This window comes from Streptomyces lunalinharesii (genome assembly GCF_039532155.1).
Taxonomy (GTDB): Bacteria; Actinomycetota; Actinomycetes; order Streptomycetales; family Streptomycetaceae; genus Streptomyces; species Streptomyces lunalinharesii.
Window position 1 is genome coordinate 1 of sequence record NZ_BAAARK010000048.1, and the last position, 46,141, is coordinate 46,141.

At 70.2% G+C, this 46,141-nt stretch carries 39 protein-coding genes, 1 tRNA gene and 4 pseudogenes; 30 read left to right on the forward strand and 14 right to left on the reverse strand.

The window, feature by feature from the left end; all coding sequences use genetic code 11:
• The 13 genes from ABD385_RS36455 to ABD385_RS36515 all read left to right on the forward strand — a co-directional run.
• Window positions 1–1,897 (forward strand): amino acid adenylation domain-containing protein (locus tag ABD385_RS36455; RefSeq protein WP_344583953.1); only part of this gene is annotated, 1,897 nt, incomplete at its 5' end.
• A complete protein-coding gene (locus ABD385_RS36460; protein WP_344583955.1) occupies window positions 1,894–4,947 on the forward strand; it encodes a type I polyketide synthase in 3,054 nt (1,017 codons plus the stop codon). The genes ABD385_RS36455 and ABD385_RS36460, both read left to right, overlap by 4 nt.
• Complete coding sequence (locus tag ABD385_RS36465) at window positions 4,944–6,104, forward strand: MupA/Atu3671 family FMN-dependent luciferase-like monooxygenase (protein WP_344583956.1); 1,161 nt, start codon at window positions 4,944–4,946, stop codon at window positions 6,102–6,104. The genes ABD385_RS36460 and ABD385_RS36465 overlap by 4 nt, the downstream gene beginning before the upstream one ends.
• Window positions 6,101–9,160, forward strand: a complete 3,060-nt coding sequence (locus tag ABD385_RS36470) for a condensation domain-containing protein (protein WP_344583957.1) — start codon at window positions 6,101–6,103, stop codon at window positions 9,158–9,160. The genes ABD385_RS36465 and ABD385_RS36470 overlap by 4 nt, the downstream gene beginning before the upstream one ends.
• Window positions 9,161–9,195: 35 nt before the next feature.
• On the forward strand, window positions 9,196–10,473 hold the full coding sequence (locus tag ABD385_RS36475) for an MFS transporter (RefSeq protein WP_344583959.1): 1,278 nt from the start codon (window positions 9,196–9,198) through the stop codon (window positions 10,471–10,473).
• Window positions 10,466–11,320, forward strand: coding sequence for an SDR family oxidoreductase (locus tag ABD385_RS36480; protein ID WP_344583961.1), 855 nt, complete (start codon window positions 10,466–10,468; stop codon window positions 11,318–11,320). Before ABD385_RS36475 ends, ABD385_RS36480 begins: the two co-directional genes overlap by 8 nt.
• Entirely contained in the window at window positions 11,320–12,573 is a 1,254-nt protein-coding gene (locus ABD385_RS36485) for a condensation domain-containing protein (protein WP_344583963.1), read from the forward strand. The genes ABD385_RS36480 and ABD385_RS36485 overlap by 1 nt, the downstream gene beginning before the upstream one ends.
• Window positions 12,574–12,604: 31 nt before the next feature.
• Window positions 12,605–13,291, forward strand: coding sequence for a thioesterase II family protein (locus ABD385_RS36490; RefSeq protein ID WP_344583964.1), 687 nt, complete (start codon window positions 12,605–12,607; stop codon window positions 13,289–13,291).
• 41 nt (window positions 13,292–13,332) lie between these two features.
• Window positions 13,333–14,676 carry a serine hydroxymethyltransferase gene (locus ABD385_RS36495; RefSeq protein WP_344583966.1) on the forward strand — a complete coding sequence of 448 codons (1,344 nt, stop codon included), beginning with the start codon at window positions 13,333–13,335 and terminating at the stop codon, window positions 14,674–14,676.
• Window positions 14,673–17,114 carry a non-ribosomal peptide synthetase gene (locus ABD385_RS36500; RefSeq protein ID WP_344583968.1) on the forward strand — a complete coding sequence of 814 codons (2,442 nt, stop codon included), beginning with the start codon at window positions 14,673–14,675 and terminating at the stop codon, window positions 17,112–17,114. The genes ABD385_RS36495 and ABD385_RS36500 overlap by 4 nt, the downstream gene beginning before the upstream one ends.
• Before the next feature lie 56 nt (window positions 17,115–17,170).
• Window positions 17,171–18,211, forward strand: a complete 1,041-nt coding sequence (locus ABD385_RS36505; RefSeq protein WP_344583969.1) for a ketoacyl-ACP synthase III family protein — start codon at window positions 17,171–17,173, stop codon at window positions 18,209–18,211.
• Between the two features lie 62 nt (window positions 18,212–18,273).
• Window positions 18,274–19,815, forward strand: coding sequence for an amino acid adenylation domain-containing protein (locus tag ABD385_RS36510; protein ID WP_344583971.1), 1,542 nt, complete (start codon window positions 18,274–18,276; stop codon window positions 19,813–19,815).
• Between the two features lie 514 nt (window positions 19,816–20,329).
• The gene (locus ABD385_RS36515) at window positions 20,330–21,229 is read left to right on the forward strand and encodes an NmrA family NAD(P)-binding protein (protein WP_344583973.1); all 900 of its coding nucleotides are present in this window, start codon (window positions 20,330–20,332) and stop codon (window positions 21,227–21,229) included.
• Window positions 21,230–21,535: 306 nt separating this feature from the next.
• Here ABD385_RS36515 and ABD385_RS36520 read toward each other — a convergent pair whose 3' ends face one another.
• Complete coding sequence (locus ABD385_RS36520; protein ID WP_344583975.1) at window positions 21,536–22,117, reverse strand: TetR/AcrR family transcriptional regulator; 582 nt, start codon at window positions 22,115–22,117, stop codon at window positions 21,536–21,538.
• Between the two features lie 125 nt (window positions 22,118–22,242).
• Between ABD385_RS36520 and ABD385_RS36525 the strand changes: the two genes are divergently transcribed.
• Both ABD385_RS36525 and ABD385_RS36530 read left to right on the forward strand, forming a co-directional pair.
• The gene (locus ABD385_RS36525; RefSeq protein ID WP_344584016.1) at window positions 22,243–23,193 is read left to right on the forward strand and encodes an NADP-dependent oxidoreductase; all 951 of its coding nucleotides are present in this window, start codon (window positions 22,243–22,245) and stop codon (window positions 23,191–23,193) included.
• A 201-nt stretch (window positions 23,194–23,394) separates the two neighbouring features.
• Window positions 23,395–23,826: pseudogene (locus tag ABD385_RS36530) on the forward strand (transposase); the annotation flags it as partial.
• Window positions 23,827–23,945: 119 nt separating this feature from the next.
• On the opposite strand, the gene ABD385_RS36535 reads toward ABD385_RS36530, so the two are convergent.
• A complete protein-coding gene (locus ABD385_RS36535; RefSeq protein WP_344583977.1) occupies window positions 23,946–24,893 on the reverse strand; it encodes an NAD(P)-dependent oxidoreductase in 948 nt (315 codons plus the stop codon).
• A gap of 451 nt (window positions 24,894–25,344) precedes the next feature.
• On the opposite strand from ABD385_RS36535, the gene ABD385_RS36540 reads away from it, so the two are divergent.
• Together ABD385_RS36540 and ltrA are read left to right on the forward strand one after the other, a co-directional pair.
• The gene (locus ABD385_RS36540; protein ID WP_344583979.1) at window positions 25,345–25,929 is read left to right on the forward strand and encodes a GNAT family N-acetyltransferase; all 585 of its coding nucleotides are present in this window, start codon (window positions 25,345–25,347) and stop codon (window positions 25,927–25,929) included.
• 665 nt (window positions 25,930–26,594) lie between these two features.
• Window positions 26,595–27,857 carry a group II intron reverse transcriptase/maturase gene (gene ltrA / locus ABD385_RS36545; RefSeq protein WP_344583980.1) on the forward strand — a complete coding sequence of 421 codons (1,263 nt, stop codon included), beginning with the start codon at window positions 26,595–26,597 and terminating at the stop codon, window positions 27,855–27,857.
• A gap of 33 nt (window positions 27,858–27,890) precedes the next feature.
• Here ltrA and ABD385_RS36550 read toward each other — a convergent pair whose 3' ends face one another.
• From ABD385_RS36550 to ABD385_RS36560, 3 genes are all read right to left on the reverse strand, one after another.
• Window positions 27,891–28,358, reverse strand: a complete 468-nt coding sequence (locus tag ABD385_RS36550) for a transposase (RefSeq protein ID WP_344583982.1) — start codon at window positions 28,356–28,358, stop codon at window positions 27,891–27,893.
• Window positions 28,359–29,305: 947 nt separating this feature from the next.
• Window positions 29,306–30,079, reverse strand: coding sequence for a nuclear transport factor 2 family protein (locus ABD385_RS36555; RefSeq protein ID WP_344583984.1), 774 nt, complete (start codon window positions 30,077–30,079; stop codon window positions 29,306–29,308).
• Window positions 30,080–30,137: 58 nt separating this feature from the next.
• Entirely contained in the window at window positions 30,138–30,512 is a 375-nt protein-coding gene (locus ABD385_RS36560; RefSeq protein WP_344583986.1) for a cupin domain-containing protein, read from the reverse strand.
• A 98-nt stretch (window positions 30,513–30,610) separates the two neighbouring features.
• On the opposite strand from ABD385_RS36560, the gene ABD385_RS36565 reads away from it, so the two are divergent.
• Together ABD385_RS36565 and ABD385_RS36570 are read left to right on the forward strand one after the other, a co-directional pair.
• A complete protein-coding gene (locus ABD385_RS36565; RefSeq protein WP_344583988.1) occupies window positions 30,611–31,096 on the forward strand; it encodes a MarR family winged helix-turn-helix transcriptional regulator in 486 nt (161 codons plus the stop codon).
• Between the two features lie 268 nt (window positions 31,097–31,364).
• Entirely contained in the window at window positions 31,365–31,682 is a 318-nt protein-coding gene (locus tag ABD385_RS36570) for a VOC family protein (RefSeq protein ID WP_486388776.1), read from the forward strand.
• A gap of 4 nt (window positions 31,683–31,686) precedes the next feature.
• On the opposite strand, the gene ABD385_RS36575 is transcribed toward ABD385_RS36570, so the two are convergent.
• Together ABD385_RS36575 and ABD385_RS36580 are read right to left on the reverse strand one after the other, a co-directional pair.
• A complete protein-coding gene (locus ABD385_RS36575; protein WP_425585560.1) occupies window positions 31,687–32,175 on the reverse strand; it encodes an SDR family oxidoreductase in 489 nt (162 codons plus the stop codon).
• 309 nt (window positions 32,176–32,484) lie between these two features.
• Entirely contained in the window at window positions 32,485–33,726 is a 1,242-nt protein-coding gene (locus tag ABD385_RS36580; protein WP_344583994.1) for an FAD-dependent oxidoreductase, read from the reverse strand.
• An 84-nt stretch (window positions 33,727–33,810) separates the two neighbouring features.
• Between ABD385_RS36580 and ABD385_RS36585 the strand changes: the two genes are divergently transcribed.
• Both ABD385_RS36585 and ABD385_RS36590 read left to right on the forward strand, forming a co-directional pair.
• A complete protein-coding gene (locus ABD385_RS36585) occupies window positions 33,811–34,605 on the forward strand; it encodes a TetR/AcrR family transcriptional regulator (RefSeq protein WP_344583996.1) in 795 nt (264 codons plus the stop codon).
• 18 nt (window positions 34,606–34,623) lie between these two features.
• The gene (locus tag ABD385_RS36590) at window positions 34,624–34,785 is read left to right on the forward strand and encodes a GMC oxidoreductase (protein WP_344583997.1); all 162 of its coding nucleotides are present in this window, start codon (window positions 34,624–34,626) and stop codon (window positions 34,783–34,785) included.
• Between the two features lie 232 nt (window positions 34,786–35,017).
• Here the strand turns inward: ABD385_RS36590 and ABD385_RS41490 are convergent.
• Window positions 35,018–35,359 (reverse strand): annotated as a pseudogene (locus tag ABD385_RS41490) (IS1634 family transposase); the annotation flags it as partial.
• Between the two features lie 214 nt (window positions 35,360–35,573).
• Between ABD385_RS41490 and ABD385_RS36595 the strand changes: the two are divergent.
• Both ABD385_RS36595 and ABD385_RS36600 read left to right on the forward strand, forming a co-directional pair.
• On the forward strand, window positions 35,574–36,614 hold the full coding sequence (locus tag ABD385_RS36595) for a methyltransferase (RefSeq protein ID WP_344583998.1): 1,041 nt from the start codon (window positions 35,574–35,576) through the stop codon (window positions 36,612–36,614).
• Window positions 36,615–37,243: 629 nt separating this feature from the next.
• The gene (locus ABD385_RS36600; protein ID WP_344583999.1) at window positions 37,244–38,395 is read left to right on the forward strand and encodes an FAD-binding oxidoreductase; all 1,152 of its coding nucleotides are present in this window, start codon (window positions 37,244–37,246) and stop codon (window positions 38,393–38,395) included.
• Window positions 38,396–38,410: 15 nt separating this feature from the next.
• Here ABD385_RS36600 and ABD385_RS36605 read toward each other — a convergent pair.
• Window positions 38,411–38,695: pseudogene (locus ABD385_RS36605) on the reverse strand (hypothetical protein); the annotation flags it as partial.
• Here ABD385_RS36605 and ABD385_RS36610 point away from each other — a divergent pair.
• Both ABD385_RS36610 and ABD385_RS41495 read left to right on the forward strand, forming a co-directional pair.
• A complete protein-coding gene (locus ABD385_RS36610; RefSeq protein WP_344584000.1) occupies window positions 38,613–40,103 on the forward strand; it encodes a carboxylesterase/lipase family protein in 1,491 nt (496 codons plus the stop codon). The pseudogene ABD385_RS36605 and the gene ABD385_RS36610 sit on opposite strands and share 83 nt — an antisense overlap.
• 296 nt (window positions 40,104–40,399) lie before the next feature.
• The gene (locus ABD385_RS41495; RefSeq protein ID WP_425585561.1) at window positions 40,400–40,855 is read left to right on the forward strand and encodes a hypothetical protein; all 456 of its coding nucleotides are present in this window, start codon (window positions 40,400–40,402) and stop codon (window positions 40,853–40,855) included.
• A 73-nt stretch (window positions 40,856–40,928) separates the two neighbouring features.
• Here ABD385_RS41495 and tpx read toward each other — a convergent pair whose 3' ends face one another.
• The gene (gene tpx / locus ABD385_RS36620; protein ID WP_344584002.1) at window positions 40,929–41,312 is read right to left on the reverse strand and encodes a thiol peroxidase; all 384 of its coding nucleotides are present in this window, start codon (window positions 41,310–41,312) and stop codon (window positions 40,929–40,931) included.
• Window positions 41,313–41,452: 140 nt separating this feature from the next.
• On the reverse strand, window positions 41,453–41,533 hold the full coding sequence (locus ABD385_RS41500) for a hypothetical protein (RefSeq protein ID WP_425585562.1): 81 nt from the start codon (window positions 41,531–41,533) through the stop codon (window positions 41,453–41,455).
• A gap of 53 nt (window positions 41,534–41,586) precedes the next feature.
• On the opposite strand from ABD385_RS41500, the pseudogene ABD385_RS36630 reads away from it, so the two are divergent.
• The 3 genes and pseudogenes from ABD385_RS36630 to ABD385_RS36640 all read left to right on the forward strand — a co-directional run.
• Window positions 41,587–42,363: pseudogene (locus tag ABD385_RS36630) on the forward strand (NADP-dependent oxidoreductase); the annotation flags it as partial.
• Between the two features lie 30 nt (window positions 42,364–42,393).
• On the forward strand, window positions 42,394–42,714 hold the full coding sequence (locus ABD385_RS36635) for an NIPSNAP family protein (protein WP_344584004.1): 321 nt from the start codon (window positions 42,394–42,396) through the stop codon (window positions 42,712–42,714).
• A gap of 56 nt (window positions 42,715–42,770) precedes the next feature.
• Window positions 42,771–43,217: a GlcG/HbpS family heme-binding protein gene (locus ABD385_RS36640; RefSeq protein ID WP_344584006.1), complete on the forward strand. Its 447-nt coding sequence runs from the start codon at window positions 42,771–42,773 to the stop codon at window positions 43,215–43,217.
• A 337-nt stretch (window positions 43,218–43,554) separates the two neighbouring features.
• Here ABD385_RS36640 and ABD385_RS36645 read toward each other — a convergent pair whose 3' ends face one another.
• Window positions 43,555–44,022 carry a hypothetical protein gene (locus ABD385_RS36645; RefSeq protein ID WP_344584008.1) on the reverse strand — a complete coding sequence of 156 codons (468 nt, stop codon included), beginning with the start codon at window positions 44,020–44,022 and terminating at the stop codon, window positions 43,555–43,557.
• Window positions 44,023–44,203: 181 nt separating this feature from the next.
• On the opposite strand from ABD385_RS36645, the gene ABD385_RS36650 reads away from it, so the two are divergent.
• Window positions 44,204–44,277: transfer RNA gene (locus ABD385_RS36650), tRNA-Met, on the forward strand.
• A 202-nt stretch (window positions 44,278–44,479) separates the two neighbouring features.
• Here ABD385_RS36650 and ABD385_RS36655 read toward each other — a convergent pair.
• Both ABD385_RS36655 and ABD385_RS36660 read right to left on the reverse strand, forming a co-directional pair.
• Window positions 44,480–44,653, reverse strand: a complete 174-nt coding sequence (locus tag ABD385_RS36655; protein WP_344584010.1) for a hypothetical protein — start codon at window positions 44,651–44,653, stop codon at window positions 44,480–44,482.
• Window positions 44,654–45,024: 371 nt separating this feature from the next.
• Window positions 45,025–45,786, reverse strand: a complete 762-nt coding sequence (locus tag ABD385_RS36660) for an SDR family NAD(P)-dependent oxidoreductase (protein ID WP_344584012.1) — start codon at window positions 45,784–45,786, stop codon at window positions 45,025–45,027.
• Window positions 45,787–45,888: 102 nt separating this feature from the next.
• On the opposite strand from ABD385_RS36660, the gene ABD385_RS36665 reads away from it, so the two are divergent.
• Window positions 45,889–46,141 (forward strand): helix-turn-helix domain-containing protein (locus ABD385_RS36665; protein ID WP_344584014.1); only part of this gene is annotated, 253 nt, incomplete at its 3' end.

Consider the following 46,141-nt stretch of genomic DNA (forward strand, 5'->3'; position numbering starts at 1 on the left):
CTTCGTCGAGCGGGCTGCGCTCGGTCCTGGTCGGGTGGCTGTCGCTGATGGTGAGGGTTCGCTCACGTATGGGGAGTTGGAGGAGTGGTCTGCTGGGTTGGCGCGGGTGTTGGTTGAGGCCGGGGTGGGGCCTGGTGACCGGGTCGGGGTGTGTCTGGGGCGGTCCGTGGCTTTGGTGGTGGGGTTGTTGGGGGTGTTGCGGGCCGGGGCGGTGTATGTGCCGTTGGATGCCGGCTATCCGGCGGAGCGGCTGGCGTTCGTGGTCGAGGACACCGGGGTGTCGGTGGTGGTCGGCGACGGACTCCCGGACCAGGTGGCCGGCCGTGTGACGTGTGTGGACGTGGCTGCCGAGCCCCTCGATGCGGGGCGGGAACTACCGCGGGTCGGTGGGGACGCGTTGGCGTATGTGATTCATACGTCGGGTTCCACCGGGCGTCCCAAGGGGGTGCTGGTGGCGCACCACAATGTGATGGCCCTGCTCGCCGCGACCCGGGATGAGTTCCGGCTCGGCCCGCACGACGTGTGGTCGTTCTTCCACTCGTTCGCGTTCGACTTCTCGGTGTGGGAGATCTGGGGCTGCCTGCTGACCGGTGGCCGGCTGGTGGTCGTGGACCACTGGGCCGCCCGCGATCCCGAGGAACTCCACGCCCTGCTGGCCCGGGAACAGGTCACCGTCTTGAACCAGACCCCGTCCGCGTTCTCCCAGCTGATCCGTGCCGACCGGTTCCCCGACGGGGGCCTGTCCGTGCGCCTGCTGATCTTCGGTGGGGAACCCCTGGACACCAAGATGCTGCTGCCCTGGCTCGACCGCTACCCCGAGACCGCCTGCCGTCCGGTGAACATGTACGGCATCACCGAAACCACCGTGCACTGCACCTGGCACACGGTCACCCGCGCCGACGCCCTGACCGGCTCACGCACGGTGGGCCGCCCCCTGCCCGGCTGGCAACTCCACATCCTCGACGACCAGGCCCGACCGGTCCCACCCGGCGTCCCCGGCGAAATCTACGTCGGCGGAGCCGGCGTCACCCACGGCTACCACAACCGACCCGAACTCACCACACAACGCTTCCTCCCCAACCACCTCACCACCACCAACACCACAGGCGCCACCAACACCACCGACACCAGCACCACCAACACCGACACCAGCACCGACACCGACACCGACACCACCATGCCCGGTGGGCGCCTGTACCGCACCGGCGACCTGGGCCGCTACACCCCCGACGGCCTCCTGGAACACCTCGGCCGCCTCGACGACCAAGTCAAAATCCGCGGCCACCGCATCGAACTCGGCGAAATCCGCACCACCCTCCTCGAAGACCCCCGCGTCACCGCAGCCGCCGCCCTCGTCCGCACCCCCAACGACCCCGCCACCGCCCGCATCGACGCCTACGCCGTCCTCACCCACCCCGACCACCTCCCCGACATCCGCCACACCCTCACCCAACGACTCCCCACCCACCTCATCCCCGCAACCCTCACCGCCCTCCCCCAACTCCCCCTCACCCCCAACGGCAAACTCGATCCCACCCACCTCCCAGAGCCCGTACCCACCTCCGAGGCCACACCCGTCGAAGCGCCCGGCGCGAGCGCCACGGGCGACGGCGCCGGTCTCGCACCGGGTGGCGAAGCCAGTGGTCCCGCAGCGCTCGCCGTCATCTGGCGCGAGGTCATGGGCGTCCCCGTCGGGCCAGACGACAACTTCTTCGACCTGGGCGGGAATTCCCTGCTGGCCGTGCGGCTCAACGCTGCGCTCCGCAAGAACGGCTATCCCGAAGTGCGGCTGCGGGACATCTTCCGCCACTCCACCCCGCGCCGACTCATGGCGGCCATCGAGTCCCGTGGTGGCTCGGGTTCGAACGCAAGCAAGCCTGGAGGAAAATCGGCATGACCGACATGGACAACGCGGTGGCGGTCGTGGGGCTTGCCCTGCGGGTGCCGGGCTCCGCGGACCCGGAGACCTTCTGGTCCGGCCTCGCCGACGGCCGGGTCAGCCTGCCCGCCGCGCGGAACGGGCCCGAGGCGGATGGCCCACTCCAGGCGGGCCAGATCGACCGTTTCGCCGAGTTCGACGCAGAGCTGTTCGGCATGTCCCCGGCCCAGGCCGCGATGACGGACCCACAGCACCGGGTGCTCACCGAGCTGGTGTGGCAGGCTCTTGAGGACGCGGGGATCGACCCGGGTGCCACCACCGACCGGGTCGGCGTGTTCGCCGGGTGCGGCCCGGACGCCTATCTCCACGCGAACGTGCTCACCGACGAGCAGCTGGTGCGGGTGCACGGTCAGGAGCAGCTCCAGCTCGGGAACTCCCGTGACTTCCTCGCTACCGCCATCTCCTACCGGCTCGGCCTGACCGGGCCGAGCATGACGGTACAAACCGCGTGTTCGACCTCGCTGGTCGCGGTGCATCAGGCCGTGCGCAGCCTGCTCACCTACGAGTGCGATATCGCGGTGGCGGGTGGCGTCACCATCCACCCGGTGGAGCGGCCCACGTACGAGTTCACCGAGGGCGGCATCGTCTCCCCGGACGGCCGTTGCCGCCCCTTCACCGAGGGCAGCCTCGGCACGGTGCCGTCGAGCGGCGCCGGGGTCGTGGTGCTGCGCCGCGCGGCCGACCTCGACGAGCGGGGCGCGAGCGGTGTCCGCGCGCATATCATCGGCAGCGCGGTCAACAACGACGGCGCCGACCGTATGAGCCTCGTCGCCCCAAGTCCCCGCGGCCAGGCGGACGTCATCCGTGAGGCGCTGGAGTCGGCCGGTCTCGCGGCCGCCGACATCGGCTACGTGGAGACCCACGGCACTGGCACCGTCCTCGGCGACCAGATCGAACTCGCCGCCCTGGCGGAGGTATACGGAGACCGCGGCGGTGAACTATCTTGCGCGCTGGGCGCGTTGAAGCCGAACATCGGGCACTGCGACACGGCAGCCGGCGTGCTCGGCCTCATCAAGACCGTGCTCGCCGTGCAGGAGCGCACCGTGCCGCCGATCCCGCACCAACCGGGCGACGGGCCCGATGTGGCGCTCGGCTCGCCCCGCTTCTTCATCCCGCGCAAGGCCGAGCCCTGGGGCGACGAACTTCCCCAGCACGCGGCAGTCAGCTCGTTCGGGCTCGGCGGCACCAACGTCCACGTCATCGTCGCGCCCGCGCGGCGCGCGCCGATCCCGGCCACCCCGGCCCCGTCGGAGACGAGCAGCGACCGTCCCGGCATCGCCGTCCTCTCCGCCGCGACCGACAACGCCCTGCGGGACAAGGCACGTTCACTTGCACACTGGCTCCAGCAGGGCGGAGGAGCGGACGTCCCGCTCGCCGACGTCCTCGCCACCCTGCGGCACGGCCGTCGCCCCCTCGACCGGCGTTGGGCCGTGGCCCTGCCCGCCGACGAGAGCGCCGCGCGCGGGCGCCTGCGCACCGAACTGCTCGCGCTCGCAGAGCAGGGGCAGGGGCAGGCGCGGGGCGCCGTCACACAGCCCACCGTCGCCGCGCTGCTGCCCGGCCAGGGCGTGTCCCTGGCCGGAGTCGGCACCGCGTACGCCGCGGTGGACGCCGAGTTCCGTACGGACCTGTCGGAACTGTCCGCAACGGTGTCGGCGGCCGGAGGGCCGGACCTCAGTGCCTTCGGCGAGTGGTCCGCCGACGACCCGCGCCTGATGGACACGGCGGTCGTTCAGCCCCTGCTGTTCGTGCTCGGCACGGCGGCGCTTCGGCTCCTGGAGCGGTACGCCGTACGGCCCGCTCTTCTTCTCGGGCACAGTGTCGGAGAGTTGACCGCCGCCGCGTACGCAGGGGTCTTCACCCTCGACGAGGCCGCGGCGGCCGTCGTCGCGCGCGGCAGGCTGATGGCGGGCGCCCCGCAAGGAGCCATGGTGGCCGTCCGCGCGGACGAGAGCACCGCCCTCGGGCTCGCCGAACGCCTCCCCGTGGACGTGTGCGGGCTCAACGCGCCGGACAACACCGTCCTCGGCGGAGCCCCGGACGCCGTGGCCGAGCTGGAGCAGCGGTGCCGCACCCGAGGTGTCGCGGTGACCCGCCTCGCCACCACCCGGGCGTTCCACTCGCGCGCCATGACGTCGGCGGCGGAGGAGTTCGCCGGCTTCCTGGGCGAGTTCACGCTGCGCGCCCCCAAGCCGGACCTGACCGTCGTCTCCAACCTCACCGGCCTCCCGCTGACCGACCAGCAGGCCACAGACCCCGGCTACTGGGGCCGACAACTGCGTTCCACGGTGCGCCTCGACGAGGCGCTGGCGACCCTCCTGAACGCGGGGCCCGACGTCGTCCTCGGCGTCCAGCGGGGCAGGACCATGACCAGTCTCGCCCGCCAGGCGGCACGGCGGCACGACAGGACCCCGCTCGTCACCGACCTCCTCGGCGACGGCAAGCAGGCCGAGCCGCTCGCGGTCCAGGACGCCTTGGCCCAGCTGTGGACAGCGGGCTGCTCGCCCCGGCTCGACATCCCGAGCCCGCGGGCTGCGGTCCGGCTGCCCGCCTACCCCTTCGCCGACACCAGGCACTGGGTGGAAGCCGTCCCCACCGAGCCGCGTGAGCGCCGGGCGCCAGAGGCCGATGTACAAGACGGACAGGAGGACCTCGACCCGCGGCCGCAAGCCGAGGACGAGCCCCGGGCCGCTTCCGCCGACTTGGACGGCGACAGCACCCCCGCCGTGATCGCCTCGCTCTGGCAGAGCGCCTTCGGCGGCGCCCCGCTGCGCCCCGGGGACAACTTCTTCACCCTGGGCGGCACTTCACTTCAGGCCGCCCAGCTCATCACCGTCATCAACAACGACCTGCTGTTGAACATGCGGCTCCAGGACCTGTACGAGAACTCCTCGCTCGGCGAGTTCGTGGCCTGCGCGCAGGCGCTGGTCGCCGAGCGCGACGACGACGAACTGCTCCGGCTCCTCGACGAGCTCGAGAACGGCAGTGGCCCGGAGGGAGACGCATGACCGAGCTGTCCCAGCGCCTACAGGCGCTCACACCCGAGCAGCGCAAGCGCCTGAATGAGAACATGCGCCGCCGCGACGCACGCGCGAAGGCCCCCGCAGTCGAGACCGTGGCCGAGCCGGCCCCGCTCCCGGACCGGCAGAGCCTCTATTTCTTCGCCAGCGCCACCGCGCACGAGGCCGTCGACTACTACCCGCTGGTCCTTCGGGCCGCCGCCCTCGCAGACCGCGCCGGGCTGCACGCCATCTGGCTCCCCGAACGGCACTTCGTGGACTTCGGCGGCTTCTCACCCAACCCGGCCGTCCTCGGCGCCGCGGTGGCCGCCACCACGCAACGCCTGGGCATCCGCGCGGGCAGCGTCGCGGCGCCCCTACAGCACCCGGCCCGCATCAGCGAGGACTGGGCGCTGGTCGACAACCTCTCCGGCGGGCGCGTCGGCATCTCCTTCGCCAGTGGCTGGCACCCGGACGACTTCGTCCTCGCCCGCGAGGGCTACGCCGACCGCCGCGAGGTGACGGCACGCACCATGGAGCAGGTGCGTGCGCACTGGCGCGGGGAGGCGGTGCGCTATCCCACCACCGCCGGCGGCGAGGCCGAAGTGCGGACCCAACCACGGCCCGTCCAGGCCGAGTTGCCCGTCTGGCTCACCGCCGCGGGCAACCCCACCACCTTCGAGTCCGCGGGCCGCGCGGGGTACGGCATCATGACCGCGCTCCTCGGCCAGACGCTCAAGAAGCTGCGCGAGAACATCGCCCGCTACCGCGCCGCCTGGCGCGAGGCAGGGCACGAGGGCGACGGCGACGTGGTCGTCATGGTTCACGCGCACGTCAGCGACCGTCCGGACCTCGAAGAGTTTCTGCGGCCCGCCATGCACGCCTACCTCCGGTCCTTCCGCAGTCAGACCACCGCGGCCGACCAGGACGAGGAGGTGCTCCTGGAGAGCGCCTACCTCGACTTCCTGCACGGTCCCTCGCTCCTCGGCACCCCGGCCAAGGCCCGAGCCGTCCTCGCCGAACTCCGCGACGCGGGCGCCGACGAGGTCGGCCACCTCATCGACTTCGGCCTGCCCGCCGCTGACGTCCTCGCGGCCCTGCCCCAACTGCTCGCACTCTCCGGTGGCGAGAGCGGCATCGAAGCCCTGGAAGGAGCCCGCACGTGACATCCGACCGCGCGGCCGCCGCCGCCCGCCTCGCCAAGCTCGACCCGGCCCAGCGCGCCGCCCTCGCCGCCCGTCTCGTCGCCGCCCGCTCCGGCCCCCCGCTGCGCACCCGGCCGGGCCCCCGCAAGCGCTTCCCGCTCGGCATGGACCAGGAACGCCTCTGGATCCTGGACGAGTTGGACCCCGGCACCACGACCTACACCCTCGGCTTCGGGTTGCGCTTCCACGGCGCCTTCGACCTGGACGTGTTCACCAAGGCCGCGCACGCCGTTGCCCGCCGCCACGAACTGCTGCGCTCCGGCGTCGAGACCGAGGACGGCAAGCCCTACCTGCTGGTCCACGCCGACCGGGGTGCCGACGTCACCTTCGCCGACGTCTCCGACGGCCCCGCGGACGAGGTGGAGGAACGCCGGGCCGCATTCGTCGCCGAACAGGTGCGCCGCCCCTTCGACCTGCGCCACGACCCCGTGCTCCGCCTCGCGGTGGGCCGCGTCGCCGACGGTGACCACCAGATCGTCCAGACGATGCCGCACTCGTTCACCGACCAGTGGTCCTACGTACGCCTCAACCACGAGCTGATCGAGCACTACCGCGCCTACCTCGAAGGCGTCGAGCCTCAAGTCCCCGTCCTGCCCGTGCAGTTCGGTGACTACGCGCAATGGCAGCGCGACTACTTCGCCGGCCCCAAGGGCGAGGAGCACCGCGCCTTCTGGCGTACGTACCTCGCCGGCGCCCCCACGCGCCTTCCGCTGCCCTATGACGCGACGCCCGACACCTCCGACCACGCCGGCGAGCAGTACAACTTCATCCTCGACGAGGACGTCGCCGCGGCCTTCACCGCCAGGGCCGGCGAGGCACGCACCACCATGGCCACCGCGATGACCGCCGCCTATGTCGCGCTCCTGCACGAGGAGACCGGGGCCCGTGACATCGTCGTCGGCGTGCCGAGCGTCACCCGGGGCCAGGACGCGGTGCAGGACCTCATCGGCTTCCTGCTCACCAACGTGCCGATCCGCGTGCGCCTGCCGGAACAGCCAACGCCCGCCCAGGTGCTCGCCGCCACGGTCGAGGGGGCCGTCGCCGTCGCCGACCACCGCGAGGTGCCCTTCGGGGAGATCGTCGAGGCAGTCGCGCCCAACCGGTCGGTGACCCGATACCCGCTCCTACAGACCATGTTGGTCCAGCTCAACCTCGGCGACTCCGTTCTGTTCAAGGTCCCGGGCGCCGACGTCTACGCCAACGCCGTGCCCGAGGGCATCTCCTCGATGGACATGACAGTGGCGTGGTGGCAGGTCAACGGCCTGATGTACGGGCGCATCGAGTACCGCACGGCGCTGTTCCTGCCGTCCACCATCGAGCGGATGGCACGCCGCCTGCTCCAGCTCGTCGAGCTCTTCGCCAAGTCCCCCGACACCCCGCTGCGCACCCGGACCGTGCCGCCCGCCTCGCCGGTGGTCTCCGTCCTGGCCCCGCCTGTCGCGCCCGCCGAACCCGACACGGGGCCGGTCGAGGGCATCGAGCGGGTCGAGCGGGCCTGGCGCGAGGCGCTGGGTGTGTCCGAAGCGGTCCCGGGGGACGTGTTCTTCGAGGTGGGCGGGACCTCCCTGCTCGCGGTGCGACTCACGCACCTGCTCAAGGCCGAGGGGTTCACGCTCACGCTGCGGGACGTCTTCAGCAATCCGACGCTGGGCGGGCTCGCGCGGGTCGTTCTCGCCCGCGACCGCCAAGTCGCCGCAGCGGACGGCGAGGTGCCGCTGGGCCCGCTCGGGTCCGAGCAGGAGCTGTTGTACGACTCCGGGCTGGAGAGGGTCGAGGACTTCGCGCACACCTTCGTGTTGCGGGCCAACGAGGCATTGGACGTAGGCCGGTTGGAGGCCGCCGCCCAGGCGGTGGTCGACGCCCACCCCGGACTCTCCACCGCATTCCACGTTCGCCCCGAAGGGCGCCGGGCCCGCGTCGGTGACCGCTGGTCGTGGCGCGTCGAGGACCCGGGGAGCGAGCCCCGGGACGTCGCGGCCGTCCAGCGTGCGGCCTTCGACGCGGAGAGCGGTGCACTCTTCGCCGTCAGCCTGATCCCCGGCGGCACCGACGAGACCGCCGCGGACCTGGTCGTCATCAGCGCCAACCACCTCGTCATCGACGGCATGTCCTGGGGCATCGTCGTCGCCGATCTGGCCCGCGCCTATCAGGGGCAGCCGCTGATCCCCGAACCGGCCGGGCAGTTGGAGTACGCGGCTGCGCTGCGGACTCTCGACCCGTCCCCGCAGGCGGACTTCTGGGCCGCGCGCCTCGCCGCGGTCCGTCCCGTGAACTGGGGAACGCCCGAACTCGCCGAAGGCGTCAGGCAGTTCGAGGCCGCAGTGCCGCTCGCGGGGCGGCCCGGCTCGCTGGAAGCCGAGGCGTTCACCGTCGTGGCCCGGGCGCTGCGCCCGCACACCGAGGAGGTCGTCGTCTCCACGATGGGGCTCGGCCGCGAGCCGCTGCCCACGCTGCGGAACTGGGACCCCACCCGCGCCGTCGGCTACTACGCGTGCCCCTACCCGCTGCACCTGCCGCTCACCGGCGGCACGCTCCACGAGGACCTCGCCGCGGTCGGCACCGCCCTGCGCCACACACCCGACGGTGGCAAGACGTACGGACTCCTGCGCAGCTGTGCCGACGCCGCGCTGCGGGCCCGATTCGCCGGCCTTTCCACGCCTCGGATCGTCGTGAACTACCTCGGCGCTCTCGCCGAACCGGCCGAAGCGAGCGAGGGGCTCTTCACCGGCGCGGGCGAATTCGCCGCCGAGGAGTACCGGCCGGCGGGACGCGACGTGGACGTCGACGTCGCCGTCGGCATCCAGGCGGGCCGAGCCGTCTTCCGCTGGCTCTACGACCCGGCCCGCGTCGCCGAGTCGACCGTCCGGGAGGCGGCCGCACGCGCCGCCGCCGACCTGACCGAACTCCTCGCGGCGCACGCCGAACCCGACGACGTACCCGGCATCGTCGGGGTGTCGGAGGAGCAGATGAACCAGCTCTTCGCCGAGCTCAGCGACGTACGTCTGGAGCAGCAGTGAACGACACCCCCGTGCCCCCCGACACAGCCGGGACAGTGCCCCGGCGCCGTGGCCCGCTGTCCGTGCTGCTGAGCGCGCAGTACCTGTCCGCGTTCGGCAACGCGGTGACCATCGTGACGGTGCCGCTCTACGTCCTGGGCGCCACGGGCAGCCCGATCGCCACCGGCCTCGCCGGGTTCGCCAACGCGCTGCCGCTGATCTTCGCGGGCGCGATCGGTGGGGTCATCATCGACCGGATCGGGGGGCGCCGCATGAGCGTCCTGTCCGACCTGTTCGCCGGCGTGCTCATCGGGCTCGTTCCGCTGCTCGACCAGACCGTGGGACTGCCCCTGCCGCTCCTGATGGCGCTGCTCTTCGGCCGGACCGTCGTGGCGACCCCGGCTCAGGCGGCGCGCCTGAGCCTGATCAAACCGCTCGCCGAGGGCGCGGGAGTACGCCTGGAGAGCGCCAACTCCTGGTTCCAGGCGGCCCCGCGCCTCGGCCTGGTGGTGGGCGCGCCGCTCGCCGGACTGCTCGTCGCGGTCTCGGGTTCGGTCGCCGGGATGTACGTCGATTCCGCGACGTTCCTCATCGCCTCGGCTCTCGTGGCGTTCGCCGTGCCCCGCGCCCGGCCCACCGCGAACCCGGGTGGAAAGCTCGGCTTCTTCCGCCAGCTGACCGAAGGCCTGGCCGTCGTCAAGACGATCCCCGTGATCGGCGCGATGACCTCCTTCGTCTTCGTCACCAACTTCCTCGACGACGCGTTCACGCCGCTGATGCTGCCGGTGTACGCGAAGGAGATCCTCGGCAACGGCGAGTATCTGGGCTGGCTGCTCGCCGCCTCCGGATGCGGCGCCATCGCCGGAACCTTCCTCTACCCGCCGCTCAGCCGTCGCTTCCTCCTCAGCCGCCGCTACACCCTGCTCGGCTGCTTCGCCGTCATCGCGGCGCTGCGCCTGCTGATGGTGGCCCACCCGGGTCTCGTGGTGATGGTCGCCCTCACCTTCGCCAGCGGGCTCGCCGCCGGGCCCCTCAATCCGGTCCTGAGCACGGTGATGCTGGAGCGGGTGCCCGAGCAACTGCGCGGCCGCGTCTTCGGGCTGTCCGGCGCCGTCGCGATGGCCGCCGCACCGCTCGGCATCCTCTGCGCCGGATGGGTCGTCGACGGTTCGGGCCTGACCACCGCGCTCGCCTGCTTCGGCACGGCGTACTTCGTACTGATCCTCGTGTCGCTGCGCAGCCGCGCCCTGCGCGACATGGACGCGGCCCCCGCCACCGTGACCGGAGAGACCGGAGAGACCGGAGAGACCGAGAAGGAGCCCGCCCATGGCTAGCACCTCCGGCACCCGGGGTGCGGGACGCCTCGAAGGGAAGGTCGCCGTCATCACCGGCGCCGGGCGGGGCGTGGGCCGCGCCTGCGCGACCGCGTTCGCCTCCGAGGGCGCCGACCTCGTCCTGGTGGACGTGCCCGGTGACATCGCCGGCGTTCCCTACCCCCTGGCGAGCGAGAGTCAGCTTCAGCACACCGCCGAGGAGTGCCGCAAGCACGGCGTCGAGGTCCTCACGGCCGCTGCCGACGTCCGTGACCTGGCCGCCCTGAGCGCAGTGCGGGAGCTGTCCGTCGACCGCTTCGGGCAGGTCGACGCGCTGGTCAACAACGCGGGCGTGGTGGCCCCTTCGGGCCGTCCCGTGCACGAGACGAGCGAGGAGGACTGGCAACTGCTCCTCGACATCGACCTCAGCGGGGCCTGGCGGATGACGAAGCTGTTCGCGCCGCTCCTCATCGAGCGCAGGGCGGGATCCATCGTGAACGTGGCCTCCACGGCTGGTCTGGTCGGCTACCGCAACTTCGCCGGCTACGTCGCCGCCAAGCACGGCCTCATCGGGCTGACGAAGGCGTCCGCGTTGGATTACGCGGCCTTCAAGGTCCGCGTGAACGCCGTGTGCCCCGGTAACATCCGCGACGAACCCGCCGCCGAGGGCCGCATGCTCTCCGAGGTCGCGCGCGCCCTCGACGTGCCGCTCGCCGGACACCAGGCGCTCTTCACCGAACAGCAGCCCATGAACACGCTGGTGGACCCGGTCGACGTCGCCGAAGCAGTGCTCTGGCTCTCCTGCGACGCCACGCGCCACGTCACCGGCTCCACGGTGACGGTCGACGCGGGATACACGGTGCGCTGATGACCGACTCCCAGCTTGCGCATGAGGCTTCGGCGGCGGAGCGGCAGTTCTGGCTCGCCGAACAGGTCGCCCGCAAGGCCGCCGCCAACATCGCCCTCGGCCAGATCCGCATCCAGGGCCCCGTCGACGTGCCGGCCCTCGCCCGCGCGCTCGACGCCGTCGTGCAGGCGCACGAGGCGCTGCACACCGCCTTCGTTCTCGACGGGCAGCGTCTCGTCCGCGAGGTCGTCGCCCCCATGCCCGGGCCGACGCCGGTGCTGCTCGCGGCAGGCACCGTCTTCGACGACGTCGCGGCACGCCTCGACGAGACCGGTTTCGACGTGCAGGCGGGCGTGTTGCACTGGAGTGCGGTGGCACCCGACGAGGACGGCGCGAGCCTCTACATCGCGGTTCACCACATCGCCTTCGACGGCCTCTCACACGAAATCCTCACCAGCGACCTCGCCGACGCCTACGCACAGGCACTGACCGGCACGGACCCTTACCTGCCGCCGCGCCCCCGCGCCGCCGCCACCTCGCTCGGCGCCGCCCAGCGCGACGAACTCGCCGCGCACTGGCGCACGACCCTCGCGGGAGTCGCCGATCTCCCCTGCACCGGAACGGAGTTGAGCCAGCGGGACCTGGCGCGGGCGCCGCTCGTCGAGCACCGCACCACGTGCTCGGCCGGGCTCGCGCAGAAGCTGCGGGACCGGGCCCGGGAGGGTGCCAAGACCCCGTACGCGCTGCTGCTCACCGCCTATGGGCGGGCGCTGGCCGAACTCACGGGTGCGGGCGAGGACTTCTGCATCGGCACGCCGATCGCCACCCGAGGGACGGACCAGGAGCGCGAGGTGGGCTGTCTGCTCAACACCGTGCCCATCCGGATGCGGAGCCTCGACGCGCCCGACGCGGCGGACCGGGTCTGGGACGCGGTCGTCGATGCGGTGCTCCACCTGGAGCTGCCCTGCGAGCACATCGTGGCACACTGCCGCACCGGACGGAGCCGGCGCATGCCGCTGTTCCAGGCGCTGTTCGCCTACCAGAGCTGGACGCGGACCGTGCACGAGGCCGGGCACGCCCGCCTGTGGACCGTGCCCGTGAAACCGGTCGGCGCCCAGGCGGAGGTGCAGATGCAGGTGTGCGAGGTCGAGGGAGACGCCTTTGACGTCGTCGTGCAGACCCCCGCGGGCGGCCCCTGGGACGGCCGGCTCGCCGACCTCGTGGCCGCGTTCGACAACCACCTCGAGCGGCTCGCCACCGCGTCCACGTCCTGAACGCGCCCCGAACGAAGAGGGAACCCCACGCATGACCAAGCTGATCTGTCTGCCGTACGCGGGCGCCGGCGCGGGTGTCTACCGCCCGTGGCGCCGCCTGTCCTCACCCCGGCTTGAGGCCGTGCCGATCCAGCTTCCGGGCCGCGAGGAGGAGTACGGCGCGCCGTTCTACGCGACGGTCGCCGAGGCCGCCGAGGACATCGCCGGGCGGCTGCGCGCGGCGGTGGGCGCCGAGCCGTACTCGATCTTCGGGCACAGCTTCGGCTCCATCCTGGCCTACGAAACCACCCATCACCTGATCGAGCACGGCGGTCCGCTGCCCGAGCAGATCGTCGTCAGCGGCTCGGTCAGCCCTCGCCACCGGGACCGCCACCTCATCGCGGCGGACGACGACGAGCAGGCCGTCGCCGACCTGCGCGACGTGGTCGGCCGGGACATCGAATCGCTCAACCACCCAGAGCTGCGGGCCCTGTTGCTGCCCGCCCTGCGAGCCGACGTCCAGCTTCTGAACGACTACGAACCCGTCGAGCGCGCGCCCCTTCCCCTTCCGCTCACCGCGATCCGGGGTGAGGCGGACGCGATGGTGCCGGTGCCTCAGTGGCGGGACTGGTCGGCGTTCACCTCGGCCGCGTTCCGGGAGCTGGAGATGCCCGGCGGCCACATGTACCTCGCCGATGACTGGGCGCTGGCGTGGAAGACCATCGAGGAGCTGCTGTGACAGTGTCCCCGACCGGTCAAGAGCCGTGCCAGACACGGCTGTTGAGACACGGAGCGGAGCTCCTGCACCGCGCCGACCCCGCCCTCGCCACCCTCCTCGACGCGGAGGTCCGCCACCAGGCGGGCACCCTTGCCATGGTCGCCTCGGCCAGCGCCGCCGACCCCTCGGTCCTCGCCGCGGGCGGGGCCGCCCTGTCGAACGTGACGGCGGAGGGCTACCCGGGCGCCCGCTACCACCCTGGCGCCGTGCACTTCGACGGGGTGGAGCGGCTGGCGGTGGAGCGCGCCAAGGCGGCGTTCCTCGCGCAGTACGCCAACGTGCAGCCGCACTCGTGCTCCTCGGCCAACTTCAGCGTCCTGTCCAGCCTGATGCCGGTCGGCGGGGTCCTGCTCGGCCTCGACCTGGACGCGGGTGGCCACCTCACCCACGGGTCGCCCGCTTCCGTGACGGGACGTCACTTCAACGCGGTCCACTACGGGTTGTGCGCGGATGGGCGCATCGACTACGCATCCGTCGCCGAACTGGCCCGCGCCCACCGACCGGCCGTCATCGTCGCGGGCGCCAGCGCCTATCCGCGCATGATCGACTTCGCGCGCTTCAGGGCGATCGCGGACTCGGTCGGGGCCTATCTGCTCGCGGACATCTCCCACATCGCGGGCCTGGTCGTCACCGGCGACCACCCGAGCCCCATCGACATCGCCCACGTCACGACGACCAGCACCTACAAGCAGCTCGGCGGCCCACGCGGCGGCCTCATCCTCATCGGCCGCGAACACCGCACCCCGGGGCCCGACGGGCGTACGACCCTGGCCCGGCTCATGCAGCAGGCGGTCTTCCCCCGCTCCCAGGGCACCCCGAACCCCGCCGCGATCGCCGCCAAGGCGCGCGCCCTCGACCTGGTCACCAAGCCGGAGTTCAAGGAGACCACCCGCCGGATCGTGGAGAACGCACGTGTGCTCGCGGCCGCCTTCACGGCCTCGGGCCACCGCGTCCTGACGGGCGGCACCGACAACCACATGGTGCTCCTCGACGTCTGGCGCAGGGGCCTGACCGGAGTGGTCGCCGAGCGCGCCCTGGAGGAGTGCGGCATCCTCGCCAACCGCAACCGGATCCCCGGCGACACCAAGCCGCCCCTGGTCGCGGGTGGACTGCGCCTGGGCACCAACCTGCTCGCCCAGCGCGGCATGGGTCCGGCCGAGATGGCCGACTGCGCCCGCCTCCTCGACACCGTCCTCGGCGCCACGACGCCGGTGGACGACACCTCGTACCGACTCGTCCCCGAGGTCCGCGCGGAGGTGCGCGGCGAAGTGGCCCGACTGTGCGCGCGCTTCCCGCTGCCCTTCAGTGAGTCCGTGACACCCGAAACGACAGGAGCAAGGCAGTGAACCGCACCACGAGCGAGGGCGCCATCCGCGACGGCGTTGCGCAGGCACCCGGGCCACTGCTCCTGCCCACCGACCGGCCGCGCCGCCGAACCGCGCCGCGCCTCACGGCCGTCACGGAACTGCGCCTTCCGGCCTCGATCTCCGGCGCGCTCGACGCCTTCGCGGCAAGTGCGGGCGTCGCCCAGGACGCGGTGCTCCTCGCGTGCTTCGTGGCGCTGGGCTTCCGCTATACGGGTCAGGAGTCCTTCACCGTGACCCTCGCGGCCGGAAGCTCGGTGGGCGCGGCAGTCGACGGGGAGTCGTGTCTGTCGGAGCTGGCCCGGGTCGTCGGAGCCGGTGCGGATGACCAACCCTCACCAGTCGCCTTTCAGCACGCATGTGGTGAGGACGTCGCCCAAGGCCCGCACGAGCTGCTGCTCCGCATCCGCCGCGCTTCCGAGCGCCTCGACGTCGAAGTCCACTACGACGAAGCTCTTTTCGACGCGGCGACGGCCCGACGCCTCCTCGACCACTACGCCACGCTCTTGGCAGCGGCGCTCGCCGAGCCCGCGCGCAAGGTGAGTACGCTCCCGCTGCTCACGGCCGAAGAGCAGCAGACGATCCTGGTCGACTGGAACGGCACCGGCGCCGACCTCGCGTACGAGGACTGTCTGCATCGCCGCTTCGAAGCACGCGTGGCACAGACCCCCCAGGCGATCGCGCTCAGCCACGGCACCGACCAGTGGACGTTCGCGCGCGTCGACCAAGCAGCCAATCAACTCGCCCACCACCTCCTGGAAGTGGGAGTGGAGCCGGGTGCGCGCGTCGGGCTCTGCCTGGACCGGTCAAGCGACCTGCTCGTCTCGCTGCTCGCCGTCCTCAAGGCCGGCGGCGCGTATGTCCCGCTCGACCCGGACTACCCCGCGCAGCGCCTGGCGACCATGGTGGACGGCGCCGGATGCGTGGCGATGGTCAGCCGCGGTGACCTCAGTGCCAACCTCGGTGCGGCGGCCGACAGCGGGCAGACACCGCTGGTGCTCCTCGACCGGGACGCGCCCGTCATCGAGGGCCGGTCCACGCAGCGGCCGGATGTCGACGTGACCCCCGGCGACCTCTGCTACGTCATCTTCACCTCCGGTTCGACCGGCCGCCCCAAGCCCATCGCGCTGCGCCACCGCGGCGTCCTCAACAACCTCGCGGACCTGAACTCCCGCTACGGCGTGGGCGTGGGTGACAAGGTCCTCGCGTTGTCGTCGCCCAGCTTCGACATGTCCGTGTACGAGATGGTGGGCATGACCATCGCGGGCGGCACCGTCGTCCTGCCGGACCGGGAGCGGATCAAGGACCCGGAGCACTGGGCCGCACTCCTCACCGAGCACGGCGTCACCGTGTGGAACTCCGCTCCCGCCCTGCTCGAACTCCTGGTCGCGCAGGCGGAGCGGGACGGTGCGGTGGCCTTTCCTGCCCTTCGGCTCGCGATGCTCGGCGGTGACTGGATCCCGGTGACGCTTCCGGATCGTGTACGCCGGGTCGCGCCCGCTCTGCGTTTCATCGCGCTGGGCGGGGCCACCGAATCGTCGATCCACTCGACGCTCTACGAAGTGACCTGCACCGATCCGGCCTGGACCAGCATCCCCTACGGGCGCCCCATGGCCAATCAGCGGACCTACATCCTGGATCCGGCGGGCCAGCCCGTGCCCATCGGAGTACCCGGCGATCTGCACCTCGCGGGAACCGGTCTGGCCCAGGGATACCTGAACCAGCCCGAACGGACCGCCGAGCGCTTCCTCGACTGGTCGTACGGACCGGTGACCGGTGAACGCCTCTACCGCACCGGAGACTTGGCCCGCTACCGCGGCGACGGGCAGATCGAGCTGCTGGGCCGCCTCGACTTCCAGGTCAAGGTGAACGGGCTGCGGATCGAGCTCGGCGAGGTCGAGTCGCTGCTGCGCAACCACCCCGAGGTGAAGGACGCGGTGGTGGCCGCGCGGCCGGACCCGGTGGGTGACCGGCAGCTCGTCGGCTACGTCGTGCCGCGCGACCCGGGCACGCTGGACGTTGCCGAACTCCGCGACCACCTGGCCGCGGTGCTGCCCGCATACATGGTGCCCGCGACGACGGTGGTCCTGGACGCCCTGCCGCTGAGCCCGAACGGCAAACTGGACCGCACGGCGCTGCCCGCACCCGACCAGGCACACGGAGAGCCGGTCGCCGCCGACGACGCCCCGCGCGGCCACTGGGAGCGGCGGATCGCCGAAGTCTGGCAGGAGGGCCTCGGTGTCGAACGCGTCGGACGCGACGCGGACTTCTTCGCCCTCGGCGGTGACTCGATGAAGGCGGCCCGCAGCATCGCCAAGATCGGCGCCCCGCTGAAGTGGGCCGACCTCTACCGCCATCCCGTCCTCAGGGACCTGGCCGCCCACATGGAGCGGCTCACCGCAGACGCAGCTGCTCAGTAGCGCGACCTCGCGTTCACGGCACGTGAACGACGCAAGCGAAAGGGGGCCGCAAGGCCATGCGCTGGAACGAGATGTACATCGCCGCAACCGGCTCCTGCTTCCCGGAGCGGGACGACTGCGCCCGAGCCGTCGCCGAAGGCCGTTACGACGCTCAGGAGCACGAGAGGAACGGCTACCGGTCCATCAGCGTCGCGGGCGACATGTCCGCCGCCGACATGGCCGTATCCGCAGCGGGCCAGGGCCTGGCCCGCTCCGGGCACACAGGTGACGACATCGCTCTGGTCCTGCACGCGAACGTGCACCACCAGGGGCAGGACCACTGGACGCCGGCCTCCTACCTCCAGGAGCGGGTCACGGGCGGCCGGGCGCCCGCCATGGAGATCAGGCAGGGCTCCAACGGCGGCCTGGCCGGGCTCGTCCTCGCCCTCTCCTACCTGTCCGCGCACACCGGGCAGGACGCGGCCCTCGTCACCGCCGCCGACAAATTCTGTCCGCCGGTGTACGACCGCTACCGCAGTGACAAGTGGATGGTCCTCGGAGACGGCGCGTCGGCCGCCGTCCTCTCCCGGCGCGGCGGCTTCGCACGGGTGCTCGCCACTGCCATGGACTCCGATCCGGGGCTGGAGGAGATGTACCGCGGCAGCGGCTTCACCGACGCCCCGTTCTCGACCGGGCTCCCCCTCGACCTGCGCGAGCGCAAGCGGGAGTACATGGACCGCCTCGGCCTGGCGGAGGTCGCGCTGCGCTGCTCGGTGGGGCTGCAGAACGTGGTCAAGGAGGCTTTCGGCGATGCGGGCACGGACCTCGACGACATCGCACGGTTCGTCTTCCCGAACGTCGGCAGGTCCCTCGTGCAGTGGGACTACCTGGACGCGTTCGGCATCGACGAGGAGCGCACCACGTGGGAGTGGGGGAGCGGGATCGGGCACGCCGGAGCGGGCGACCAGTTCGGCGGCCTCGACCACCTCGTTGCGGCCGGGGCGCTTTCCGCCGGCGACCGGGTCGTCCTGGCGGGCAGCGGCATCGGTTTCAGCTGGGCCTGCGCCGTCCTGGAGATCGTCGAGCCGCCCACGTGGCACCGGCAGGGCGATGCGTGACTCGTGCTCGCCCAGGTCCAGTTGAGCCCCGTCGACCTCCCGCACAGCTAAGGAACCATGAGATGACCACCCCCACCCTCTACCAGCTCTTCGCCGACAGCGCGGCCCGCCACCCGGACCGCCCGGCGCTCGAGGTCCAGGGCGCTCGGCTCACCTACGCCGAGCTGGAGGAGTCCGTGGCCCGGCTCGCCGGACGGATCACCGAGGAATTCGGTGGCGTCCCGGACCGGGTGGGCATCCTCGCCGCCCGCAGCCTGCCCACGTACGTCGGATATCTGGCCGCGCTCCGCCTCGGCGCGACCGTCGTCCCGATGAACCCGGCCTTCCCCGCGGCACGCAACCTGGAGATCGCCACCTCGGCCGACGTCGACCTGATCGTCCTCGACCGAGCGGGCGCCAAGCAACAGGATCAACTCACCGCGTCACACCGGGCGTTGCTGATGGGCGAGACCGAGGACTCACTCGCCGAGCCGTACGGGAAGCCGGTCGCGCCGATCGCCGCACCGGGGGACGGCATCGCGTACATCCTCCACACCTCCGGCTCCACCGGACACCCCCGCGCCGTGCCCATCCGGCACCGCAACGTCGTGCCGGCCATCAGCTGGGTGATCACGGAGTACGACTTCGGCCCTGACGACCGCACGTCCCAGAACGTCGAACTCACCTTCGATGTCGCGGTCTACGAACTCTTCGTGACCTGGGGCTGCGGCGCGACCCTCGTCGTGCCGCGCGTCGACGACGTCGTACGCGCCTCGGCCTTCGTCAACGCCCAGCAGATCACGCACTGGTTCTGCGTCCCCTCCGTCGGCCACCTGGCGGCCCGCGTCGGCGCGCTCGCGCCCGGCTCCATGCCGTCGATGAGGCTGGTCGTGTTCGGCGGCGAACGGCTCATCGCCGCGCAGGCCGAACAGTGGGCGGCCGCCGCGCCCAACGCCGAACTGCACAACCTCTACGGCCCCACCGAAGTCTCGATCCTCTGCACCGGCCAGCGCCTGGGCGAGCGCGGCGAACTGCGCGGCCCCGGCTCCAACGGCACCATGCCCATCGGGCAGGTCCTGCCGCACCTGGACTACGTGCTGCTCTCCGAGGACGGGCACCCCGCAGATCCCGGCGAGCTGTGCGTCCGGGGCAACCAGCGCTTCGACGGCTACCTCGACCCGGCCGGCGACGCAGGCCGCTTCCTCATCTGGGAGCCGGGCACAACAGCCCGCGTCCACACGGGAGACGGGCCGGTCACCGACCGCCACTGGTACCGCACCGGCGACCGCGTGCGCACCGAGGACGGCTCGCTGGTCTTCCTCGGCCGCGTCGACGACCAGGTCAAGGTGCGGGGCCACCGCATCGAGGTCGGCGAGATCGAGGCCGCCCTCACCCGGCACGCACACATCCGCGAGGCCGTGGTCGTGGCCCGCGAGAGCGACCTGGGCGGCACCCTCGTCGCCTTCTACACCGGAACCGAGATCCCGTCGGGGAAGCTCACGTCGTTCCTGCGGGAGCAGTTCCCTGTCTACATGATCCCCGGCCGCTTCATCCACCAAGAGGCATTCCCGCTCAACGCCAACGGAAAGGTCGACCGCAAGGCGCTCACCACGCTCGCAGCCTGAGCGGAACGCACCCCACGCCAACCCGGAGCCGACGGTGTCGAAACGCCATCGCAGGTGCGGCCAACGACACCTGGGACACGGTTCCGGCGCTGCTGACTGACCAGGCGGACTCGATCGGCGGGATCGACCGATCGGCCTCGATCAGACTCGACGATCAACCAGGCTCGCCAGCACACCCACGCATACGACTCGGCCGGACAAGGCCGACGGCCGCCGGCCTGTGTGGAGGTGCGGGTTTCGAGGGTCCAGTGGTGCTGGCTGAGGTTTCTCGTCGCGCCACGGCAACGGTCGGGTGTCCGTCGGCGTGCGCCAGGGCTGAACCGGGTGCATCGGCGTAGCTCTTCAACGGTCTCCGCCCTTGAAGACCCGGTATGGCTCCGGTACAGCGGGAGGGCAGGCGGGCACATATGCCCCAGGCGCGATCCGGCAGTCGCGTGGGCGATCGACGGAACTCAAGGCCGGACAGTTGCGAGCGGACCGGACACCCCGGCCCGAAAGGCAGGAGGCGATCGACGTGGGCGTACAGCCCATCCTTGTCACCGGCGTCGGTGGCACAGTAGGCGGAGTCGGAAACATGGTCCTCGACCATCTGCGTGCACAAGGCGTGCCGGTGAGGGCTCTGGTGCATCACGACGACGGGCGGGCCACGGCTCTGCGGGCCCTGGACGGGGTGGAGGTGGTGGTCGGCGACCTCACGCGGGGCGCCGACGTGGTCGAGGCACTCGCGGGCTGCCGCCGCGCCTACTTCGGGATGGGCGTGTCTCCTCTGTACCTGGAGGCCGCCACCACGGTCGCGGCGGCCGTCCGGGAGAGCGATGGCTTCGATCTGCTGGTGAGCATGTCGCAGATGAGCCTCACCAGCACCACCGAATCCCGGCAACAGCGACTGCACTGGCTGTCCGAGCATGTCCTCGACTGGTCGGGGGCGCCGGTCGTACACGTGCGGCCCACGGTGTTCATGGAGAACCCGCTCTTCGCCCAGGTCGCCGCCGCCTCCGTCCAACGGGACGGCACGATCCGCCTCCCGTTCGGCTCCGCCCGAACCTCTCCGGTCGCCGCGGCCGACGTGGCGGCGGTGATCGCACACCTCCTGCTCGCCCCGGCCCCACCGTCCCGGCGGGTCTACGAACTGACCGGTGCACAGTCCCGTGACATGCATGCCATCGCCGCCGAACTCTCCACCGCGCTGGGCCGTCCCGTGACCTACGTCGACGTGCCGTACGAGGAGTGGCTGGAAGAGGACCTGAAGAACGCAGGCCTGCCACCCCACGTCTTCGAGCACATCGCCACCATGGCACGGCTGCACGGCGAGAACCGCTACGACCGCGCCACGAACGACATCAGCGAACTCCTCGGACGCCCCCCGCTGGGGTTCGACCATCTACTGCGCAAGACATCCACTCCGCAGCTCTAGCAACCCGCGAGGCGCCCCCGATCTCCAGGTCGGCCTGACGGCGCAGCAGTTCGACCTGGACAGGCGAGGGGTTTTGCCGGTTGATCCCGGCGGTCAGGAACGCGGCCCGGCCGGGGACCGTCTTGGCCTGCGGTGAGTCCCTCTCCGAACCACGAAGGGACCCATCACTCAGCTCTCCCCTCCCGCATCCATCGCCGGTCGACCACGTTTGCGCTCGTCGCTGCTGTGATCCTGCTGTGATCCTGCTGAGACCGACCGGCAAATGGATCACTTCAGGCGGCAGGCGGTGGGGCGCCTGGCGGCACCTCAGCGCGGTCTGAGGCCGTCCATGAGCAGGTCGAGCAGGCGCCCGGCCTGGGCAGGTTCTCCGGACTTGGCGGCGACGGCGAGCATGCCGAGGATGCTGGCGGAGACGTCGCCGGCGCGAGCGTCGGCGCGGATGTCCCCAGCGGTGGCGCCGGCGTCGAGGATCGTGGTGATGGCCGACAGGAGCTGCTCTCGGGTGTGAGCGAGGGAGATTTCGCCGGAATCGATCATGGCGAGCAGGGTGTCGGTCATGCCGTGCTTGGTGGCCTGCCATTCCGCGAACAGGTCCATCCACAGGCGCAGCGCCTGCGCGGGCGGGTGGTTGGCGAGCAACTCGCGTGCCCCGGCCGTCAGTCGGACGACCTGGTCCTGATAGACGGCGTCGACGAGCGCTTCCCGGGTCGGGAAGTGGCGGAAGACGGTGGCGACGCCGACGCCTGCCTGTCGAGCGATTGCGCGCATGGATGGCTCGGTGTCGGAGGTGGCGAAGGCGCGGGTGGCCGCCGCGAGCACGGTCTCGCGGTTGCGCGCGGCGTCGGCGCGCAGCTGCTGGTGGGCACCCGGGGATGGTTCGGTGGCCATGTGTAAACGGATCACGTTCCATTTGAGTCGGTCATCGGGGTAGTTTAGGCCCCAGGCAAACGGAACACGTTCCGATTAGCTTTGAAGGAGACCTCATGACCGAACCCGCTTCCGCGCCGGGCACCATGCGCACGGTGCGCTTCCACGAGAACGGCGAGCCCGTCGACGTCCTGCGCCTGGAGACCGCTCCCGTGCCCGAGGCGGGGCCCGGCCGCATCCGTGTCACCGTGCACGCGTGCGGACTGGCCCCGGCCGACTGGGCGCTGTGCCGCGGGCTCTTCCCCGGGAGCCTGCCGCGCGGCATCGGCTGCGACGTCTCGGGCATCGTCGAGGCCGTCGGTGCGGGCGTCACGGACGTGGCCGTCGGCGACCGCGTGTTCGGCACCGCCGACTTCGCCGGCCAGCCGAGCGCCGGCGCGGCGGAGCGCGCCGTGCTGGATCACTGGTTCGCGGTGCCCGAGGGCCTGGACCTCATCCGGGCCGCCGCGATCCCGATGGCGCTGAGCACCGCATCCTGGCACCTCGCGCGACTCGGCTTGGCCCCGGACCGCACGATCCTGGTCAACGGTGCCGGAACCACCATCGGCTACGCGGCCGTGCAGATCGCCCTCGTCCGCGGGGCGCGGGTGATCGCGACCGCCGGGGAGACCTACACCGAGCAGTTGCGCGACCTCGGAGCCACGGTGGTCGGCTACGGCGAAGGCCTGCCCGAGCGGGTCAAGGCCCTCGGCGTCGGCCAGGTCGACCTCGCCTTCGACGCCGCGCCGCCCAATGGAGCCCTACCCGAACTCGTCGAGATCGTCGACGGTGACCCCCAGCGTGTCCTGACCTGCTCCGACATGGCCGCGGCGCCGGAACTCGGGGTGCGCGACACCTTTCACGAAGATCCCACGAAGCGGACCGACGATGAACTCTTCGGCGTCTTCCCCGAGTTCGCACAGCTGGCTGCCGAAGGCAGGTTCGCCGTGCCGGTCGCCGGAACCTTCCCCCTCGCGGACTGGCGCAAGGCCCTTGAGATCAGCCTGACCGGGCACGCCCGCGGGAAGCTCCTGCTCCTGCCCGGCGGCGCCGATTAACCGGAGAGATCACCCGGGCGCGAGACATTCACCGCCCTCAGGGCGCAGGCCGGCCCAATGGGCGGGGCGCCGCCCGAGAATACGACGCCTCCGGAATGAGACCGACTGGCGACAGGCACTGGAGGGCCCGGGCGGGCAGCGACGGGCACGGCCCTACGTGATCATGGGGCTCTCTACGTTCTGTAACCCCGAGGGACAGCCGTGCCCGCGCTGCCACCTTGCCCGCTCGAATCCCTCTGGGACCAATTCGCCGCTCTCCTGCCCGCCCACACGGAGTTCGCCGTGAGCCACCCACTCGGCTGCATCACCAAGGCCCCGTGCGGCGGCGAGCACGCGGGCCGGTCCCCGGCGGACCGCGGGAAGCAGGGCCTGAAGTGTTCGACCGCCGCCGACGCCCAGGGCGTCCCGCTCGGCCTGGCCGCGGCAGGGGCCAACCGCCACGACTCGCCCCTGCTCGGCCCGACCCTCAAGGCAGCGATGGACCAGGTCGGGACCATGCCGGAGCGCGTGAACGTCAACCTTGACCGCGGCTACGACAACAACAAGTCCCGCACCCTGCTTGACGAGTTGGGCTTCACCGGCGAGATCGCTCGCAAGGGAGTGCCCGCCCCGATCCAGGCCGGCAAGCGGTGGACCGCTCGTAGCGCAGCAACCCAGCCATCGCTTTGATTGGAGGGCAGCGGACACTTGGCCCTGTCCGCTCTCATCGAAGCCAGTCGCCGTTGTGTCCAACCCAGTCGAGTTACAGCCGGTCAGGAGCGCGGTGACAGGCCGTCGTCCACGGGGGTGTTCTGGGCTTGCAGCGTGATGCCGGAGTTCCTGGCCTGTTCGAGGATCAGAGCGGCGAAGTCCTCCTCGACGTGTCCCGCGCCGATGGCACCCGCGATGAGCTGGGCGGTGGCGGCGGCGAGCGGCATCGGAACCTCCAACTCGCGGGCGGCAGACAGTCCCAGGTCGAAGTCCTTGCGCAGCAGTGGCATGGTGAACGTCGGTGTGAAGTCCAAGTTGACCAGGGCGGGCGACTTGTAGCGGGTGTAGAGCGAGCCCATCACGGAGTCGTTGAGGAATGCCAGGAAGGCGGAACGGCTGACACCACCCTTCTCCGCGAGGACGGTGATCTCGGCGAGCGACTGGGTGACAATGCCGAGGAAGACGTTGTGTGCGATCTTGACGAGGCGGGCGACTTCGCCCTCGCCGACGTAGGTCACTCCGCGGCCCAGCAGTGCGAGCAACGGCTCGACCTGGTCGAACGCCCCGCGCGAGCCGGAGACCGCGACGGTCAGCTTGCCCGCTGCGATCACCTTCGGGTTCCCGCTCACCGGGGCGGCCAGGAAGTCCGTCCCGCGCTTGGCGGCTTCTTTCCGAATCGACTCGGACGTCTGCGTGGACATCGTGGAGCTGTCGACCACCACACCCGGTGCGGCATCGGGCGAGGTCAGCACACCGCTCGGACCCGTGGTGACCGCCTCCAGGTCGGGCGAGGCGGAGACCATGGTGAAGACGACGTCCCGGTCGGCCAGATCGACCGGCCGGTCGACAACCGCGGCTCCCCGTTCAGCCAGCGGTTCGGCCTTGGCGCGGGTCCTGTTGTAGACGGCTACGTCGTGCCCCGCTTCCAACAGTCGAGCGGCGAGTTGGAAGCCCATGCGGCCGGTACCGATCCAACCAATGCGCGGGCGATCTTGTGCGACGTACGGCATTTCTCTCCCTCGATCCTGGAAGACGGTTCGACCCGTGCGGATCCGTAGCTCGACCGGCCGGCCCGTGGCGCACGACCGACCATGTGCCGGCCCGCAACGGCCTTGGCGTCAGGTTGCCGGACCATCTGGTCCTGCCGGAAGCAGTGGGGATCGAAACCCGCCGAACCACACTCGCGTGTGCGAGCACATGTGAGTCTGCGTCCTCACGCGCCGGCTCGGCCTCAGGCGCACCTGTAGGCACCCTGGACGGGTGACGGTGTGCCACGCCCCGACCACCTCGACTGGGTTGGCTGAGGCGGCGACCGGCTTCGGTGGGAAAGGACAGCCCCAGTGGCTTTGTTCACGAGGACGGGTTCTGGCTCAACTTCTGTGACGCGGTCGCTGCGAGCGACGGAGGCAGCGTGATCTCCATCTTGCTGTGAGGTAGAGATTCCGAAGCTACGGTGCAATGGTGAGCAATGACTCCCTCCTCGGCCGCACCGTCCGTCTCATCCCGCTGTCCGTCGATCATGCAGAAGAACTGTTCCCCTCTGCCTCGGATCCCGAGGTCTGGCAATGGATGCCTCGACCTCGTCCCGACTCCCTGATAGAGATGCGGGCGATGATCAGCCAGATGCTGGCCGATCGAGCCCGGCGGTGCTTCGCGGTCCAGCGCCTGATCGACGACTCGGTAATCGGTTCGACCAGTGTGTATGAGCTTGACCTCGCCGCGAGCCGCGCTGAGATTGGTGCGACCTGGTTCGATCGTTCTTGTTGGGGTGGCCCCTATAACGCCGAGTCCAAGCTTCTGCTGTTCGGACACGCCTTCGACGACCTGGGGCTTGCTCGAATCGCCCTGCGGACCGACAACCTCAACGTGCGGTCCCAGCAGGCTCTGACACGGCTGGGGCTGGTCTACGAAGGGACGCTGCGCAGCCACATGGTGCGCCAGAACGGTACGCGTCGTGATTCGCTGTATTACAGCGTCCTCGTGGACGAGTGGCCATCGGTGCGCGACAAGCTGCTCACCCGGGTCGCAGCCAAAACCACTGTCTGATCGTGCAGTTACCCGTCACGGCGCGAGGCGGACTCGCTTCCGCAAGAGAGCCGAGCCTGCCCGTCCGAACATCTGGCGCTTGGTGTGTCCTGACCGCAGAGAGGAGTCGCTGTGTAGGCCGATTTCTTGATGCGATGCTGCGTGGAAGATGAAGGATCTTGGCCCTTCGGAGCCGCCCTGCGGAGGGAGGCCCCAAACCGCCTCATGCCGCGTTGGCTGAAGACCGTCGTGGTGAGCGATGAGGAAAAGGCGCCCCTGAGGCGTCAGGTGGGGATCGGGAAGACGAACGCAAGTGAATCGTTGCTGACGTGTCGAAACAGATACAGATGACATCAAAACTGGGGTGTCAAGCGGATCCCGGGATGAGTCTGGCGGGTGCTCGGCTTACTGGCCAGGCGGTGTCCGGCATGTAGACGACGTGAGCCCGATCTGCGGCTTCCACGTGGAACAGGAGAAGGCGCGCACGGATACGCCCTGCTCGTGAGGGTGGGGGAGAGGGAGCATCCCAAGCGGTGACCCCGTGAGGGATTGAGTACCGTCGCCGGGCGCGCCGGCGGACCGGCTCGTAGTAGTGGTGAAGCTCCTGTAACGGGGGTGGAGCGAAGGGGCCGGGTTGTCCGTGGCTGGTTTGTTCGATCAACCGGAAGTTCTCCGGGAGGAGTCGCGTGAACAAGCTGAAAGCACCAGACAAGCCGTTCGAGATCTCGAAGCGGGCAGTCTGGGAGGCGTGGGAGAAGGTCAAGGCGAACAAGGGAGCGCCGGGGGTGGATGGACAGACGATCGCGGAGTTCGAGTCCGATCTGAAGAACAATCTGTACAAGATCTGGAATCGAATGTCCTCGGGGTCGTACTTCCCTCCGCCGGTGCGTGCGGTGGAGATCGAGAAGGCGCATGGCGGCGGCACGAGAATTCTGGGTGTCCCGTCTGTCGCTGATCGGATCGCGCAGACGGTCGTGGCCCAGGAGTTGGAGCGGAAGGTCGAGCTGATCTTTCATCCCGACTCCTACGGGTATCGGCCCGAGCGGTCTGCGCTCGACGCTGTAGCGGCCTGCCGACAGCGGTGTTGGAGGACCGACTGGGTGATCGATCTGGACATCCGGAAGTTCTTCGACACCGTGCCGTGGGATCTGGTTGTCAAGGCAGTCGAGGCAAACACCGAGTTGCCGTGGGTGGTGCTGTACGTCAAGCGGTGGCTCAAAGCGCCGCTGATGCTGCCCGACGGCTCGTTGCAGGTCCGGGACCGGGGAACCCCGCAGGGATCCGCGGTCTCGCCTGTGCTCGCGAATCTGTTTCTGCACTACGCGTTCGACGCATGGCTCGCCCGGATGTTCCCTGGCGTCGCCTTCGAACGCTACGTGGACGACGCGGTGGTGCACTGCGTCAGCAAGGCCCAGGCGCACCACGTGCTTGCGGCTCTTCGGGAGCGGATGAACGAAGTTGGGCTGGAGTTGCACCCGGACAAGACCAGGATTGTGTACTGCAAGGACAGCAACCGGCGCGGCTCCCACGAGCACACCGCGTTCACATTCCTTGGGTTCACCTTCCGGGCTCGCCAAGTGCGGCTGAAGACCGGGAAGATGTTCACCGGTTTCAATCCAGCGATCAGCAACGACGCCCTGAACAAGATCAGTAAGCGGGTGCGGTCCTGGCAACTGCACCTGCACACCGAGGTCTCCGAGACGGACCTCGCCCGTCTTATCAATCCGGTCGTGCGAGGTTGGGTGAATTACTACGGCGCGTTCTACCGATCGGCGCTGTATCCCCTCCTGGGGCGCATCAACGCCTACCTGATGCGCTGGATCCGCAAGAAGTACAAGCGGCTACGAGGACGGAAGAAGGCACAGACAGCGTGGAACAGGACCGTCATTCAACGGCCCCGGTTCTTCGCCCACTGGGCCTGGGTATCCACCGTTCCTGTGGTCTGGTGACCAGGACGACAAGAGCCGTATAAACCGAGAGGTTTACGTACGGTTCTGTGAGGGCCGGGGGCTGCGATGCCCCCGGCTACTCGACAGTGTCTTGATCCGGTTGACGTGGCCTTCGACGGGACCCGAGTTCCAGGGCAGGTTAAGTGCGGCGATGACGGCATCGAGGTCACGGTCGATGCCGGCGGCGAGGACGTGGAGGCTGGGCAGGTCGTCCTGCCGGACGGCGTTGAGCCAGTGCGGCAGGCGCTCGCCCTGGCGCTCGGTGAGCATGACCGCGAAGGAGCGGACATGCCGGATCAGGGCGTCGAGTTCGGGGCAGGGGGAGCGGACGGTCTTGAGCTGGAGCTGTTCGGGCTCGGTGGGGGTTTCAGGGCGGCTGAGGATCCATCCGGCGACCTTCCGTGGCGAGGGCGGCCGCGCCGTCACCGGTTGCGGCGAAGTGCGCTTCTTGTGCAGGTAGGCGCGGACGCGCTGGTAACTGCCTTCGTAGCCGAGCGGCACGATCTCCTCCCAGAGTTTCCAGGCGTGCGGTCGTCGAAGTAGGTCATGTACTCGTCGAGCACAGAGGTTGCCGTGCCACGGACCGCTCGCTGTGTCCGGCGGCCAGCGGTGCGTGAATGGTGGCGTGCCTGGCACGGGTGCGCTCGGAGAACCGGTGGCCGGTCGGCCAGGGTGAGCTGGACGGCTTCTCTTCTGCTGCGGACCCCGGCTCGGGTTCGAGGGTCGAAGGGACGAGGGCTCTGAGGGAGTGGCGGTGTTGGGCGACGGACCGTTCGGCGGCTTCGCTCAGGTTGTGCCAGAGGGTACTGGTGGGCCGTCGGCGAGGTGCCTGCTGAGCAGGTCCTTTTCCCACGGCCCCCAGCCCGAACGACGCATGCGACTTTCACCGCACATCGCTCTCCGGTGACTACTCCGTGAGTGCTGGGACAAACCTTCGTCCGTGGATGGCCGCGTGACAACTCGCGCAGACCGCAAGGGTTTTGGTGTCGTGCGGCCATGAGATCTACCCACGGTGGCCGGTCGGGACCTGGCTTTCCGAGGTCAGCGAGCTTGGCGACGTGGTGGACTTCCACCCCGTCGATGCGTCCGCATGACTCGCATCGCCCGGCGGGGAGCCGGGTGACCAGCTCCTTGCGCTTGGTGCTGACCGGTGCCAGCTGACGGTCGGTGACAACCGTCTTCTTGTTCTGTCGCAGCGGGATGCCGCCGAGCCGTCCGACCAGTGGCTTCCTGCCGGTGCGTTCGACGCGGGCCTCGAACGCCGTTGTGCGGCCAGTAGACGGGCGAGGAACTCGACGACGTGGCGCGGGACGTCGAGCGTGGCAACATAAGTGACCAATGTGAAGCCTCTGGTTCAGCGGACGATCTTGCGCAAAAGACCATGGCGCCTCTGCTGGTAACCGGCCACTGGGTCGGATACATCGAGGCCGGATACGTAGCCCTGGGCGTCACCGCTGGGGTGTGGCCTGCTGGTCACCCTCAGTGTGATCAGCGAGGCACTCGCACTCCTCACGCTCGGCTTGGTCCGGCGATAGGGAGAAGTTCTCCCGCGCTGGATCACCTTGCTGGCCCGTCACCGATTGCCCAGGGCCAGGTTCCTCCTGATGCCCCCTGGCGGCGGTCGCGGGCCACAGATCAGCCCTGGGGCCGAGCCAGTCGAAAAGGGATCGGTAGAGCCGTTGGACCGGTGCGGGGCGGTCGTCGCCGTAGAGGTCATCGGCGATGGGGTAGCCCCTGGCGTTGAGCAGGTGGGTGAGCATCCGGTAGGTGGGCCGCGCCCGGGCCAGGGCGTCCGGGTCGATCTCCAGGTGTGTTCCCGGCACGCTGGGGAGCAGGTTGTCCCGCTCGTAGATGGGATCCAGGGAGACGATCACCCAGCGGCCGGTGCGCCGCTCGGCGCGGTAGAGGAGCCGTGTATGTGAGGTGAGGTCCACTTCCACGCCGTCGAGCTCGCTGCGCATGTGGATGGCGGCGGCCACCTCCACCACGGCCCTCGCGCCGAGAACGTCCACGGCGGGCGGGCCGAGGGTGTGGGCCGCACTGTCACCGCGGGCGGCCATCTCCCGCGACGCGGCCACGAAGTCGGCGCCGCTCCCGCGAAACCAGCTGAGGCGGATGGCCGCGTCGACTGCCAGGCACTTCCGCATGTGCGACCACCAGCCCCGATCGCGGCTTCGGCGCTCGTGCAGGATCAGCTGTGACACCTCGGTGACGTCATCCATCAGCGGACCTTTCTGCTGGACGGATTCGCGGTGGCGTGCCCACCGTGGAGGATTTGGCTCATTGGGCCCACGGCGGTGGGAAGGTGGCACCGCCGACGGTCGCCTTCATGCCGGCCGAGGTCATCGCCGTGACCGCCGCCGGGGCCTGAGCGGAGGCGTTGCGCAGCCGCAGGACGGTGTTGGCGGGGACGATGACGGCGTCGCCCGGCCCGGCGAGCACTTCCTGGCCTGCGATGCTGGCCGACACCTCTCCGTCGAGGACGACGAAGACCTCTTCGCGGTCCATGTGGTGCGGTTCGCTCCGTGCGCCTGGTGCCAATTCCAGTGACCAGACGGCCAGTTCGGTGCTGCCCCGGGAGGGCACGGCGAGTGGGCGGAAGGTGAAGCCGTCGCGGTCGAAGACCGGCGCACCGGCGAGGGGGGACAGGGGCATGGTGCTCCTCCAGGCGATATAGTCAACCCACTTGACCATTTGACGATATGCCGCACACAGGGACACGTCAACCCGGTTGACCAATTGAAGGAGAGGCCATGCCGACCAACCCCGATCTCGCCGAGCGCCGCCCGGGGCAGGTGCCCCTGCTGCTGGCCATCACGCACCGGGCGATGACCGACCACTTCCACAGCCGCCTGGCCGAACTCGGACGCGAACCACTACGTCCCGCGCACGGCTACACCTTCCGCTATCTCGCCGGCCACCCGGGTGCCACCACCGTCGATCTCGCTGCCCATCTGGGCATCACCAAGCAGGCCGCTTCCAAGGCCGTCGCCGAGCTCCAGGACTGGGACTACGTCCAACGCCAGCCCCACCCCCTCGACAAGCGGGCCCAGTCGCTCACCCTCACCGAGCGGGGCCGCGAGTACGTGCGCCTGGCCGACCAGCTGTGGGCGGAGGTGGAACAGCGGTTCGCCGAGGTCATCGGCCCCGACCGCCTCGCCGCACTCGACCGGGACCTGCGCGCCTACATCGACCACGTCTACGGTGATCAGCCCGTCCCGCTCCGCCCGGTCTGGTGAGCGCACCGGCAAGTCCCAGCGAGGTCAGCCCACCCCCCCCAGGCCAGGCTGTGGCGCTGCCGCGGGGTGATGATGGTGGGCCAGGGCCGGTACCCCACGCCACCGGAGGCGGAGACGACCTGGCCGGAGGTGATGTGGCGCTTGGTGCGCAGTGGTGAGCGCGGCTGCGTGCAGACGTGCCGCACCGCCGCGCCTGTCGGTGACCAGGACCCTGCATGCCCGCTCGGCTCAGGAGGCCTGGTGCGGCAGCGCTCTCGGGCTCGTTCACGTGGACGAGCGCCTGGAGATGCCCGAGGCGGGGGTCCGCACCGTGGTCCTGAGCGATGCAGGCGGACTGCGGGTGGAGTTCGTGGAGCGGCCCGGTTCGAGCCCTGCCGCGCCCGCTGCCCCTTTCACGGTCACCGCCGTGCAGACCTTCGCCCATCTGGCGCTTCAAGTCCCGTACCTTGACGCCGCGTTCGGCCGCCTGACCGGCGAGTGCGGTGCGGCCCCGGTCTCACCCCCTGCGTCTGGCGTGACCACGGGCATGCGCTACGCGTACATTGCCGATCCGGAGGGGAACCTCCTGGAACTGATCGAGGTCTGATGACTCAGTCGCCGGTCCTGGTGATGGCGCAGAGGCCGTGAACGCCGTCTGTGCCACCGAGCGTTGCCGCGCTCGCCATCGTGGCATGGCGTGAACCGGCAAGAGCTCCCTCGGGGATCTTCCGCCGCCACCGGTACGCCCCGAGTCGTGCACGGAGCAGGTCGGTGGCAGCGGGCCTGGTCCCGGTCCAGAGCCGGGCGGTGCCGCCGTCGACGAGCAGCGCCGCGCCGGTGGTGAAGGAACTCTGGTCCCGGGCCAAGTGGAGGCCGGCGGCGGCGACTTCATCGAAATGGCCGATGCGGCCGAGTGGGGTCGGCTCGGTGGACTCCCGGGCACTGTGGCCTGATCGCTCTGAGGGGACGCGGCCCGTACCTCGTCGCCGCCGGGGCTGGCGCCGTTGAACACGGCCAGAGCCGGGCCGAACGGCACCTGCCCGTAGCGTGACAGACCTTCTCGATGGCGGTCGGCGCAGCCCAGAAGACGCGGCCGTCACGGATCTCCAGATCTGGAAGTCCGCTCGATATCCCGGCGAATCGGAGGCGTGCCCGGCGAGCGCATCGCCGGACGTCCCGTCGTTGCCAGCCAACAGGTCGCGCCGTCCCACACTTCCACATCGAGGTGTTGTGACCACTACTTGCATCCACCTCACCTGGGTTCGTTGCTTCCGGAACGCCAGATGCGTGATCGATGGTCGAGGAATTTCGTGTGGGGAGCTTGTGCCGGATGACGATTCGCCGGGTGGTGTCCGACCGCCCCTGGAACGGGACGGGGCCGTCTTGGGCCCAGCACCGGGCCCGGTGGGCTACGCCCTCGCCGGCTCCGCCGGGGGGCGCCGGGCGAAGGCCGGGGCGTGCTCCGGCCGAGGGCCCAACGCGACGAGCCGGGAGGGGAGTTGGCGGAAGCCGGGGAGGTGCCGGGTGGCGAGGACCAGCGAGGTGGGCGGGCCGAGCCGGCGGCCGGTGAGGACCGGGGCGAAGAGGCCGTCGTGCAGCATCAGCTGCATGCGTTGCAGGATCGCCATGGGCCGCCATCGTCGCCGCTGGACCTTCGCGAGGTCGGCGGTGGTCAGCCGGCCCTGGCGCAGTGGTTCGGCGAGCATTGTGGCCGCCGCGACCGCGTCCTGGATGGCGAGGTTGATCCCCACTCCGCCGGCCGGGGACATCGCGTGGGCGGCGTCACCGATGAACAGGACGCCGTCTGCGTACCAGCGCGGAAGCCGGTTGAGTCGGACGTCGAGCAGGTGGACGTCGTCCATGCTCGGCAATTGGTCGACCCGGTCCGCGTACTGCGGCATGAGGTCGGCGATCCGTGCCCGGAAGCGTTCGATGCCTTCGGTGCGTAGACGGGCGTCGGATCCCTTCGTGGTGAAGTAGGCGATCTGGAAGTAGTCGTTCCTGGTGATGCTCAGCGCGAACTCGCCGGCCCGGAACGCGGGGACCAGCTGGGGCTCCTGGGCTTGCTCCGCGGCATGCCTGGGCAGCCGGAACCACCAGGTGTCGAATGGGACCGGGAATTCCTGAGGCACCAGTCCGGCGTCCTGGCGTAGTGCGGAGTGGCGGCCGTCGGCCGCGACGGTCAGGGTGGCGCGGATCTCGCCCTCCTCGCCGTCCTGGGTGCGGTGGCGGACGCCGACGACCTTGCCGCCCTCCCGGATCAGTCCGGTCGCGGCGGTGTTCATCCGCAGGGTGAACGATGCCTCTCGCCGGGCCTCCTGGGCGAGCAGATTGAGCAGGTCCCACTGCGGGATCATCGCGATGTAGTTGTAGGGCGCGGGCAGGGCCTCGAAGTCGGTCAGTCGCGTCAGGCCGCCGTCCGATGTGGGCACCGCCATGTTGCCGAGCTTGCTCTGCGGCAGCGCGGCGAACTTCTGACCCAGGCCCAGCTCGTCCATCAGTCGCACGGTGGACGCGTGGACGGTGTCGCCACGGAAGTCGCGCAGGAAGTCCCCGTGCTTCTCCAGCACGGTCACCTCGATTCCGGCCCGCGCCAGCAGCAGGCCCAGCATCACGCCGGCCGGTCCACCCCCTGAGATGACGACGCTCATGGCACTCTCCCCTCGCTCCGACTGGAACTCTCACATACAGAGTCTTTGGAACGGTCTCAGATGTCAAGGCGTATCATGTTCCACGTGCAGGAACACGAACAGATGCAGGATCTGGTGACCGCCGCCCTGGCGGCGGCAAGGGAACGCGACCGGGACGTCGCGGACGTCCCGCTGACAGCAATCGCCGCAGCGGCCGGCGTCTCCCGCAGCACGCTGCTGCGCCGGCTGGGGGGATCCCGTGGCGCCCTGGACGAGGCGGTCCGGCGGGCAGGCATCGACCCCGGCGGCCGTCGACCGGTCCGCGAACGCGCGATCGAGGCGGCCGCGCAACTCGCCGCCGAACGGGGACTCGGCGCCATGACCCTGGACGCCGTCGCGGAGCGAGCCGCGTGCTCGCTTCCCAGCCTGCACACGGTCTTCGACGGCCGGGACGGCCTGCTCGGCGCCGTCTATGAACGCTACGGCCCATTGCCCGACCTCGAGGCCCTGGCCACCGACCCGCCGGAGCGCCTGGAGGACACCGTGCAGGCGCTCTACCGAGCCGTGATCACGGCGTTCGACCGCGAGCCGCGCGTGCTCCCGACAATCTTCGCGGACCTCTTCAGCCGGCCGGACGGGCCCGCCGCGCGAGCGATGCGGGCGTACCTCCCGCGCCTGTACGACAGCCTCGCCCGGCTCCTGCTGCCACATGTGGAGTCGGGCCGGATACGACCGCTGCCACTCCCGATCCTGGTCCAGCTCCTACTGGGCCCGCTAGTCACCCACACCCTCCTGCGCCCCGTCCTTGAACCCGTGCGGGGCGCCGATCTCCCACCCGTGAACGAGGCCTGCGAACTCTTCGCCGAGGCCTACCTGCGCGCGGTCACCTGGCGGGAATAAGAACTCATCTCATTTCGGGTGGCAGATGACGACGTCGTCGTCGATGCCGAGTTGCGGGTCCGGGGCGTGGAGAACCTGCGTGTCGCCGACGCGTCGGTACTGCCCCGAGTGACCTCCGCGAACACCATGGCGCCGTGCCTGGTCGTCGGGCACCGGGCGGCCACCTTTCTGCGCGGCTGACCGGACGGAATCAGGGACGCAAACGCAAGTCAGGCAAGGACCTCCTGTTCGGTGGGTTGGCTGGCAAGGCCCGCGGCGGGCCTTGTGCTGAGAATCCATCTTTGAACCTCTGATGATCTAGTTCTTGCGCCTGGTCGGAGCCCAGCGCACCTCGTAGTACGCCTTGGCGGCCTCCAGGTTTTCCTGGAACGTCGCGTCGGCGACCGGCCGGACCATGACGAGCTGCTTCAGCGGGCCGCAGGTCGGTGATCTGTTTCATGTCGCGCCCGCCGCGCTCGACCTCCAGGAGCTGCTTGTAGTCCAGGGCGATGTCCTGCGGGCTTGAGTTTGGGGTCGGAGCAGTGCAGGAAGTACTTGCCGTCGAGGTTCTCCTCGGTCTTGATCCTGGCGGTGTCGATGTGGAGCTCGTCGGCGGGGGCAGGGAGTGGTTCAGGCCGGGCTTGTCGGCGATCCTCCCGCGCAGTTCGCCCCGTTTGACGTCGCCGAGCTGGTCGGTGTCGGTGATCAAGTCAGCCAGCTGGGCGCCGAGTTGCTCGCGTATGTGGGTGATCCGGAGCGGAGCTTCTCGCCGGTGATGTAGCGCGACGCCCAGGTCGCAATCGACGCATCGGAGGCTCCCGCGCGACACCGGCAAGGAGTCGAGGGGGCTGCCTCAGGGTCTGCCGGTGCCTCACGAGGAAGGGAAGTGGCCGTGCCCCTCCCCCTGCCGTCGCGTTGGGTAGTCGATTGGATACGCTGGGAATCTATTCGGGGGTATCCGGTCTCACCGGATCGACGAAAGGACGACGATGGAGATCGGGCTCGCCGGCTTGGCCCCCACGAAACCTGCGCCCGCCCTCGCCATGCTCCGTCTGCTCGGCGGATTCCAGATCTCGCAGGCGCTCTACGTCGCAGCCCGGGCCCGGATCGCGGACCAACTGCTTGAGGGGCCGCGGCCGTTGCACGAGCTGGCGGAGTCCTCCGGTCTGTGGCCCGAGCCGCTGGCCAGGATCATCCAGGCGCTCGCTGTCGAGGAAGTCTTCGACTACGACGCCGAGACCGAGGAAGTCCGGCTCGGCAGGCTGGGCCGCACACTGGCCTCGGGGGTGTCGGACTCCGTCCGTAACGTCGCGCTCACCTGGATGGAGACCCACTACCAGCCGTTCGGTCACCTGTGGCAGACCGCCGAGACCGGTCGGCCGGCGGCCGATCTCGCCCTTGGGATGCCGTTCTTCGACTGGTTGGGCCAGAAGCCGGATCGGGTGGAGACGTTCACCGCCGCGATGACCGACTTCGTCAAGGCGATCCGTCAGGACGCGGTGAACGCCGTCGAGTTGGACGGTGCTCACACACTGGTCGACATCGGCGGCGCGGACGGGACCGTGCTGGTCACCCTCGCGAGTCGCTACCCGGAACTGCACGGTGTCGTCTTCGACCTGCCCCATGTGGTCGAGGCCGCCCCCGAGCTGCTCCGCGCCCACCAGGTCGACGACCGGATCACGACGGCCGGCGGCGACTTCTTCACCGAGGTCCCGCCGGGCGACTGCTATCTGCTCAGCTTCGTCCTCCATGACTGGTCCGATGAGAAGGCCGGGCACATCCTCGACCGGATCCACCAGGCCGCCTCCGTGCCGGACGCTCGACTGGTGCTGGTGGAGACCGTCCTGGACCGGGGCGACGCCCCTCAGATCGCCCGACTCCTCGACCTCACCATGCTGGGCATGCTCACTGGCCGCGAACGCTCCAGCGCCGCCTGGCGCGAACTCCTGGCCGCCAACGGCTTCCGCTTGGACCGGATCCGTCCGACGGCAGGCCCCATGTGCGTGATCGAAGCGACCCGGACCGGCTGAGCTGCTGCGGCGACCAGGAAATTCACCGGCCCGGGCGGTCTCGCGTCCAGGCAGTGAGGCGTCCCCTAGAGCGTGGACACAGGGGTTCATGCGGCGAGTGTGAGATAAGGGGAACTCCGGGCCGCCCGGCACCGAGCGGAATCCGCCCGCCATCCCACACCCGAAAGGCACGCCACTACCGCGCGTAGGGCACCGGAAAGCTCTCCGCAGAGCCCTCTGACATACCGCTGAAGCTGAGACGCCACTGCCTGGTGGGCGCGAAGCGCAGCGGGCCCAGCAACGAGGCGCAAGATCGAGATCGTCAGAAGTTCAAAGATGGGTTCTGCGTGCCCGGCTTGCCGGTCACAGCCTCCGACGTCGGGGATCAATCAGGCAGCGGCTAGCGGTAAGCCCGCTGCGGGTCTTCAGCGATGCGGAGTTCGACGAAGCCGGCGTGGGCCTGAGTGACGGCATCGGGGTACGCCTGCCGCCTTCGCTGTGCCATGGGTCGTCAGACGGAGAGTCAGGGACTCGGCGCGGTTGTGGTCGGCCACGGCCCAGCACCGCACATCCGGGGGCCGGCTTCCTTGCCCAGGGTCTTGGCGGAGCGGGGGATGGCCTCGGCGGCGACCCGCTGAGGAGTCGGCAGGGTGCTCCCACCGTGGGACGGCGGCCGGCTCGGCGGTGCCCTCGTCGTCCACGCGCACGACGGTGGGTTCGCCGGACAGCACCGCAGCGTCGGCGGCGTCGGTCAGGTGGCCGTACCGGCAGCGGCGACATCAGGGTGCGTCTCAGGCTGGTTGGTGGTCAGCAAGGTGTTCGGGTCGTCGGGGTTGGCCAGCTGCGTGACGTTGGGCGCATGGGGCACTCATGAGGCGCGCCGGGGCCTGGATCCCGCACGGCTGGTCACGGAGGCCGCTGTTCCGATGCGGAACGCTGCCGTGTCGTCCCGGGCGGCCTGCGTCGCCCGGTGCCGGACCACCGCCGACGTCCAGGCCGCCGTCCGGATCGCCCACGCACTCGGGCTGCCGTTGGCGGTGTTCAGCGGGGGCAACGACTGGCTCGGCCGAGCCGTACGCGACCGTGGCCTGGTCATCGACGTCTCGGCGATGAGCACGATCGAGGTTGATGTCGAGGCGCGGACCGCCCGGATCGGCGGCGGTGTTCGTTCGGACGCGCTGGCCCGGGAGACAGAGTCGCACGGCCTGACGCCGGTGACCGGCACGGTCGGGCTGGTGCACATGCTCGGGTTGAGCCTGGGCGGTGGCTACGGCCCACTGGATGGGCGGTTCGGACTGGCCTGCGACAATCTCGTCGCCGCCGAACTCGTCACCGCCGACGGGGCCGTGCGCACCGTCGACGGGGAGTACGAGCCGGACCTGCTCTGGGCCCTGCGCGGCGGTGGCGGCAACTTCGGGGTCGTCACCGCCGCGGTCGTGCGGCTGCACCGCATCGGCCCGGTGTACAGCGGGATGGTGGTCTACCCGTGGTCGCAGGCGGCATCGGCACTGACCCGGCTCGACCCGCTGCTCACCTCGGCACCCGACGAACTCAGCGCGCAGACGATCATCACGAGTGGACGCGACGGAACTCCCTTGGTAGCGATCATGCCGACCTGGAGCGGCGGTGCAGGGAGAGCATCTCCGCGAGCGTCAGTCGCAGCACGTCACGGGGGTGCGGTCGGTCACCGAGCTTTTCGAGCCCCTGGTGTACGCGCGCCGAGGTCTGCTCGGACGCGAAATCCATGGCGAAGGAGGGCATGCGGTCCGGGAGGCGAAGTAGTGCTGCAGCTGTCCGAGTGACATGCCCGCCTCCTGCGCCACCACGCGCATCGTCAGCTGTGTGACGCCGCGCTGCTCCACCACCCGCCACAGTGCGCGGGCGATCGCTTCGCGGCGTCCGCGGTGATCCACCTGTTTCGGCATCGCCAGCCCCTCCCTCGTACCCGAGGTGTTCCAATACACTCGACATAATACGCCTGACCGATAATCCTGGAGTCCACCCGACGGAGGCATCGACATGTCCGAACAGCCGAAGGTACGAACCACGGAAGGCGTGGTGCAGGGGCGCAGGCGGCAGGGGCATGCGGTGTTCCGCGGCATCCCCTACGCCCAGCCCCCGGTCGGAGCGCTCCGCTTCGCCGCGCCCGCGCCGCCGCACCGCTGGGAGGGGACGAGGCAGGCGGTCGAGTTCGGCCCCGCGGTGCCGCTGTCCCTGCCGATCGACGTGCCCCCGCAGGGCACCGACTGGCTGACGCTCAACGTCGGCACTCCGGATCCCGGCGCGGCGGGACTGCCGGTGCTGGTGTGGATCCCCGTGGGCGGCTACCTCTCGGCGGCGTCGAGCGACCCGATGTTCGACCCGGCAGCGCTGGCCGAGGCGGGAATCGTCGTGGTGACCATCAACTGCCGCGTGGGCGCGGAGGGATTCGCGTTCCTCGACGACGTGCCGCCCAACCGCGGATTCCTCGACCAGATCGCGGCGCTGGAGTGGGTGCAGCGCAACATCGCCGCCTTCGGAGGCGACCCCGGCCGGGTCACCGTGGGCGGGGTGTCCGCCGGGGCGGGCTCGGTCGCCGCCCTGCTGACGATGGAGTCCGCGCGCGGCCTGTTCCGGCGGGCCATCGCCCATTCGGTGCCAGCGCTGCACAGCACCCCCGCGCTGGCACGGCAGGTCACCGCCGCGTTCGCGGACCGGCTCGGCGCGGCGGCCCCCACCGCCGAGGCCCTGCGCGACATCGACCCATGGCACCTGGCCGCCGAGCTCACCTCCTTCAACGCCGGCCTCCACGCGCACCGGGAGAGCTGGGGACGCCTCACGGACACCGGCACCGCGCTGTGCCCCGTCGTCGACGGCGAGGTCCTCCCGGAAACGCCCTGGCCCGCGCTGACCGCCGCGCGCGCGAGCGGGACCGAACTGCTCGTCGGCCACACCCGGGACGAATTCCGGTACTTCAGCGTCGTGAGCGGACGGTATGGCACCTTCACCGAGGAGGACGCCCAGGCAGCCCTGGAACTGCACGCCCCTCAGCCGGACGGCGCGCGGGCCTACCGTGCCGCGTTCCCGCAGGCAGGCCCGGAGGAGTTGGTGGAGACGGTGTACTCCGACGCCCTCTTCCGCATGCCGTCACAGAAGCTGGCCGAGGCGAACGCCGCAGCCGGCGGCACCTCGTACCTGTTCGAACTGTGCTGGGTGGCCCCGGCCCTCGGCGGTATCCTGGGCGCCTGCCACAGCCTCGACATGCCCCTGGCGTTCGGCACGCTGGACAGCCCCGTCGCCACCCAGCTCATCGGCGAGGAGCCTCCTCCCGAGGCCGTCGCGCTCTCCCGCGAACTCCAGGAGGCATGGGTCCGCTTCGTCACCACCGGCGACGCGGGCTGGTCCGCCCACCGACCCGGCGGGCACCTCACCCGCGTCCTGGACGCCGAATCGAAGACTCTGCCCTACCCCGAACAGACATCCCGCCAGATATGGGAAGGCCACGCCCCCACCCCCTTCGATCATTCGTAATCGTCCGGGGCGGCTCCCACCTGAGGGTTCCAGATGCGACCGCGCCGCGGCAGTAAGCCTGCCAGCAGGGCTGCGGCAACACTGTCCACACCGACGCGCACGCACGTCAACTCCGCGAACGCGCTGACGAGATCGACCAGCTCGCCGGCGCCGCACCCGGCCCCCTGGGCAATCGCCTCCGGCTCAACGCCGACAGGCTCCGCACCATGGCCGACACCCACGACGCCACCGCCCAGCCTGCCAAGGACCTCGCATGAACCCAGCACCAGGGCGAACGCACCCGTATACGCGAGGCCATGGACCGGCTCCTGGCTGGTGAGGCCACCGCCTCCAATGGCGGCCTCACCGTCGTCGCCCTCGCCGCCGAGGCCGGAGTTCACCGCATGGCCCCGCAGGAGCAGCACGCGGACCTGAAGAACGAGTTCTTCGAACGAGTCCGCGCCGAGACGAAACAGGTACCAGCGCCGGAGAAACGGCTCAGGGAGACAGTCACCAGGCTGAAGAAGACCATCGCCAACCAGAACGAGGAACTACGGCACCTACGCGACCTGGTGACCCGGCTGGCCTTGGCCAGCGCCATTCTCACCCGGGACACCAACGCGCCCACGCAGCCCGACCCGGTCTCGGCCACGACAGCGGACAACGTCATCCCGTTCCGCTCACCCAGGAGCTGGCAGGCCTACGAGTACACCCGTCCACATCGCCCGCGGCCGGACACGTTCACGAACGCCTCCTCCCATCCGCAAGGGTGAGGGTGATGGCTGCTCCGGCAGACGGCATCGGCCTCACCAGCGCTTAGCACGGGTGGTGGGGCCGATGCCGTCCCTACTTCAAGGCAGCCAGCGCGGCATCGTATTCGGGCTTCTCGGAGATCTCCGGGACCAGTTGCGAGTGCACGACCTTGTCGGCGGCGTCCAGCACGATCGCAGCCCGGGCCGCGAGGCCAGCCAGCGGGCCGTCCTCAATCGCCACGCCGTACTCGGCAAGAAACTCTCGGTTGCGGAAGGCGGACAAGTTGTGGACATTCTCCAGATCCGCAGATCCGCAGATCCGCAGATCCGCAGATCCGCAGAATCGCGCATGCGCGAAGGGCAGGTCGGCGGAGATGCACAGCACGACCGTGTCAGCCAGCTCGCTGGCCACGGAGTTGAACTTGCGCACTGAGGCCGCGCAGGTGGGAGTGTCCACGCTGGGGAAAACGCTGAGCACCTTGCGCTTTGTCGAACCGGGTGGCTACGGCCCGGAAGCCTTTGAGGGCGTTCACGGTGCGTTCGGCTTCGTTCCTGCGGGCGTACTGGTCCCGGTTGAAGCCGGTGGATCTGCCGCCCGCGCTGCCACGGCGTCGGCCATCAGACCGTCTTGATGACCCCGCCGTCGACAAGGATGTCGCTTCCGGTGATGGCACCCGCCCGTGGAGAGGCGAGGAACACGATCGTCGCCGCGACTTCCTCCGGCTCGATGATCCGGCCGATGCTGATGCCCGCCGCCGTTCACCCTCGGATGGGACGTGTCCGGTGTGGTGGAAGAGGTCGGCTTCGGTGTGACCACGCTGAAGGCCGGCGACGAGGTGTACGGCATGCCGTGGTTTCCGCGCGTCGCCAACGCCTACGCCGAGTACGTGACCGCCCCGGCCCGCCAGTTCGCCCGCAAGCCCGCCGCCCTCGACCACGTGCACGCCGCCGCCGTGCCCCTGGCGGCGCTGACCGCCTGGCAGGCCGTGGTCGACACCGCGCACGTCCAGGCGGGCCAGCGCGTCCTGGTCACCGCCGCCGGCGGGGTCGGCCACTTCGCGGTCCAGTTCGCCCGGCACCTCGGCGCCGACGTGATCGCCACCGCCAGCGCCGCCCGCCACCCCTGGCTCAAGGAACTCGGCGCCAACGAGACCATCGACTACACCACCACCCGCTTCGAGGACGCCGCCACCGGCGTCGACGTCGTCATCGACCTGGTGGGCGACGATCACGACCAGACCAGCACGCGCTCGCTGAAGGTCCTGCGCCCCGGCGGCCTCCTGGTCGCGATCCCGGCCGGCGTCTCTCCGGAGCTGGCCCAGGGGGCCGAGGCGGCCGGCGTGCGGGTCACCCCGTTCCTGGTCGAGCCGGACGGCGCGGCCCTGGCGACGATCGCCCACCTGATCGACGCCGGCCATGTCGCCGTCGAGGTGGCGGAGACCTTCCCGCTGGAGCAGGCCGGCACGGCCCACGCCCGCGGCGAGTCCGGCCGCACCCGCGGAAAGCTCGTCCTCACCGTCACCAACTGACCACTTCAGCACGCACTTTGGAGTCGCACCATGTACTACGAGATCCGCCGGTACCAGGCGCAGCCCGGACTTCGCGAGGAGTGGGTGCGCTACATGGAGGGCGTCGTCATCCCGTTCCAGACCTTGCTGGGCATGGACGTGACCGCCTCCTTCGTCGACGACCAGGACCAGGACGGCTACGTCTGGATCCGCCGCTTCGAGGACGAGGCCCAGAGCAAGGCCCTGTACAAGGCGGTCTACGACCACGACCGCTGGAAGAACGAGATCGGACCGGCCGTCAACGCCTTGCTGATTCCCGAGAAGACCGTCGTCACCCGCGTGGTCCCCACCTCCGCCTCACCACTGCGCTGACGCGGCCCCGACCGCTTCACCCACCACCTGCACAGCACAGCGACAAAGGAATGTTCATGAGCACCGACATACTTCAGAAGTCGGCCCCCTCCTCCTCGATCACCCAGGTGGCGGCCGGCGCGCTCATCGCGGCGGTGCACGCCGCGGCCGCCCGGCTCGGCTTCACGGCAGCCGTCGCCGTCACCGATGCGGGCGGGCATCCGAAGGCGTTCGACCGGGCCGACGACGCCCCCTTCCTCACCGCCGAGGTCGCCCTCGACAAGGCGTGGACAGCAGCCTCCTTCCACATCCCCACCCACACGTGGAACGACTACCTGGCCAACGCGCGCGTCGCGCCGCTGGCCGGTCACCCGCGTCTGATGGCGGTCGGCGGCGGCTACCCGATCATCGACGACGGCCAGTGCGTCGGCGGCCTCGGAATCTCCGGCGGCAGCTACGAGCAGGACCAGCAGGCCGCCGAGGAAGCCCTGGCCGCCCTCGGGTTCGAGGTGCCCGCTCACTGACCGCCCGTCGGATTCCACCACCTGAACGTCCGGCTCCGCAGGCACACGCGCGATGCGGATCCAGGCAGACTCCGCAACTACCTCAACCACCGGCGCGCCGCCCACGATCAGCACGCCGAGCCGGTCCCTGACCACTGCGACCTGGCCGTCGACGGGTCCCTCCCCACCGATGTCCTCGCTCAGCTGGTCTGGACAGCGATCGCAGTCGAGGGGTTAGTCCACAGCTCTTGCCGATTGCTCAGCGAGCGCCCGGGCCTGGTCGGGGCCGGCCGCGACACCGTCCCCCGCCGAAGCCATCAGCGGGAAGGCACCCGGCGGTTGTACGTCGCGGAGGTGGTCAGCTGAGCTCGTCGGCTCCGAGCTCACTCCGCATCGCGGTGCGGAGCCTCGTGAGGGCTTCCTCGTACGCTCCCCGGCCGCCGGTATACCGCTCATCGCCAGCCAGCGTGCCCTGCGCCGCGATGTCGCGGACGTCCCTCAGTCGGCGAAACGCTGCCTCCGACGTCGTGACGACCGCCGCAGATGCAGTGATGGACATCTGATAGCGGATCTCGTAGCACGGAGCGAAGCTCTCTCGAGCCGTTCTCTCCCGCTCGGTGGCGTCGAGTTCCGGGGTGCGGGCCAGAAGCCGGAAGGAGTTACGGACCTTCGACAAGCAGGCCAAGTACTCGCCGTACAACTCTCTGCGCACCTCAGCGAGTCGATCGCGTTGGTCTCGCCGCCACCTTCGGCGGTCGAGGTAGGCGCTGGAAAGCGTCGCGATGACCGCGCCGACGACGGCACTTGCTAACGTCCACCACTGCATTCTCGGACCGTAGGCGAAGTCCCGGGGTGCTGGGGGAGCACAACCGGGACGGAGACGAGCCACAGCCGGCGAAGGAGCATCGGCCCCAGGACCGACCCGTGCCCCGCTGCCGGCGACGTCAGGCCGGGGCGGAAGTCGATTCGGTCGATCCGGCGCGGTGCCGTAGGGTTCGGTGTGCCGTCGCGGGGTGGAGCAGCTCGGTAGCTCGCTGGGCTCATAACCCAGAGGTCGCAGGTTCAAATCCTGTCCCCGCTACTGATGACGGTGAAGGCCCGGTGGATCCCACCGGGCCTTCACCGTTTGCGTTCTCGATCGAGGTCGAGATGGGGTCCCGATGCGCGCCCATGACGGCGATCCGTAGAGCCGAGCGAGGGCTGGTGACCGTCGCCGGCAGCTGGCCGTGCGGGGATGCCCAGGACGAGCGCACCGGACGCTCACCACGTCGATCGTCGAGCGTTCAGCGCAGCAGTGCCGCCGTGGTCCCGGCGGCCGCGCGTTCGGCGTCGTCCTCGCTGACCCGGGCCCGTTCCTCCAACGGCAACACGGCAACACGGCAACTGCAGGAGTCCGGCCCGCCGCGCAGCGCCTCCGTCTTGATGATCCATTCACCGACCTCCAAATGCCGGCTCACCCAAGCCAGCGTCAACGGTCGGACGGACCCCCTCTCATCGTGGTTGACCCCGTGCCATCTCATCATCCGTGCGGCAGCACGCGCACAGCTTTCAGGACATGACCAGCGCCTTTCCCCAACCTGGATCGGCGGGCCGCTCCGCCCACCCGGGTGCAGAGCGGTAGTCAGGACGGGAAGCCCGAGCTGCCGGAGCCGCCTGCCGGAGCCGCCTGCCGAAGGCGACGAGGGCGGTAGTGCATGGCGAGGCCAGCGTGCTGGTCCGGCCTGGCGGCACGGCGCGCGTCGGGGTGATCAAGGCGGCCGCGGCGTCCACACAGAAGGAAGGCCGGGTCGGATTTTGCTCTCAGACTGCTTGGTGGCGTGCGGGTTCGTCAGCTCGCGCGGGTGGCGGTGATGCCGCCGTCGACCGCGATCGTGGCGCCGTGCACGTACGCTGCCTGGTCCGAGGCCAGCCATGCGACCGCAGCCGCGATATCGTCCGGCGTGCCGGCGCGCCCGGCGGGCAGGTTTTCGGTCATGCGGCGGATGACGCCGGCTGAATCGTCGTTGATCGGCGTCCGGGTGGCGCCGGGCGCGACGGTGTTGACGCGGACGCCGCGCGGCCCGAACTCGGCCGCCCAGCTCCGGGCGAGCTGCGCCTCGGCGGCTTTCGACGCGGAGTAGAGGCCGACGAAGGCGTGCCCGACCTCCGCCATCCACGAGCCCACCACGACGATCGCGCCGCGGCCGCGTTCCGTCATCGCGGGTGCCAGCGCGGCGGTGAGGACGTGCGGGGCGCGGATGTTGACCGCGAGCGTCCGCTCAAGGTCCGCGTCGGACAGGGCGAGCGTGTCCACGGCCGGGCACACCGCGGCGTTGTGCACCAGCAGGTCAATGATGCCGCCCGCGGCGTCGGTGGCTTCCCGGGCGAACGTGCGCAGGGCGTCCGGAGTGGCGGTGAGGTCGGAGGCGATGAACAAGGCGTCGCCGCCGTTGTCGCGGATCTCCTTCACCACGGTCTCGCCGCGAGCGGTGTCGCGGCCGGTGACGATGACCCGCGCGCCTTCGGCGGCGAGGCGGTGCGCGGTGGCGGCGCCGATGCCGCTGGTCGATCCGGTGACGAGGGCCGTGCGGCCGGTGAGTGTCTGGGTCATGCCCGCCAGGCAACACCGGTTCCGGGCGGGGTACCAGTGCGAGCGTTGCCTGGTCACGGTATGACCAGGCAGGCGATCGTGACGCTGTCTATGCTGGTGGGCATGGCAGCGGACCGTGCGGCACTCGGGGCCTTCCTACGTTCGCGGCGGGACAGCCTGACCCCGGCACAAGCAGGGATTGAGCCGTTCCCCGGGCCGCGGCGGGTGCCCGGACTGCGCCGCGAGGAGCTGGCCGTGCTCGCGGGGCTCAGCCCGGACCACTACAGCCGTATCGAGCAGGGGCGGCAGCCGACGATCAGCGAGGACGTCGTGGAGGCGCTGTCGCGGGCGCTCGGACTCGACGGCGTGGAGCGCG

Coding starts and splice junctions, on each gene's coding strand:
- ABD385_RS36520 (WP_344583975.1), bottom strand. CDS start 22,117: ATGGCCACCGAACCATCCCCGGGTGCCCACCAGCAGCTGCGCGCCGAC.
- ABD385_RS36645 (WP_344584008.1), bottom strand. CDS start 44,022: ATGCAGTGGTGGACGTTAGCAAGTGCCGTCGTCGGCGCGGTCATCGCG.
- ABD385_RS36555 (WP_344583984.1), bottom strand. CDS start 30,079: ATGGATGACGTCACCGAGGTGTCACAGCTGATCCTGCACGAGCGCCGA.
- ABD385_RS36480 (WP_344583961.1), top strand. CDS start 10,466: ATGGCTAGCACCTCCGGCACCCGGGGTGCGGGACGCCTCGAAGGGAAG.
- ABD385_RS36610 (WP_344584000.1), top strand. CDS start 38,613: ATGTCCGAACAGCCGAAGGTACGAACCACGGAAGGCGTGGTGCAGGGG.
- ABD385_RS36660 (WP_344584012.1), bottom strand. CDS start 45,786: ATGACCCAGACACTCACCGGCCGCACGGCCCTCGTCACCGGATCGACC.
- ABD385_RS36505 (WP_344583969.1), top strand. CDS start 17,171: ATGCGCTGGAACGAGATGTACATCGCCGCAACCGGCTCCTGCTTCCCG.
- ABD385_RS36595 (WP_344583998.1), top strand. CDS start 35,574: ATGGAGATCGGGCTCGCCGGCTTGGCCCCCACGAAACCTGCGCCCGCC.
- ABD385_RS36510 (WP_344583971.1), top strand. CDS start 18,274: ATGACCACCCCCACCCTCTACCAGCTCTTCGCCGACAGCGCGGCCCGC.
- ABD385_RS36565 (WP_344583988.1), top strand. CDS start 30,611: ATGCCGACCAACCCCGATCTCGCCGAGCGCCGCCCGGGGCAGGTGCCC.
- ABD385_RS36640 (WP_344584006.1), top strand. CDS start 42,771: ATGAGCACCGACATACTTCAGAAGTCGGCCCCCTCCTCCTCGATCACC.
- ABD385_RS36635 (WP_344584004.1), top strand. CDS start 42,394: ATGTACTACGAGATCCGCCGGTACCAGGCGCAGCCCGGACTTCGCGAG.
- ABD385_RS41495 (WP_425585561.1), top strand. CDS start 40,400: ATGGACCGGCTCCTGGCTGGTGAGGCCACCGCCTCCAATGGCGGCCTC.
- ABD385_RS36525 (WP_344584016.1), top strand. CDS start 22,243: ATGCGCACGGTGCGCTTCCACGAGAACGGCGAGCCCGTCGACGTCCTG.
- ABD385_RS36490 (WP_344583964.1), top strand. CDS start 12,605: ATGACCAAGCTGATCTGTCTGCCGTACGCGGGCGCCGGCGCGGGTGTC.
- ABD385_RS36460 (WP_344583955.1), top strand. CDS start 1,894: ATGACCGACATGGACAACGCGGTGGCGGTCGTGGGGCTTGCCCTGCGG.
- ABD385_RS36560 (WP_344583986.1), bottom strand. CDS start 30,512: ATGCCCCTGTCCCCCCTCGCCGGTGCGCCGGTCTTCGACCGCGACGGC.
- ABD385_RS36485 (WP_344583963.1), top strand. CDS start 11,320: ATGACCGACTCCCAGCTTGCGCATGAGGCTTCGGCGGCGGAGCGGCAG.
- ABD385_RS36465 (WP_344583956.1), top strand. CDS start 4,944: ATGACCGAGCTGTCCCAGCGCCTACAGGCGCTCACACCCGAGCAGCGC.
- ABD385_RS36535 (WP_344583977.1), bottom strand. CDS start 24,893: ATGCCGTACGTCGCACAAGATCGCCCGCGCATTGGTTGGATCGGTACC.
- ABD385_RS36580 (WP_344583994.1), bottom strand. CDS start 33,726: ATGAGCGTCGTCATCTCAGGGGGTGGACCGGCCGGCGTGATGCTGGGC.